We start from the raw sequence: 57,671 nt of genomic DNA, 5'->3' as shown, positions 1-57,671 counted from the left end.
GAAGAACTGTTACATATGCTCATGAATGCGGATGGACGATTTGTATCAGGGGAAGAGATCAGCCGGAACCTGTCCATTAGCAGAACAGCAGTCTGGAAACATGTGAACAAGCTGCGCGATCTCGGATACGAATTTGAGGCTGTCTCCCGCAAAGGGTACCGCCTACTTACGAGACCAGACAGTATTGATGCAGCGGGCCTTCAACTGGCTCTGCAAACATCTGTGTTTGGCCGTAAAGCACTCATCCTAGATTCAACCTTGTCTACGCAAGGCGATGTTCAGCAAATGGCCGAACAGGGTCAGGCAGAAGGTGCGGTAGTTCTTGCCGAGGAACAAACAGGTGGACGGGGAAGATTCGGGCGTAAATGGTTCTCACCTCCTGGCAAAGGGATCTGGATGAGCATATTGCTGCGTCCGGAGCAGCCACTGCGGAATACGCCACAGCTGACATTACTGACGGGGGTAGCCGTCTGCCGGGCTATCCGGGCCCATACGGGGGCCGATGCAGGCATCAAATGGCCGAATGACCTTCTGATTAACGGTCGCAAAATGTGTGGCATCCTGCTTGAGTCAGCGGTAGAAGACCATGAACTGCGATACTGCATTGCAGGTATTGGGGTAGATGTGAATTTTGATCTTACGGATTATCCGGAGGATCTGACGTCCATTGCGACTTCAATCAAAGTCGAGACCGGACAGCAGGTGGATCGAACGAAGTTAACTGCTGCCATTTTGAATGAGATGGAACATCTTTACCTTTTGTATCAAAGGGAAGGTTTCGGTGTAATCGCGTCATTGTGGGAAGCTCTCTCCGTCTCGATTCATCGGGAAGTGAAGGTTTCAAACCCGCAGGGAGATATTGAGGGAACAGCCATTGGGTTAGATCCTTCAGGGGCTTTGATTGTAGAGAAGAAAAATGGCGAGCGCATAACCGTTGTATCAGGAGAAATATCATTGATCGATTAAGGAAATTGTCGAATTTCCACTAAGATAATGAACATAACACGTGAAGTTTGGGCTGATCTTTGGTATACTGTGTTCGTGAGGCGATATCGGCTATTGCAGACCGAATTGCACTCCGGCAACAGTATGCCTGATTGGCTTGATCATGAACAGATGCATAGCAAAATGGAAAATGTGTTAAGTGAGTTGTTGGATTCTGCTCTGAGCCGAAGAGGACCGAGACAGAAGGGACGATCGCAAGTGACTCTTTTTTGACTTTTCGGGACTTTTTAGTGGAAAACTAAAAGGTTTTTTTGTTGCGTTCTTAAATGAAAAGTAGAAAGGAGCCATAAAGAAAATGGCTAACAAACAAGCATTGAATATTGTAAAAATGAAAAAATACAAGCAGGATGGCGTGCCGCTCAGCATGATTACGGCTTACGATTATCCCACGGCTCTGCTTGCGGAAGAAGCAGGCATTGACATGATTTTGGTCGGGGATTCGCTCGGCAATGTCGTACTGGGTTATGATTCCACCCTGCCTGTGACGATAGACGATATGGTATATCATACCCGCTCGGTTGTGAGGGGTGCAGGAAGTACATTCATCGTAGCGGATATGCCGTTCATTACCTACCATGGCAGCGTGGATGAAACTCTGAAGGGTGTTCGTCGTTTGATGCAGGAAGGTCATGCGCATGCAGTCAAAATGGAAGGCGGCGTGGAGATTGCGGATACCGTCAAGGCTGTGGTGCAGGCGGGAGTACCGGTTCTGGGACACATCGGACTGACACCGCAATCGGTGAATCAGATCGGGGGATATCGGATCCAGGGTAAGGATGCAGCGGATGCCAGAAGACTAATGGATGAAGCGAAGGCACTCGAAGCAGCGGGAGCCTTCGGGATTGTGCTTGAACTCGTTACCGAAGAAGTGGCAAGAGCTATTTCGGAGGAACTGTCCATTCCCACAATTGGTATTGGAGCTGGACGTGGATGTGACGGTCAGGTTTTGGTATTCCATGATGTGGTTCAGTATGCCTCTCCTTACATGCCGAAACGCTTTGTCAAAACATACGGCGATGTAGGTACTCTGATTCGCAACAGCATTGGAGCTTATGTCAAGGAAGTCAAAGACCGTTCCTTCCCTGCGGAGGAGCATGTATTTACTGCCGCAGACGGCGTTGTAGAGCAGCTGTATGGACATCGCAAAGAAAAAGGTGGAGAGTAACTCATGAAAGTGATTCGGACCATCACAGAGCTTAGACAGGAAATTAGTTTGAAGCGTCAAGCTGCACAATCCAGAGAGTCTATTGTAGGCTTGGTGCCTACAATGGGATATCTTCATGAAGGTCATGCAAGCCTGATGCATGCTGCCAAACAGCAAAGTGATATAGTCGTATTAAGTATTTTTGTAAATCCGATTCAGTTTGGGCCAAATGAAGACTTTGACAGCTACCCTCGGGATGAAGCCAGGGATGTGGAGACGGCGCGTGCGCAGGGAGTGGATATCGTATTTATTCCCTCCGTTGAAGAGATGTATCCACAGCAGACACAAACCACAGTATCGGTGTCGAGTTTGACTGAACGGCTGTGCGGTTCTTCCCGTCCAGGACACTTTGACGGAGTAACAACAGTGGTGTCGAAGCTGTTTAACATTGTGCAGCCACAGCGAGCATTTTTCGGAATGAAAGACGCACAGCAGGTAGCAGTCATCCAGCAAATGGTCAATGATCTGAATATGCCTGTTGAGATTGTTCCATGTCCGATTGTACGGGAGCAGGATGGCTTGGCACTTAGTTCGCGTAATGTCTATTTGAGTGCTGAAGATCGCCTGGAAGCTCTGGTCTTGTCCAAGGCCCTGCGTGCGGCTCAAGAAGCAGTGGATACAAGTGCTGACACCACTGCTGCGGATATACGACGCATTCTGCGGGAGAACATCGGGCGTTCGTCCCGTGCTGTTATTGATTATGCCGAGATTCAGGCTTTTCCGAGTCTGGAGCCGCTTGCTGATCAGGAAAAAGTGCATGGACGAGATGATATCCTGGTTGCGCTGGCTGTGAAATTTGGCAAAACGAGACTGATTGATAATACAAGATTGCAAAGAGCGGAGGTACTGTCCCATGTTTAGAACATTGATGAAATCCAAAATTCACCGTGCCACCGTTACGGAAGCCAACCTGAATTATGTGGGGAGCATTACCATTGATGAAGATCTGATGGAAACGTCTGATCTGATGGAAAATGAAAAAGTACAAATTGTAAACAACAACAATGGTGCGCGGCTCGAGACCTATGTCATTCCCGGACCACGAGGCAGCGGAGTAATCTGTCTGAATGGTGCAGCTGCACGTCTTGTGCAGCCAGGAGACACGGTTATTATTATTTCATATGCAATGATGTCTCAGGAAGAAGCGAATACGCACAAACCTACTGTGGTCTTTGTAGACGGTCAAAACAAACCTGTGCAGACCATGAAGCAGGAAGTTCACGCGACAATTATGTAATCCACTGGTAAGGGGAATGAAATCGGTCCACCTTGCAAAAAATGAGTACAGGTCACGCACTAATCCATTTTTTCAAGGGTGGGGATGCATCGATGTTCCAGCATGTTTTCGCCGAAATGAACGACATGTTAGATGAAATTATCAAGCGCTACCCTTCCGCTGAAGGTCTGAACAAACAGGAACTGCTGCAAAAGTGGAACTTGCTGAAGCGGATGAGTGACGGGATGATTGATGAGTGGCTGATGTTTGAGGAGAAGATGAGTCAGGTCAGGGATTTAGAACAGCCGGTGGCACTCCAACCGGAACAGGAAGCGGTCACTGCTCTGCCTGAAATCCATTTGGAATCATTTAGTCGCGGTCAGGGATACTTCAAGTTACAGATGTATCCACAGGCGATTATGCAGTTCTCACAAATTATTGCCGAATATCCGGATAGTGCACTGACTCGGTACTATCTGGGACTTGCGCATATGAACCTCAATCAAACCGCAGAAGCGGGAAGTCATTTGCGGCTCATTGTGCACCTGAATGGTTCTCCGAGGCTGAAGGGGCTAGCCTGCAATGCGCTGGGCTGCCTCGAAGCGAAGATGGCGAATCCCAAAGGAGCATGTTCCTTGTTTGCTCAGGCACTCCAGCATGACCCGACGTTGACCGAACCGTTGTATAATATGGAAGCCTGCAGGCTGAACAGCGGACAACTGCAATATGGAATAAGCTGACTGTACTTGAACTTCAAGTGCAGAGCAGCAGCATCAAGACGGTGTTTTCTCCTTTAAGACCATGGAGGGAACACCGCCTTTTTTGTCAGTTAATTTTCAAATGCCCGTTTTTTTGCTATGCTGTAACATAGACTGGAATGGAAGGGACTTGTACATTGCAATGAAATTTGCCGTATTGGATTTCGAAACAACCGGCACGCAGTCCGATGGTGAGATTATACAAGCCGGACTTGCCATCATAGATCATGACTACAGCATAACTCAAATATATAGTTCTTATGTAAACCCTGGTGTACCTATTCCTCCGTTTATCACGGGATTAACCGGGATTACTGACGAAGATGTGGCGAACGCTCCTTCACTCGAAGAGATGATGATGGAGATGGTTCCGCTGCTAGACGATGTTGTCCTTGTGGGACACAACGTGGCTTTTGATTTTCATTTCCTTCAGAATGCGCTTGACCGATGCGGCTACTTGCCGTTCACCGGACGTATTCTGGATACCATTGATTTTCTCAAAATTTCATTTCCTTCACTTGGTTCTTATCAATTGGGGTATGTATCTTCTGAATTCGGATTCCAGCATGACCGCCCTCATCAGGCAGACAGTGACGCCCTAGCAACAGCCTATGTGCTCCTGAAGTGTTTGGATGAACTGCGTCAACTGCCATTGATTACGATACAGCGTCTCAGCGACTTGTTTGCACCTGAGGACAGTGATCTGGGCTGGTTCTTCGACGGCATGCGCAGTGAGAAGGAAGCAGAGCCTATACAGGATCTGGATGGACATACGTATTACCGCCAATTGGCCTTGAATGTGAGTGACTGGACCGAGATCGGTGCTCCACGCGATGAACGCGAAGGTAATCCGCTTGAAGGTGTAAGTTTTGAGCAGTATATGGATCAGGTCCGGGCCAATCTGCAGGATACACTGGATCACTATGAAGAACGCGAGGCACAGACACAGATGTTCAGCAGTGTAAGGCAGGCGCTGGACGAAGAAAAGCATTTGTTAATTGAAGCAGGTACAGGTACAGGGAAATCCCTGGGGTACTTGCTGCCGGCGATATATGAAAGTGTGAAGCAGGAACGAAAGGTAATGGTTAGCACCCATACAATCAACTTGCAGGAACAGCTTCGGGAGCGTGATATCCCGCTGCTGACCAAAGTGGTTCCTTTTCCGTTTAAGGCTGCCGTGTTCAAAGGTCGGGGACACTATCTGTGTCTGCGGAAGTTTGAGCACAAGATCAACAAACGTGAGTTTGCTACACCGAAAGAAGATTATTTTACAGCGGCTCAGATGATTGTGTGGCTCACCCAGACAGAGACTGGAGATGACGAGGAGCTGAACCTCAGTGCGCGCGGTGGGGACTTCTGGGAAACTGTACAGAGTGAATCGGAATCCTGTCTGGGACGTTCCTGTCCGTGGTTCAGGAAGTGCTTCTACCACCGGGCGAAGCATGAAGCAGGATTGTCCGATATCGTCATTACGAATCATTCCAAACTGTTTACGGATGTAAAAGCAGCTCATCAGCTGCTCCCTGCTTATGATAGTCTTGTCATTGACGAGGCTCATCATCTCGAGGATGTGGCGGGTAAGCACTTGGGTCTACACATGAAATATTTCACGTTGGTTCATACCCTGACCCGATTGTTTAAGGATAGTCGGAACGGTCAGCTTCCCATGTTGCGTACACAACTGGCGGGTCATGAGAATTCGATGCAGTGGGGCTCAGTCATTGACCAGATGTTCCCGCTTGCTGTTGAAGTCAAAGAGATGTGGGATCGTTTGAGCGATGCCTTGTTTAGCCTGCTGCCTGAGCGGAGTGATGCTTCTCCGGGAGAAACGGGGCAATTTTCCCTCAGACTGAAGCCTTCAATGAAACCGACGAAGTGGCAGGAGCTCCAGGATTACGAAAACCAGATTTATGTCACACTGGGGGACTTGATCCGTAAGGGAGACAAGCTGCTTCTTGAAGTCAAAGAAGACCAGGACGACTATCAATCGGATAGCTTGATCACGGACATTACAGGTCTGCTTAAGGATTTGGCAACGCTCAAAGAAAACCTTCGTTTCTTCATGCGAATGGATGATGCCAAAACGGTATACTGGATGGAGGCAAGCGGCCAATTCCGCAGCAAATCACTGCAGCTCTATGCCGTTCCTGTCGATGTCAGTGCGCAGTTGAAGGACATGTTCTTCGATAAAAAGAAAAGCGTTGTCCTAACTTCCGCTACGCTCTCGGTCGATAAGTCATTCCAGTTCATGATTGAACAGCTTGGCTTGCAGGAGGCAGCCGATAATAACCGTTTGCTGACGTCCATGCTGCCGTCGCCATTCCGGTATAGGGACCAAGCTTTGCTGGTCATCCCTCGTGATTTCCCAAGTGTAAAAGGCAGCGTGGGGGATGCTCACTTTGTCGACATGCTCGTAAGATCTCTGGCCGAAACGGCTATTGCGACAAGGGGCCGTATGATGGTGCTCTTTACTTCATACCGAATGCTGCGCCAGGTCTATGACCCATTAAAAGAAGCACTGTCGGGTAACGATATTTCGCTGCTGGGTCAAGGCGTTGATAGTGGCAGTCGTTCCAAGTTAACCCGCAGGTTCCAGGATGCAAAAGCAACCGTTCTGCTGGGCACCAGCAGTTTCTGGGAAGGGGTGGATATCCCTGGCGAGGCGCTAACCTGTCTGGCCATTGTGAGATTGCCCTTCCAGCCGCCGAACCATCCGCTTGTCGAGGCGAAGAGTGAACTGCTGCAGGAGCAGAAAAAGAATCCGTTTATGAAGCTGTCTGTTCCACAGGCTGTCATCCGTTTCAAGCAGGGATTCGGCAGACTTGTTCGTACAGCCAAGGATCGGGGCATTGTCATCGTTTACGATACGCGGGTGATTGAGTCTTATTACGGAAAGTATTTCCTATATTCATTACCCGGTCCCAAAATGGAACATATGCTGACTGAACAGATGGTTCCACGGATTAGCGAGTGGTTGGAAACACCAGCACAGGATGAAACTACGGCGAATTAAGTATGACGTCGTTGCGTAATAAGGGCTTCTCGCTGTAAACTTTATTAGAGTGTGATTCATTCTTGAAGCACTTTTAACTTTATATTTCATAAGGCATCTTGCATAATTTCATTCGGAGACGAAAACGGTTATGCGGGATGCTACATTTTTATTTATCTATCGTGGCCTTGGTAAGGGGGAGCAATGTAATGAAATCAGATAAAATTTCGGAAGCTGTGGTACGCAGATTGCCTGTTTACTTACGTTATTTGAGTGAACTGCATCAACGTGAGGTAGGCACGGTGTCATCACAGGAACTGGGACTACGACTGGATCTTAATCCTGCCCAGATTCGCAAAGACCTTGCATACTTTGGGGACTTCGGTCGCAAAGGCATTGGATATGACGTATCGTATCTAATCGAAAAAATCCGTCATATCTTGAAAATTGATCAGCAAATCAATGTTGCTCTGGTCGGGGCGGGTAACTTGGGACATGCATTATCCAATTACAATGCCTATCTGAAAGACAACATGAAAATTGTTGCTGTTTTCGATGCATACGGCCCTAAGATCGGCAGTCAGATTAACAGCTTGAAGGTACAGCCCATGAATGAACTAACGGATTCGGTCAAAAAAGATAATATTCGTATTGGCATCATTACCGTTCCGGATACCGAAGCTCAGAACGTAGCCGATCAGCTCGTGGAATCCGGCATTGAAGCGATTCTGAACTTTGCACCAACCATCTTGAAAACACCACCGCACGTCCGTATTCATCATGCTGATTTTACAACGGATCTGCTTAGCCTGGCTTATTATCTGGAGAACGGAAAGGACGACGAGGAAGATGACGACAAATAGATGGGTAATTCATAACGGCAAATTTGCTGTAAATAGTGGTACGGAATGGACTGTAGTTCAAGGATATATGGTCGTTGAAGACGACAAGATTGTGCATATTGGTGAGACACTGCAAGATGGAGATGAGAACCTGCCGAAGGTTGATGGCAAAGGACTGGTCTTTTTGCCGGGTCTGATCAATACGCATGGTCACGCAGCCATGTCGCTTCTGAGAGGTCACGGGGACGATCTGGCCCTGCAAGTATGGCTTCAGGAGAAAATGTGGCCTATGGAGGCTAAAATGACGTCTGAGGACGTGTATTGGGGTACCTCCCTTTCTGTATTAGAAATGCTGAAAGGCGGAACAACGGCATTCCTGGATATGTATGATCATATGGATCAGGTGGCAAAAGTGGTTGAACAATCCGGTATTCGTGCCGCATTGGCACGTGGTGTCATTGGTCTCTGTTCTGAAGAAGAGCAAATGCGCAAACTGCAGGAATCGGCTGCGTTTGCACGCGAGTGGAACGGACAGGCTGGTGGTCGAATTACGACGATCATCTCACCGCATGCGCCGTATACTTGCCCTCCGGATTACATAGAGAAGCTGGTACAGGTTGCACATGATTTGGATCTGCCGCTGCACACCCATATGTCGGAAACCCTTCGCGAAGTCGAACAGAATGTAACGGATTATGGTCTGCGTCCAGTAGCACATTTGGAAAAGCTCGGTTTCTTCTCTCGTCCTTCTCTCGTAGCTCACGCTGTACATTTGAATGATGAGGAGATTGAAATTCTGGCACGCCATGATGTAGCGGTCTCTCACAATCCGGGAAGCAACCTGAAGCTTGCTTCGGGTGTTGCGCGAGTTCCGGATCTGCTGAAAGCTGGAGTAACCGTATCTCTGGGAACAGACGGACCTGCAAGCAACAACAACCTGGATATGTTTGAAGAGATGAGACTGGCTGCTTTGATTCATAAGGGCGTATCCGGTGACCCAACAGCGGTACCAGCGGGGGAAGCGCTGCTGCTCGGAACGGGGTATGGTGCCAAATCCATCTTCCTGAACAATACGGGAGCACTCCAAGTAGGCATGAAGGCTGATTTCATTGCACTAAATATTGAACAAGCACACTTCTATCCGCACACGGATCTGATTTCTCATACCATTTACTCGGCTTCAGCCAAGGATGTGGAGCATGTATGGGTTGACGGCAAACAGCTGGTGAAACATGGTGAATGTCTTACTATGGATGAAGAGCGCATTCTGCGCGAGTCTCAACTTGCATTTGACGGACTGCTCGCCCGTTAATTTCAGAATAGCAGCAGCGTCATAAGGGGAAAGGAAGTTCGGCTTTTGAAAAGAAAAAAGAAATGGATCTGGATCTCGCTGCTCATCCTGGTTTTGATTTTGTTTGGATTACAGCGCTTCTATGTCTATATTACCCAGGACCAGCGCAACGAAGAAGCGCTAGCTATTCAAGCGGCACAGGAGCAGCTCGGGATAACTTCTTATGAGGATCTTCGAAAATACGTTTGGGGTCAAAAGGAAGGCGAAGATAACATTTACTGGACGATGATGGCCAAAAATAAAGATAATCAGGACATCGCTGTCTGGGTAAAATTTGATGCAAGCAATAAACCGGTCACAGGAAGTAATGCTGTGCACAGTGAATTGTTGCAGAACGGGTTATCGGAAGCACAAGTCCGCAATCGATTCAGCTCTGACGTACCGGGCGGAGAGATCAAACGAATTATGCCTGGAGTCGTCAATGGCGTCTATGTATGGCAAGTTTATTACAATGATGATACGCACAACTATTATCGATTCTATCGCTTCAGCAATGGAGAACAGGTTGACTTGGTCTATACGATTCCAAACAGTTAACATATATTCAGAGATTTTTAGGTAAAATCTTCAAAGAACCGGCAGACGGAACCCCGCCTGATCCGGTTTTTTGGCGTATCTCGAAAAATATTCTGGATTTGAATAGTTAAAATTAATAATTTATTCATATTTTCGCCTTCGAAATTGTATATACGATGTGATATACTCAAATATGTATTCAAGGTTACATCAAACAGGAATAAAACCTGTTGGGCACATCACAGGTCATTCGTACACAATTCATATTATGCCTATAAGCTATAGGGATGGGCCAAAAATTTGGGAGGGGAAACTCACTTGAAGCTAAAAGTATTGCCTATTGCTTTAACTGCCGTCATTTCAGCCGTTGTGTTGTTTGGAGGTTGGTTTGTGTATCGTCAGGTGGCCATGCAGAATCCGATTGAAAAAATGGTAACCCAGTATGAAGGGGTTAATGATGTTCAGTTAACTATTAACCGCAATGATGTACAATTGAAACTTGATTTGCAGCCAAATGTAGATTTGGGCAGATTGGTTCAATATATTCAGAAAGAAGGACAGACCCTGATCGGCTCTCGCTCATTGAAACTTGATGTCGTTGATCATTCGAACGAAGCCCTGGAGAACTGGTGGGGCGATGCGATGTTTACCGTTGCTCAGGCGATGGAGAACAAGCAGTATACCGAAATAACACCAACATTATCCAAGATGGCGACCAATGGTATTCAAGTGAATACAGCCATGGATGATAATAACGTATATGTAAGTCTTAGAGACGGAGATGCCAGCAAGTTTATTATTCTGCCGCGTGTACCCGGCCAGATAGGAGTGTGGCCTAATGCCTAAATGGACGAAGGAAGTTGCCATTGGTTTTGTCCCCGTGTTGATTATCTTTCTTGCTTTTATTGGTGTGAATATCTTTCCGATTCTGATCGCAGCAGCGGTTGTGGGCGGATTGCTGCTTATGATGCAGATGCGTGGAGGCATTACGGTTGGAGCGGGTCAGGAACGTAAGCGCAAGAAAAAAGGACCATCCAAACTGACGTTTGAGGAAATTGGCGGCCAGGATAGTGCCAAGCAGGAGCTGCGGGAAGCTCTTGATTTTCTCATCAAACATGAAGAAATTCAGAAGTTCGGTATTCGTCCATTGAAGGGGATCCTGCTTACGGGCCCTCCGGGAACAGGGAAAACCCTGATGGCCAAAGCGGCTGCACATTATACCGATTCCGTATTCGTTGCCGCTTCAGGCAGTGAGTTTGTAGAAATGTACGTCGGCGTAGGTGCAGGAAGAATCCGTGATTTGTTTCGTGATGCTAGAACACGTGCAGCCAAAGAAAACAAAGAGAACGCCATTATCTTTATCGATGAGATTGATGTTATTGGTGGTAAACGTGAAGGCGGTCAACAGCGTGAGTATGACCAGACGCTCAATCAGCTGTTGACGGAAATGGACGGAATTTATACATCCGATACACCTCGCATTCTCGTAATTGCGGCAACAAACCGTAAGGAAATGCTGGACAGCGCCTTAACTCGTCCGGGACGTTTTGACCGTCATATCCAGGTGGACCTTCCTGACAAGAAGGGCAGAAAACATATTTTAGAGCTCCATGCGGTAAATAAACCTCTTATGGAAGGGGTAAGCCTGGAGAAAACAGCAGAGGAATCCTACGGCTTCTCAGGTGCCCAGCTGGAAAGTGTCATGAATGAAGCAGCAATCTATGCCATGAGAGATGGACTGCTCAACATTGAACAGCGCCACTTGTCTCTGGCGATTGATAAAGTCATGATGGGTGAGAAGACAGATCGTGAATCCAGTGTCGAAGAGAAAAAACGGGTCGCCATTCATGAATTGGGACATGCCATCATGGCAGAGCTCGTACGTCCTGGCAGCGTTAGCCAGGTTGCTCTCAGCCCGCGTGGACAGGCACTCGGTTATGTGCGTCACAATCCGCAGCAGGAGCAATTCCTTTACACCAAGCGTTTTCTGGAAGAACAGATCATGATTGCACTTGGCGGTGCAGCAGCTGAAGAAATGTACTATGGTGGTCGCAGTACCGGTTCACGCAATGACTTTGAACAGGCGACCAATGTTGTACAGACCATGATGGCTTCGGGTCTGACCTCGCTTGGTATTGTCAACATGGATATGGTTACAACAGAAGAGCTCATGCGCGAAAATAAAATGATATTGCAGGATCTGATGGATCAGACCAAACGTCTGCTCGAAGAACAACGGACAATATTCGACAATTCATTGGATACGCTGATGAGAGAAGAAGTTTTGTCTGGGGAGCAATTTCGTTGTCAATTTCGTGACAGCGCCCTTTTACCGGCATAATTTATTTATGCCGGTTATTTTTTTTTACTTTTCACTCGTGCTAAGATATTATTATATGTTGGGTCGAAATTTGTAATTTTCGGCGAACAGGGTACAATAGAGAAATAGAGAACCGAAAGGATGGAGCAGAACCATGTTTTTTAAAAAAATAGGAGTTGTCGGCGGCGGCACCATGGGACAAGGCATTTCCCAAATGCTTGCAGCCAAAGGACTTGATGTGCTTCTGGTGGAGCACACGGCGGAGAAGCTTAACCATGCATATGACATGATTGAAACAAACCTCGATAAGCAATTAGAGAAATGGGCTATTACCAAAGCCGAGAAAAAATTGATTTTATCCCGTATTACCAAAGTAGCTCATCTGGCAGAACTGGGATCTTGCGATATGGTTATCGAAACGATCTCGGAAGACCTGGAAGCCAAAAAGGCGGTATTTAGCCAATTGGATCAAGTTTGCCCAAGCAACGTTATTCTTGCAAGTAACACATCCACGCTGAGTTTGACCGAGCTTGCAAGCTCGACCAAATACCCAGAGCGTGTTATTGGTATGCACTTTATTCACCCGGTTTCCCGGGTTGACCTTGTAGAAATTATTCGTGGTTTGAAAACATCCGATTCCACTTTCGAGGAAACAAGAAGATTTGTGGAAGAGGTTGTAGACAAAAAAGGTGTAATGATCTACGAATCACCGGGATTTGTTACGTCCAGACTGATCTGCCTGTTGATCAATGAAGCTCTTCATGTCCTTCAAGAGGGCGTGGCTTCTGCTGAAGATATCGATGATGCAATGCGTATCGGATACAACTTCCAACATGGCCCACTTGAAATGGCTGACCGTTTTGGATTAGATTCCGTTGAAGCTGCACTGGAAAGAATGTTCCGTGAATTCGGAGAGCTGAAATATCGTCCTTCTACCGTATTGAAGAAAATGGTACGTGCAGGACATCTCGGAGTTAAGACGGGCGAAGGATTCTTCAAGTACGACAAGGATGGTGACCGGCTGTGAAAATACTCGTAATCAACGCGGGGAGCTCCTCGCTTAAATATCAATTGTATGACATGACGGATGAGTCCGTACTCGCTAAAGGACTGGTTGAACGGATCGGGATGGATTCCTCCATTCTTACGCACAAACCGACTGGCCGTGAGGATGTTACAGAAGTCAGTGAAATTCTGGAGCATACAACGGCAATTCGTAAAGTTATCGATATTTTGACAGATAAAGAAAATGGCGTGCTCGGTTCAGTCGATGAGATTCAGGCTGTTGGACACCGTGTCGTTCACGGCGGGGAAGCCTTCAAGGAATCCGCACTGGTTGACGATGCAGCGAAGGCTGAAATTCGCCGCTTGTTCGATTTGGCACCACTTCACAACCCAGCAGCAATGATGGGTATTCGTGCGGCTGAACTCAATATGCCAGGTGTACCTCAGGTCATGGTATTTGATACAGCATTCCATCAGACGATGCCTGAGAAAGCATATCTCTATGCGATTCCGCGTGTACTGTACAAAAAATACAAAGTGCGTCGTTACGGTGCCCATGGTACTTCCCATGACTACGTAAGCAAGACTGCAGCTGAATATTTAGGCCGTCCAGTAGAAGATCTTAAAATCATCACTTGCCACGTGGGTAACGGTGGTAGCGTAACGGCAGTAAAAGGTGGCGTATCCGTGGATACATCCATGGGTATGACTCCGCTTGAAGGTCTGATGATGGGAACGCGCAGTGGTGACCTTGACCCGGCCATCGTACCTTACGTAATGAACAAGGAAGAACTGAGCGTAAGCGAAGTGAACTCCATGTTGAACAAACATAGCGGACTGCTTGCCATCTCCGGCATCAGCAGTGACATGCGTGAGATTACGGAAGGAATGGAGAACGGTGATGCGAACTCCACCCTTGCATTCGAAATGTACGAATATCGTTTGCGTAAATACATCGGTTCGTATGCGGCAGCAATGAACGGTGTGGACGTGATTGTATTTACAGCAGGTGTGGGCGAGAACTCCGTCGTTCTTCGTCAAAAAGTATGCGAACAGCTTACTTACCTGGGTGTGGAAGTGGATGAAGCTCTCAATGCCATCCGTTCCGGCGAACCACGCCGAATCACAACAGCAAACTCCAAGGTTGAGGTTCTCGTTGTACCTACCAATGAAGAATTGGTGATTGCACGTGATACACACCGAATCGTATTGAATTCTAAGTAATCTAATTGTAAAGTGAATATAGCATGTCAAGGAAGTGCAGGGGACAGGCGAACGCCTGCCCGCTGCATTTTCAAATTTAGGAACCAAGGGGAGATATGGGCATGAGTACGGATTGTGTAATTCGTAATGTGAATGAGCATGTGGGCGAAACCGTGAAGATCGGTGCCTGGATTAATAACAAACGTTCCAGCGGCAAAATTCAATTTTTGCAGCTGCGCGATGGAACCGGATATATTCAAGGGGTTGTCGTAAAGAGTGAAGTTAGCGAAGAGGTATGGAATGATGCCAAAAGCCTCACGCAAGAAAGTTCCTTGTATGTAACAGGAATTATTCGTGAAGAACCGCGCAGCGCATCCGGATATGAAATGACGGTTACGGGCGTGGAGATCATTCATTTGACTGAAAACTATCCGATTACACCGAAAGAGCATGGTGTGGACTTCTTGATGGATCATCGTCATCTATGGCTGCGTTCTACGAAGCAGCGTGCTGTTATGGTGATTCGTGCAGAGATCATCCGTGCAGTTCAGCAGTTTTTTGATGGTAACGGATTCACTCAGGTTGACCCTCCAATTCTGACACCTTCATCCGCTGAGGGAACCACCAACCTGTTCCACATCAAATACTTTGATGAGGATGCTTATCTTACTCAAAGTGGCCAATTGTATATGGAAGCTGCGGCAATGGCGCTGGGTAAAGTATATTCCTTCGGACCAACATTCCGTGCCGAAAAATCCAAAACTCGCCGCCATCTGATCGAGTTCTGGATGATTGAGCCGGAAATGGCATTTGTGGATCACGAAGAAAGTTTGCGAGTACAAGAGAAGTTCATTGCACACGTGGTTCAGTCTGTCGTGAAAAACAGCCGTGCCGAACTGGAATCCATCGGGCGTGACGTATCCAAACTGGAAGGGATCGTAGCTCCATTCCCGCGTATTACGTATGATGAGGCGATTGAGTTCTTGAATGGACAAGGCTTCGATATTCCTTGGGGTGAAGATTTCGGTGCTCCTCACGAGACAGCGATTGCGGAGAAGTATAATACGCCTGTATTTATTACGCATTACCCGGCTGGCATCAAGGCATTTTACATGAAACCGGACCCGAATCGTCCAGAAGTGGTTCTCTGCGCTGACATGATCGCACCAGAGGGTTACGGTGAAATCATTGGCGGATCTCAACGTATCGATGATCCCGAGTTGATGCAGCAACGCTTTGAAGAGCACAAGTTGTCGGACGAAGCATATCAATGGTACCTGGATCTGCGTAAATACGGATCAGTACCTCACTCGGGATTCGGTCTGGGATTGGAGCGGACAGTAGCATGGATCTGCGGGTTGGATCATGTACGTGAGACAATTGCATTCCCGCGTATGCTCTACCGTCTGTACCCTTAATGATTAATCGCGAGTCTATGGAAGAAACCGGCTCCAAAGCGTGGCTCAGTGGCGTAGCTTACGGGTTAACATCTGGGACAGCACAGCTCCCGTATGCTTTGTTGCGTTTTTATCACCAACTCGGATTATCAGATGCCGAAGTGCTTTTGCTGATTCAATTGCTCGGCTACCGTCAGGCAGAATTCAATGAGTTTCCTACCCTGGAAGAGCTGGCGGGACGAATGGGACTTGCCCCCGAAGGCATTGCCCGAATGCTCCAACGGTTGATGAGGGATGGGTATATATCTATTGATGAGCATCGGGACGAAGAGCGGGATATTCAGTATGAGCGTTACGATTTGCATGGATTGTATGCGAAACTCGCAACATGTGTTGCTGAAGATACAGCAGCCGCAAGGCAGCAGCAAATGAGCATGACAGCACGTCCTAATTCGAACAGTGTTCAAATAGAAGAGGAAGAACGTAATATGTTTTCCATCTTCGAGAAAGAATTTGGTCGCCCGCTTTCACCCATGGAATGCGAAACGATCTCCAGCTGGCTGGATCAGGACCGTTATCAGGAAGAACTGATATTGATGGCCCTGAAGGAGGCGGTATTTGCCGGTAAAGTACATTTCCGCTATATTGACCGCATTTTGCTGGAGTGGAGCCGCAACCGGGTGAAGAATGTTCAGGACGCGAAGGCATACACGCAGCGTTTTCGCAGCGGTGGACGCTAGTCTGAGTGCAAAGGAAAATCAAGGAACAGGCCAGAAACATTCTGAGCCTGTTTTTTGATGCTCGAAGGAAATAAGGATGTCTACAATGAAGTGATTGATGAACTCATCATCTATTCAGGCACTGTTATGATAAGAATTTTTAAAAAATTCAAATAAATACGCAGGGGCAGCCCAGAACGTTGTCGTCTATTGTAGTGGAGAGGAGGGGAGAGTCATTGATGAAGCGCGCTTAATCGAACAAATCCGTCAAGGGGATGCATCCAAGTTTCGCTTGTTGATCGATAAGTACAGCCAGCATGTATATCATGTGGCATATTCCGTACTCAGGAACGATCAGGAGGCGCAGGATGCAGCTCAGGAGGCGTTCATTCAGATGTATAAATCTCTCCCCGAGTACCGTTCCGAAGGCTTCAAAACATGGCTTACCCGAATTGCCTTTCACAAAGCCATTGATGCAAAACGCAAGTTAGGCCGGCGAAGCAGTGAAGATCTGGGTGGAGAAGAACGAATAATCAACCTGCCTGGAAGCGAGGAAGATATTTTGGCCCGGCTCGTTCGGGAAGAGCGCAAGGAAACCCTGCGTGAACGAATTAATCAACTGCCTGCCCAGCATAGGGACATTATTACTGCGTATTATTTAAGCGAAAAAAATTATGAGCAGATCGCACATGATGCCCAGGTGGCTGTCAAAACCGTGGAATCCCGTTTGTACCGTGCCCGGCAGTGGATCAGAAGTCATTGGAAGGAGGATGAGTGGCGTGAGTAAAAACGAGATGTACAGTGTGCAGGACTGGACGGATTATATTGAAGGACGAGTTACCGGTGACCAAGCTGTAAACATGGAAAGGTTTATCATTGAAGATCCGGAAGCCCTGGATAACTATCTGGAAGCGATGGGGATTCATCAAACATGGCCACAACTGGAGGACCCGACCCACTTTGCGGATTCCATCATGGAGCGCATTACGGATCTGAACCAGTCAGGAAGCAAGCGCAAATCACGTTCAGGCCGAAGCAGACGCTGGCTGGAGCACAAGGTTTTTCATTATGCTGTAGCGGCTTGCCTGACGCTAATCTTTCTCTCCTCCGGAGTGTTTGATAAGGTAGCGCCCTATCACAAGTTCAATGACGGCGAGCAGCGGGGATCTTTTACACAAAAATGGACGGAAGCCGCCACCAATTGGCTGGATAACTTCAAGCCTAAACCATAAATCATAGCATTGCCTGAAAAGAAAGGATGACGACTGTGCAATCAGATCGCAACAAAATATTTGCATTTTTATTAAATGTGATCCCGGGTCTTGGTTTTCTCTATTGGGGTCGAACCGCTAAGGCGATGATTTATCCATTACTCGTGTTTGGCTCTTTGATAGGTGCCTTCATGTTGATGGTGGTTACAAATGAAAATGATCTCATGATTTTCGGAGCACTCGCAGCTTTTTTCTTCTGGTGCATCAACATGCTGGACATCATCATTGTTCTGCTGCGTACCCCTTCTGCACGTAATGCTCATTACAGGGGCTACGAAGCTCAATATGGTCCATATCCAGGAGGTCCATATGAACAGGGCTATCCGGATCCAAATGGCGTTATGGAGCCAATGAATGGGGAAGAGATGCGTCAGCATTCTGCAGGTGGCTATGGTATTCCTGAGGGTACATACGGCCAACCCGTGTATCGCAAAGGCAGTGAAGGTGAACGATTCTTTACCATTTTACTGTCATTCATCCCAGGTCTGGGACATCTTCATCTGGGGCTGCTGCATCGGGGACTATCCTTTTTGATTGCATTCTTTGGTTCTTTCGCGATGATGGTCTTTGTTGCATCCATTACCAATGAAGAGACCTTTCTGATGTTTCTGCTTATTCTGCCAGTCATTTGGGTTTACTGCATGTTTGACGCTGTGCAGCATGCACATCGAAAGCAGGCAGGTGAAGTCTTGCAGGACCGTACGTTGTTCGAAGAATTGGAAATGGGCAGAGCATCCGGACGACGCAGCAAGGTGTTAGCTACCCTCTTGTCGGCTTTTCCAGGGGCAGGTCATCTGTACCTGGGTCTTCAGAAGCGAGGAATGCAATTAATGTTCCTGTTCCTTGGCAGCATTTATATTTTGGACCTGCTGCATTTGTCCGTTTTTCTGTTCATGATCCCGCTCGTTTGGTTCTACAGCTTCTTTGATGGGCTGCAGTGTTCAAGCCGCTATGGCAGGGAACCGCTTACCGATCAACCGATATTTAAGGATTGGGCTAGACATCAGCGTCTGATTGGTTTCGGCATTGCAGCACTTGGCGTGTATTATCTGGCAATCCGGCTTGTCATTCCACAACTGAACGAAATGTTCCCTAATTTGTTTATGACGTATGAAATCCGTTCTTATGTGAATACGGTTATTGTTTCGCTATTGCTTATTTTTGGCGGATTGAAGCTGCTCTTTGGCAAGCAGCGTCCAATTGCGCAGCATAGCGGACTAAACGGAAAAGATGACGATTCGGCAAATCTGTTCCTGTTCAAGGATCGGGATAATTGATTGTAAATTAAGGTGAACTTTGGGCTTGTAGGAGCCCCAAAGTCAAAAAACACGCTATGAGCTGAACAATCAGTCATAGCGTGTTTTTGATTTTTGGTCCTGAATAACAGTGAGGAAATGATGGCTATTTCGAAATACCTTTCAGCAGCAGCTGACGATACATCACTTCGAACAAAAACTCAAACGCTTCCAGATGCCTTTTGGCTTCAAATGCATCTTTGCCCCAGGCATAAATGCCGTGATTGCGCAGTAAAATTCCCGGCACTTTTAAGTCAAGCACACCTGGAACCAGTTCGGCAATGGATGGAATATCAGCAAAGTTAGGCAGTACAGGCACACGAATCTCGGCATTTTCTTCCCAAATGTTAAAAGCCTTGATCAGCTCGATGCCTTGGATCGGAACATGACCTTCTGCGCCAAAGAACTCGCTGATCAGATTGTTGAATACAGTGTGTACATGGAATACAGCCCCGCAGCCAGTCAACCGATAGATTTCACAGTGAATCAGTGTTTCTGCACTTGGTTTCAGGGTTGTTGTTTCGATCGCTTTGCCATGCTTGTCCACAAACAGGAAATCTTCCGGCGTGCGAAGCGATTTATCCTTGCCTGAAGCCGTAACGGCAAAATAAAATTGCTCGGGATCAAACTCTCCCACACGCATCGACAGGTTACCGCTTGTTCCAGGGAACCAGTTGCGGCTGGCAAAGAGGGCTTTAATATCAGCAAGTTCCTCCAGCACCTGACGTTTGTGTTCCAATGTAATCTTTTCAAAACCCATCTTTACAGCACTCCTTGTGTTTGCTTCTGTTTCATGTCTTCCATAATATCGTAAAAGGTAGCAAAGGGCACATGGTCTACACCAAGTTCTATGCACTTGTCCGTCAGAATGGAACGGGAGTACACCAGATCGGCAATTTTGGCACCTTCAAAATCGGTTAGACTGTCTCCGATCAGAATCCGATTATATTGTTCTTCCGGGAATGTGCGGATTACCGTCGTTTTACACATACCACAGCCGTTCTCACAAGGGGGCTGACATGGATTAGGCCATTCAATGCGGATGAATTCCCCTGTAAAGTCTGCTCCGTTACAATAGACGTGATCTTGTGGAATGTTAAAGGGTGCAAGCAGTGGTTCGATAAAAAAGTCCATACCGCCACTGGTCACATTGAATTCAATGCCTTCGTTCCGAACATATTCCAGAAACTCGCCAAATCCCTCGCGGATGCCCGCTTGTCCAAGCACAAATTCAACAATTTCATCCTTTTGCGATGCAGGCAGCAGAGCGAACATGGCCCCGACGCCTTCACGCAATGATATTTTCTGTTCGACGGTGTCTCTCATGATCGGATCAATACCTTCGGGCTTAAAATGTTTCATGATCGCCACAATATTGTCCGAGAGGGTAATCGTACCATCAAAATCACAGAAAATGACCGTTTTCTTGTCACTTCTCATCGTTCTCCACCCCACAGGTCCAGTGCACTTTTCAATTCGGGGTGCTCAGATGCATACTCTGCAAGCGGAAGTCCGCGCTGTGCCGCTTCGATGGCTTGCAAGAATGCACGTCCACCCGCCTCAGTACCCATTGGATGTCCGTGGATACCTCCACCGGCGTTCACGATGACATCCGTGCCAAAATCACGGAGAATTAAGGGTACAAGACCTGGGTGAATCCCAGCGGATGGAACTGGCATGCTGGTTCTGACCGGGAGTTCTTTGGAGAGCAGCTGCTCCGTAATGGCCATATTCTCTTCTTTTGGCATGGTCACCGATCCATAAGGCGAAGGGAAGAGAACGAGATCCGCTCCAGCAAGACGCATCAGTTGACCCAGCAGCACCGAAGCGGATATCCCGTAATGCGGTGAAGGGTACAGTGCGCCAGCAAGGGCAGGATGTGCCATGATTGGCACGTTAATGTCAGGATCGCTTGTAAGCTCATGCAGAACGTCATATCCGTACGACAATACGTTAAACAACAGGGCATTGGCACCCGCATCAATCGCTCGTTCAGCCTGCTTCTTCAAACGCGAAGTTGGACCGGTTAGGTTGGTGGCATAGAGCAAATTCTTGCCAGTCTCCTGCCGGGCCTGTTCAGCAGCCTTCATGCAAACCTCAACTCTTTTTTCGATAGGTGTCAGCTTATTTTCAAACAGAATTTCGTCATCCTTGATCAGATCAACTCCGCCAAGAGCCTGACGGACAAACTGTTCGCGCAGCTCATCTGCATCCAGACCAATGACTGATTTGAAGATGCTCATTAACAAAGGACGATCATGAACACCAAGCAGATCACGAACCCCATTCAGTCCGAATTTGGGACCAGGGAATGCACTCAGGAATCCGTCCGAGAAGCCCAGTCTTGTCAGCTTGATCCGGCCATCCATCGAAATTTTGCCGAAGACGGTGACGAGCAGAGCCGGAATATCGCGGCTGAAGTTTACATCAGGATATCCGATCGTAATATCTGCATATCGTTCTCCTGGAGCCATGCCCTCATGTTCATGTACTTCTACGCTTATCACTTCGCCAAGATGTTTCTGCATGGCTTCACGCTTGGCTTGCGGCAATTCAGTCCAACTGCCGACAGTCATGCCGACTGCTATGGATTCCGCCTTTTTGCGGAAATCTGCACGATCATCATGCAGACGATATGTGGCAGTACACATGTTGTTCATCGTAAATCTCCTTCCAAAGCAGCTCCCATCTCCCGTGAGCGCTCTGCGCAGCGGTTGACGGCTGCAATCACGTTTTCAAAGAAATCGCCCTCATCCAGTGTTTTGAGTGCTGCCTGTGTGGCACCTCCAGGTGAGGTAACATCACTGCGAAGCTTCATGGGTTCCGCTCCCGTTTGCTGAACCATTCTCGCCGCACCAAGTACAGTTTGAACAGTCAGGTCGCGGGATTGCTGGCTGGACAGTCCGCCACGGATCCCCGCGGCAATCATGGCTTCCATCAAATAGTATACATAAGCCGGGCCGCTTCCGGAAATACCCGTGAGCACTTCCAGTTTCTCTTCCGGAACAATGGTGACAATGCCCACAGCTTCAAACATCGTCATAACCGTACTGCGCTGCTCATCTGTAATTTCGGCGGAGAAGGCAAGTCCTGTTGCACCAAGTCCAATCGTACTGGATGTATTCGGCATGGATCGAGCGATCGGTTGTTTGCGGCCGAGAAGTGTTTGCATCGTTCGGATGGATAATCCGGCGATGACAGAGACAATAAGCTGGTCCGGTGACAGGAGGGGACCAAGCTCACGAAGAGCTGCCGCAGCGTCTTTTGGTTTCATGGCAAGTACAATAACGGGAGAAGCGGAGAGCACTTCCGATGATTGGGAGGCTGTTCCTGTGCGAACGGCATAACGAGTACTCAGCTCTTCCTGACGTTTCTGGTTGCTCCGGTTCAGCATCGTAATATCCTGCGGGCGTACAACGAGGCGGGAGATCAGTCCGCGCACAATGGCTTCTGCCATGGCACCTGCTCCGTGGAAAGTAATCTTTTGTTGTAATAACGTCTGTTGTTCTTGACTCATGGTTATCGTTCCTCCTATATGGCTGTAGCTGCGATATTATTTCCGAATTTGTCCATTGCCGGTAACGCGGTATTTGGTAGAAGTAAGGGCAGGCAGTCCCATTGGACCACGAGCATGCAGCTTCTGTGTGCTTATTCCTATTTCGGCTCCATAACCGAACTCGAATCCGTCCGTGAAGCGTGTGGAAGCATTGTGATAAACTGCTGCAGCATCCACGTCATGCAAAAAGCGTTCCGCATGTGCTGTATCACGGGTGACAATGCATTCGGAATGTTTGGTGCCATAAGTTGCAATGTGCTGCATGGCTTCTTCCAGGCCCTGCACAACTCGTATATTCAAAATATAATCATTATACTCTGTACCGTAGTCTTCTGCCGTCACGGGAAGGGCAGTAGGGACCAGACGACGAGTCGTGTCACAACCCTTTAATACAACATTCGCTTCACGGAATTGTTCGGCCAAGGCAGGTAAATGCTGTTCTGCATAAGCAGCATGAAGCAGCAGGGTTTCCATGGAATTACATACGGATGGGCGCTGTGCTTTTGCGTTGATCGCAATTTCTGCTGCCATGACCGGATCCGCCGTTTCATCCACATACGTATGGCAGATGCCTGCACCTGTTTCGATGACCGGTACCGTTGCATTGGCCACCACGTTGCGAATCAGTGAAGCACCGCCTCTTGGAATAATGACGTCCAGTAGCCCATTCAGCTTGAGCATTTCATCGACGGAAGAGCGGTTAGCGTCTTCCACGAGCTGCAAGGCATCCGGCGGCATGTCTGTTTTGGCTAATGCCTGGTGGAGCACTTCCACAATACGACGATTGGAAGAGAGGGCAGAAGAACCCCCGCGCAGCAGAACGGCATTGCCAGTCTTGAGGCATAGCCCTGCTGCATCAACCGTAACGTTAGGACGGGCCTCATAGATGATGCCAATCAGGCCAATTGGCACTCTCAATTTTTCAATGTGAAGTCCATCTGGACGCGTAAATGACTCCAGTACTTCACCAACAGGATCTGGGAGTTCAACAATCTGACGCAATCCCTCCGCAATTCCCGCGATACGCTCTTTGTTCAAAGCGAGACGATCAAGCATGGATTCTGGAGTCCCTTGCTCTCTGCCACGTTCGAGATCTTCCGCATTGGCCGTAATAATGGATTCCGATTCCGTAATAAGCGCATCAGCCATGGCAAGCAAGGCTTTATTTTTCTGGTCTGTACTCAAACGGTTTAACTGTGGAACAGACGATTGAGCTTTGCTGGCTTTTTGTCTTACTTCACTCATCTGAAATTCCTCCTTCATTTATGCAAGTTCATGTCCCTATCCAATTCAATACAATTACTTGTTATTTTAACGTAATCCACTCGTCTCGATGGATGACCTCAAGCCGATGGATGGCATTCAGGGTTTTCATGACTTCTCCGCTTGGCAAACCTGCGATAAGGCGAAGCTGATCATCATCATAATTGACAATGCCTCGGCCAAGCAGTGTTTCGTCCAACCCAATGACCTCGACAACGTCACCTGCGTGGAATGTGCCAAGCACCCGTTTGACTCCTACAGGCAGTAGACTGTGACCGCCGTGAACAAGAGCTTCTTCGGCACCAGCATCCACGACAACTGTACCGAGAGGTGTTGACATGAAGCCTAACCATTGTTTCTTGCGGGAGAGTGCGGCCAGACGAGTTTCAAAATAGGTCCCCTTGCCACAGCCCTCCACCGCGTTTTGCAAGTCTCCTGGTTCCTTGACGCTGCCCACAAAGACAGGCACGCCTCCTCGTGTTGCCACTTTGGCTGCATCGACTTTGGACCGCATGCCACCTGTACCAACCGATGAACCTGAACCTCCGGCATACGCATAGATTTCTTCTGTAATTTCAGGGATTCGATCATAACGCACAGCACTCGGATCCTTGCGGGGATCTGCCGTATAGAGTCCATTGGTATCCGTGAGAATAACAAGATGCTGGGCTTTCACCAAATTGGCAACGAGCGCAGAGAGCAGATCGTTATCCCCGAATTTCAACTCGTCTACTGAAACCGTATCATTTTCGTTGAAAATGGGAATGACGCGTTGTCTGAGCAGCTCTTCCACGGTCATGCCTGCGTTCCCCATCCGTTTCCGACTGTGGAAATCGGTTCTGGTTAGCAGAATTTGTGCTGTAGTAACGCGGTGCGCTGCAAAAGCCTGTTGATATGCCTGCATCAACAATGCCTGACCCACTGCGGCTGCCGCTTGTTTCTCATGCAGCATTTTGGGACGTTGAGGGTAACCAATTTCACGGAATCCGGCAGCAACGGCTCCAGAAGTGACCAGGAGAACTTCATGGCCCTGTTCATAGAGCGAAGCGATCTCACTGGCGTAAAATGATATGGAACTGCGGTCAAGGCCGCCTTCCTCGGTGGTAAGAGAACTGCTCCCAATCTTGACTACTATTCGTGAAGACATGCTTTCACTTCCTTAAACATAATGAATGAGATACCAATGGACCGTTATCCAGGTACAAAAAAAACTCCCGTCCTTTGTTGTAAAAAGGACGAAAGTTTGTTACTTCCGCGGTACCACCTTTATTGATGATTGCATCATCCGGCTCTCGCCCTGTAACAGAAGGCACTGTCCTGCATAAACAGGCCGCTCAGGGGTAGGTTTCGGAGAGAAGCCGCGGTAAATTCTTGCAGCCCGGTGGAATTTACTCTCTGGGCGCGGCTTGTTCTCTCGTACTGGTCCCGTCATCACGTTTCGTTCGATATTTGTTAATAACATACCATGGAAACTTGGCAGATGCAAAGGGGTATGCGGCCTTTAATTACTTAAACAAGTTCAGCTTGCCAATCCTTCTGGCAGCTTCCTCCAATCGCTTCTCGTCACTCAGCAAACCAGCGCGGACGTAGCCTTCTCCATGTGTACCAAACCCGATACCCGGTGCCACAGCGACTTTGGCTTCCCGAAGCAGTAAATCTGCAAATTCGGCTGAGGTAAACCCGGAAGGAACAGGCAGCCAGCTGAAGAAAGAACCCCCAGGCTTCGAAGCCACCCATCCGATGGAAGAAAGTGCTTCATATAATGCATTACGGCGGGATTCATACCGGGCGACCAGATCGGTAACACATTGTTGGGAGGAAGTCAGGGCAGCAGCTGCCGCTGCCTGAATGCCGCCGAATAGGCTAACATAAATGTGATCCTGCAGCAGATTGATTTTGGAGATGATCTCCGCATTCCCAAGGGCGAAGCCAACCCGCCAGCCTGCCATATTGTAAGTTTTGGATAACGTATAGAATTCAATTCCGACTTCCTTGGCCCCAGGCGCCTGCAGGAAACTGACCGGACGATGTCCGTCAAACCCAATCGCACCATATGCGAAGTCGCTGGCAACGACAATCTTGTTCCGTATCGCGAATTCAACGGTATCTTCATAGAATGACAGCGGGGCAGTCGCGGATGTTGGATTGTTGGGATAGTTTAAATACATCAGCTTGGCCTTATCGCGAACTTCATCCGAGATAGCCTCATAATCAGGAAGGAATGCATTCGACTCCAAAAGAGGCATAAAGGACATATGCGCTTTGGCAAGAGCGACCCCGGACCAGTAATCCGGATAACCCGGATCAGGAACGAGACATACGTCCCCGGGATTAAGCAGCACTTGCGGCAGCTGTACAAGCCCCGTTTTCCCGCCAAACAAAATGGCAACTTCAGTCTCGGGATCAAGGTCAACGTTATAATCTTCTTTATAACGTTTGGCGATGGCTTCCTTCAGGAAGGCATGTCCACTAAAAGGTGAATATTTATGATAAACAGGGATTTCGGCAGACTCTTGCAGTGTTTTTACGATATGCGGTGGTGTAGGAGTGTCCGGGTTCCCCTGACCAAGATTAATCACGTCGTGACCACTTGCGATTTCACGGTTAACATTTTGCACGAGTGTTGCAAAAAATTGCGTTGGCAGCTGTGTCATGACGTCTGAGGTAGGTATATCAAAGGCAGAACGACCCGAATTTTGCTGTAGATTACTCATTAATTTCATCACTCCGGTTCATAAAAATGGGAATAGTATTCATTAATTTATCACGCTAATCCCGAGCTGTATAGAGGGGATAAGTGATTTGAAGTCTTTTTGTCTACCGTGTAAATGGGTTTTTGTACAAAACCGAATTGACCAGATTCGTATTTGTCCATTGTCGAAGAAGATCCTTTATCTTATGATCTTTTACGATAATGATAATCAATATCATTAAGAAAACGTTTATCTATCTAGGGGGAAATAAAAAATGAAACAAAGCGGCTTTCGTGTGATGAGCACAACATTCATGATTGGAGCGTTATCCCTACTGCTGCTTGCTTGCGGCAATTCGTCCACTCACGGTTCAGGTGACGGAGAGACAACTGCTGCGGCAACATCCAATGACTCGCAGGCAGCAGCAGAGAACACCGGGCAAGAAGAGGTGGCAGAGGCAGACAACAAGAATGAAACGAAAATATTTAAAGACTGGACCGGGCACGAAGTGGAAGTTCCGACCTATCCGCAGCGTGTCATATACCACGGCGAGGTTACCGGGGATCTATTGGCTCTCGGGGTCGTTCCTGTAGGTATTCTTAAAAATGAAGGTACGGTATTCGATGATCAGGTGGCAGATGCAGAAGATGTTGGTTTTCCAATCAGTGTTGAAAAGTCGCTATCACTCAATCCTGACCTGATCATTTTCTCGAATGATGATGAAACGCAATACGAGCAGATTTCAAAAGTTGCTCCGACGGTGACGTTCAACTCCTTCTGGCCACTCGAAGAACGGATGCGATTCTTGGGAGATTTGCTCGGCAAAAAACTGGAGGCTGAAGACTGGCTTGCTGCACATGCCAAGGCAACAGAGGAAATGTGGAATCAGCTGCGTGCAAATGGGCTGAAGGAAGACGAAACCGCATCGGTATTTACCATGTATCCAGGTAATCGATTGTTCGTGATGGCGGGTGCAGGATTGCCCCAGCTGTTGTACGGACCTGGTGGTATGAAGCCAACCCCTGAAATTCAAAAGGTACTGGATGAAGAAGTAGGATTTGTTGAGATATCACAGGAAAAAATGGCAGAGTTCGCTGGAGACCGCATATTTATATTGAATGCAGTAGATCAAGCGGCACAGCAATCGACAGAAGAATTGATGAATAGTGTAGTATGGAATAATCTGCCTGCGGTCAAGGAGGGCAAGGTTTATCGTTTTGATATCGTCAAAGCATCGAGCGATGCTACATCAAGAGAGTGGCTTCTGCAGGAATTGCCGAAACAGATGATTCAATAAAAGACCAGTTCTTATCCTGAACAGGGCCTTCAACGTATCGTTGAGGGCTCTTATTAACGTTTTTGATCGTGTATAAGTGTCTTTTGTATATATGCTGGAATAATGAGGCTTTACGGCGTATAATCAGAATACATTAATGATAACCATTCTCATTCAGAGTAAGTATGAGGTGAAACGGAAGTGCAGCAAATGATCGCAAATGGTAATCCCCTATTTTTCTCCGCATTCCTGTTCCGATATGTTCATATTAGTCGTCATATCGAACCTTCTGAACAGGTTATGCTTGAAGTCAGCTGTGAACGGCATACGCTGCTGTTCTGTGAACAGGGCGAAGGCCGCATATATATCGGATCTGAGTTACATCCATTTATTTCAGGCAAGATATACCCCATGGCACCAGGAGAGAATTATCAGCTGGAGCATAACCGTTCTGGTGAGCTGAGATATACGGTGCTTCATTATGATGCCGTGCACATGGTAACAGGGGATCCGGAACTTTACACACGTTCTTTATTTGAAGAGAGGGACCAGATGAATGACTTTTCACCCGGCGCGTTATTCAGCATGCTGGATTTGTTGGAATCGGCTAGCCTCTATCAAACGGATGCAGAGTATAGCCGATTGAATGTACATTTTCAAAAATTGATGGAACTAGTGGTGTCCCGCTATACACTCCCCAAAACTGAGCAAAGCCCGGATGTCAGAGTACAGAGCACGATTCAATACGTGGACGAGCATTACGCTCAGGATATAAGTGTACAGAAATTAGCGCGGCTCGCGAATCTTCGACCAGCTCAGTTTACAGCTTTGTTTAGGCAAATTACAGGCCGCAAGCCTCTTGAATACCTGAACCATGTACGCATTGAACAGGCGAAGGAATGGCTGTCCCTTTCCGATGAACCTCTGCGCGATATTGCGGGTCGTGTAGGTTTCCGGGATGAGTACTATTTCAGCAGACGCTTCAGGCAGCACACCGGACTGGCTCCCCGGCAGTATGATCGATCTCTTCAACGACATACGCTTGTTCAAGATTGGGCTGGACATGAAGTAAACATTCCTGGACACCCTGAGCGGATTCTATTCTATGGAGATTCGGCAGGGGACTTACTTGCGTTAGGGCTTCCCGTGCTTGATGGCAAAGCGTATGATGTGTTACCTTCCATTGATTTGGAATGGACCGTGCAGAAGCAGCCGGATCTGATTTTGCTGGATAGCACGAATGAACAGTTATACCAGCGGCTTTCCCGTATTGCTCCTACTTTGATATACAATTCCCATGCGAAATTGGAAGAGCGCATGCGCAAAGTGGGAGGTTGGTTTGGCATGGAGATGGATGCAGAGACATGGATAGCATCGTATCATAGGAGAATCGAGGAGATGTGGAGCAGCATAAAACCATGGATTCAGCTTGGCGAAACGGCTTCGGTGCTTGTGCACCATCGAGGTGCCCGCCTGTTTGTCATGGGCAATATCGGACTGGCTCCGTTTCTATATCACCCGCAGGGATTTACGCCTGTATGCAAAGTGCAGGAAGCTCTAGCCGCAGGGAGGGCTTATAAGGAGATTTCAACAGAGTCGATAAGCCAGTATGCGGGTGACCATATCTTTGTCATGATGCCAGAGAGCGACGAAGCCAGGGGAGCAACCGAGAAGCTGTTTGAAAGTGATGAGTGGAAGGAACTCCCCGCCGTAAAAAAAGGAAAAGTGTACACGTTGAATGAGCTGGTGTGGAATATGGGAGATGCCTTATCGTACAGCAGATTGCAGAGCCTGTTCCCTGAATTGCTGAAACGAACTGGCCCATCCTCTCTAATCGTCCACTAGCAGCCATTGAAGTCATAAATAAGGTTGATCAAAACGTTGTTGCAGGCTTCGCGCGGATCAAGCTATGATAACAAGTATTACAGTTCGGAGGAGTGCACGTCATGACAAAACAACTACTGGGGGAAATGCGTGTTGCCCTGATTCAGGGTGACATTCAGCTTGGTAATCCTGAGGCCAATCATAAACATATGCAGACTCTGCTTGAGCAAGCAGTGGAACAATATCCGGATCTGGGGCTGGCCGTGCTGCCGGAAATGTGGAATACAGGTTACGCTTTGGAACAAATCCATGAGCTCGCAGACCCGGATGGGCAAAAATCAAGGGAGTGGTTATCGGCATTTGCCGAGAAGCACCAGATTTCAATTGTCGGTGGATCCATAGCAGAGAAGCGAAATGGACAAATTTTTAATACCATGTATGCCTACAACAGGGAAGGCAAGCAGGTTACACGTTATGATAAATTGCATCTGTTCCGCCTGATGGATGAGGAGAAATATTTGCAGCCAGGAGCTGAACCTGAAATTTTCGAACTGGAGAACGGTCTGACAGCGGGGGCGTCCATCTGTTATGATATCCGTTTTCCAGAACTAGCCCGCACGCTTGCATTGAATGGGGCCAGAGCATTGATCGTACCTGCAGAATGGCCGAATCCACGTTTGCACCACTGGCGCACACTGCTGACAGCACGCGCTATTGAAAATCAGATGTATGTGATTGCGTGCAACCGGGTCGGTAAAGGGGGAGACACCGAATTTTTTGGACACTCTCTTATTATTGATCCTTGGGGCGAAATTGTGGCTGAGGGAGGAGAAGGGGAAGAGATCGTGACCGGACTGATTCGCCCTTCCCTTGTTGATGAAGTGCGGGGACGCATTCCTGTCTTTGAAGACCGCAGACCTGGTATTTATTTTGGTGCAAAATAATAAAAAAAATAATTCCAGTAAAGTGTTTATTCTTCCAGGAGGCGGGTAATGATAACTATCCCGTCACCAAGGAGGATGATCAATCAATGGACAACCATGTGAAAGATACGCTCAGGAGACTGGAACAGGAAAACACAAGGGAAGATCACTTGAGGCCATTCTTAGAGAATGGAGCAGGAGGGCTATCACCGCCTGAACAAACCGTTCAGGACGAAGGCCGACTGGTCAATCAACAGAACAGGCTGACGAGTGAACGTAATTTGCGAAAATAAACAACATGACATGATTATCTCTTATGTACGTTTCTACGTTAACTTTAGATCATGATATCAGCAACATTGTGATGTAACGATGTACTGCGATTTCATGCAAGAACTTGATCCTGCTTATGCTGGAGAAGAGTATAGAACAAAGGCTTGGCCCACATGGGTCAAGCCTTTGTTTATTTTTGTTACTTCGAAATGACTAATTTACAGAGGCAGGATTCTCATTGTCTCCTTCCGAAAGCATGGCAACCGTCCGTTTAAACGTGTCAATAAAAGCTTCTGCCGCTTTGGACAGTACACGTCCCTGACGGTAAGCGACGACGAGAGTGCGACTTGGGACAGGTTCTGCAAGTGGTACATAGACAGGTACAAACTCACTGCGTGGTGCCCTGGCAATAAAGCGTGGAACAAGGGTAATGCCCATGCCTGTAGCTACAAGGGATTGCACGGTTTCTATATTATTGCTCTCAAATACGACTCTCGGATCGAATCCAGCCTGCTCGCACAGATCAAAGGTCAGTTTGCGGAAGCCCTGTCCTTTTTTCAGGACAACAAACGACTCGTCCCGAAGCTCCTCCATATGCACAGGGATCGGATGATCCGGATTCCCTCTGACGGCAAGGGGGTGATGAGGAGGTACCGCCAGATCAATTCGCTCTTCGCCGATTGCAACATATGACAGGCTTGGTTCCTGCAAAGGCAAGGAGAGCAGGCTGAGATCAGCTTTGCCGCTGGCTGTCAGCTTTTCCAGTGTTAGTCCTGCGTCTTCAAGCAGCGTTACTTCGATATCCGGATAGGCTTGCTGGTATGCGGGGAGTACATGCGGCAGAAGGTGGGACCCGGTGATCGGCATGCTGCCCACAACGACTTTACCCTTACGCAGCTGGGAGATATCTGACATTTCCTGTCTAAGCAATTCCACAGCATCCACAATCTTTTGGGCTTGCTCCACAAAGGTGACCCCAGCATGAGTTAACTCTACTGTGCTGGTATTACGCTGAAAGAGCAGAACGCCAAGCTCTTTCTCAAGTTTAGACAATTGCTGACTAAGCGAAGGCTGAGCAATATGAAGTTTCTCTGCCGCCCGGGAAAAATTCCGTTCTGCAGCAATCTGCAGCGTATATTGAAGTTGTCTGAATTCCATAAGCACATGTCATTCCTTTCGTTATGCCACCATTATATCATCATGGATAAATAAATCATTTTTCTGTTATGAATATATAGAAAAAGCATTGACACTCGCGGTGAAGCAACGTAGTATAAGTTGTACATGATAATGATAATTGTTATCAATTAAGAGCCGCTGTGGATACAGTGGTTTATTGTCGCTTAACTCATTATAGGTCAAACCTATTACATCTATAGATATTATATCTTGGAACAATGAAGGACAGGGTGATATATTTATGTCATTCAAGAGCTTCACGGTTTAGACAAAATCAGAGGCTCTTCCAAGGACCGAACTTATGATGAGGTGAAAATGATGAGTAAAAAAACGATGTTTGAGAAAATTTGGGAAAATCACGTAATTCATCAGGAAGAAGGAAAACCGAGCATTCTGTATATCGACCTGCACCTGGTGCATGAGGTAACTTCTCCACAGGCTTTTGAAGGCTTGCGTTTGTCAGGACGCAAGGTACGTCGCCCGGAACTAACGTTTGCGACAATGGATCACAACGTTCCTACCAAGGATCGTTTCAACATTACAGATCCGATTTCCAAGCAACAAATTGATACACTCTCTCAAAACTGCCGTGACTTTGGCGTAAAATTGTATGATCTGGATACGATCGATCAAGGTGTTGTACACGTTATGGGACCAGAACTCGGTCTGACTCACCCGGGTAAAACCATTGTTTGCGGTGACAGCCATACGTCCACACATGGTGCATTTGGTGCACTGGCATTCGGAATCGGAACCAGTGAAGTAGAGCATGTCATGGCTACTCAATGTTTGCAGCAAGCAAAAGCAAAAACGATGGAGGTTCGCTTCGTCGGGAAGCGTAATCCGGGCGTAACAGCAAAAGACATGATCCTCGCAGTGATTGCCAAATATGGCACAGACTTTGCAACAGGTTATGTTATTGAGTATACGGGCGAATCGATCCGTGAACTCAGCATGGAAGAGCGTATGACTGTATGCAACATGTCTATTGAAGGTGGAGCAAGAGCAGGCATGATCGCTCCGGATGAAACAACATTTGAGTATCTGCGTGGACGTGAATATGTACCTGCTGATGCCAAGTTTGATGAAGCTGTTGCAGCTTGGAAAGAGCTTGTTACAGACGAAGGTGCCGAGTTTGATCGTGTTGTAGAGATCGATGTGGAGTCCCTGATTCCGCAAGTAACTTGGGGTACCAGCCCAGGTATGGGAACGGATATCTCATCCAAAGTGCCTGTACCGGCAGAACTGCCAACTGAAAATGAACGCAAAGCAGCTGAAAAGGCGCTTGAATATATGGGTCTTACACCTGGAACACCGATTTCTGAAATTCCTGTAGACTATGTATTTATCGGTTCTTGTACGAATGGACGGATTGAGGATCTGCGTGCGGCAGCCAAGGTTGCCAAAGGCCATACCGTGTCCAGCAATGTTACGGCAATCGTGGTTCCTGGCTCAGGCCGTGTTAAAATTCAAGCCGAAAAAGAAGGTTTGGACAAAATCTTCACGGAAGCAGGATTTGAATGGCGTGATGCAGGATGCAGCATGTGTCTTGCAATGAACCCGGATGTATTGAAACCAGGACAACGTTGTGCATCAACATCCAACCGTAACTTTGAAGGACGTCAAGGACGCGGAGGACGTACCCACCTGGTATCTCCGGCAATGGCTGCAGCAGCAGCGGTTAAAGGTCACTTCGTTGACGTACGTGACTGGAATTTCAAAACGGAAGCAGTTATCTAACAGGTAACGGACAGAAGGGAGAACGGATCACATGGAAGAATTTAAAACACTGCAAGGCATCGTTGCACCGGTAGACCGGGTCAATGTAGATACAGACGCGATCATTCCAAAACAATTTTTGAAGCGGATTGAACGTACAGGATTTGGACAATTTTTGTTCTACGAATGGCGTTTCGATGAAGAGGGGAATAACAATCCTTCCTTCGAAATGAACAAATCCCGTTATGAAGGAGCATCCATTCTGATTTCCCGTGCAAACTTCGGCTGCGGCTCATCCCGTGAGCATGCACCTTGGGCAATTATGGACTATGGATTCCGTTGTGTCATCGCACCATCTTTTGCAGATATCTTCTATAACAACTGTTTCAAAAACGGCATCCTGCCAATTAAATTGTCTGAAGAGCAAGTAGAAGATCTGTTCCAGCGTACAGCTGCTCATGAAGGCTATGAACTGAATGTTAATCTGGAAAACAAAACGATTACCGATGCACACGGACTGCATATCGATTTTGATCTGGATGAACATCGTCGTCAATTCTTGCTGCAAGGTCTGGATGATATCGGTCTGACATTGCAACATGATGATGAGATTACAGCGTATGAGCAGCGTCATGCCGCAAAACTGTTTGGATAATCTCTGACATATCGAATAAAAAAAGCTTCTGCTTCTCCGTAGGAACGTTGTTCCGATCAGAGACAGAAGCTTTTTCTATTATCCAGTGCTGATTAATCTTGCTGCCTTGTTAGAATTACACATTTAAACCAAGTGATCTATACGTAGAATTCCTGATTGTTTTTTGCTGAATACTTCAATATGTAATCCCCGTCATTTTTTTTATCTCTAGATGCGATTTTGATCCTAGTATAGTCCAGTCGCGTCTCTCGGAGCACACGCTTAACTGCTTGAATTCCAAGTGTCTCATCCATTACAAGGCAGTAAATATTTAAAGCGTACTGGGGGACTGGATTTGCCGTTTTGCCCATATCATGTCCATCTACAATGCCGAGCCCTTTCCACCCTAGCTCACTTGTCAGTGCCTCACTGGCTTTATCCTTGAGCCATAGATCACGTTTGCTGCCTGTCAGACTTTTCATCGGATATTGAATAATCAGCATGTAACCATCGTCTTCAGAAGCTTGTTTGTAACCTTGGTCAGAGTAGCGATGAAGAAAATCAACCTTGAATTCGTCCTCATTGCTAAACGAGGCTGGAAAATCCATTCTGGTCGTTGTACCAACCGTACCGACTTCGCCGATATGCTCCACAACCTGATCCTCTTCGATCCAGTATTCTGCGTAGAGCAGCCTGCCATTGGATGCTTGTTTATACAAAGTGATCACTGGTTTCCCTCCTTCGAATAAAATGACTTTCATTCTTTTTTTACAATACAAAGTAGATTGGACAATTGGCTATGTATGGGGGTCTATTTATGGTGCCTAAAATATAATAGCATCAATAGATGATATTTTTGACAAGATATTCAATTCCTGTTGACTAAAAAGAAGATATTTCTCCAATTTGATTTCTTTTTTCTTGTTGGTTCCGACTAAATATGACAACGTTGTAACCGGATGAAAAGCTATTATCTGATAAACTGATTAGTATATTATGGAAGGTTACATAGAGGACTTGTCGAAGGTACAGTCAAAGGTACAGAACACGACAGATTGGTGGATGATCTATGAAGAAATGGTCGGCTGCAGTCGTTTTCTTTCTGTTTTTGTTTTTATTTCCTATCGCAGCACATGCAGGCGCGGCGCCCTCTATTGTTCTTGATGGTGTAACCATAGATCAGGGATCCGGGGCGCCAGCGGAGAATGTCGGAAAGACGGTAATGATACCGATCCGCATGGTTTCAGTAAACCTCGGTTATCAGGTGAAGTGGGAAAAGGAAACCAAGTCTGTTCTGGTTCAAAAAGGGAGCCGCAGTATAGCAATGACGGCTGGTAGAGATACAGCAACAGTCAATGGAAGGCCTGTAGAACTGGATTCGCCACCTTTGGTTAAACAAGGAACGACGCTGGTCCCCTTGCGCTTCGTCGGAGAAGGCATGGGGCTTGAAGTAGGATGGGACAATGGAACCAAGACAGTCAGCCTACGCACCGCACCGCCAGTCGCAGAACAAGATGAAGAGGATGAGGATGAGGCTACGACAACTCCTTCTCCCAGCTTGAATGCTGAGCTTCAGAGTATCAGCTTCAGCAGTAATCGATTGATGATAACGACAAGTGGAGAAGTCAAGCCGAAACTGTCCACTCTCGGTGCACCGGATCGGATTATTGTAGATATGCCTGAAACCACGTTCTCTGAGTCTTTCATCCAAGGACAGGACTTCAGTTCGGATGGAAGTGGCAGCATTGTCGTTACAGATTCCACTGTGGTATCCAAGGTGCGATACGCCATGTTCAGTCATTCACCATCCACGGTTCGTATTGTGTTTGATCTGAAACAATCCGCTACGGCTAAGTGGTCGCTTGGAGATAACCATGTGCTGCTCGTTGATCTGACAGCAAGCAATGGGGAGTCTGCCAGTCAACCTGCCTTACCAACGGATGACGGCAAGAAAATAGTGATTATTGATCCCGGGCACGGCGGGAGGCAGTCGGGAGCAGTAAGTATCTCCGGAAAGTATGAGAAGGACTTTAATCTTGCAGTGGGTTTGAAAGTACAAGCACTGCTGCAGAAGCATGAAGATATTCAAACGGTGATCACACGACAGGATGATACTGAACTTACCTTGCAGCAGAGAGTCGAGATGGCAGAACTTAATCAGGCGGACCTTTTCATATCTATTCACGGGAACAAATTTACGACTCCTGATCCGAATGGAATAGAGACGCTCTATAGTCGGATAGAGAGCAAAACGCTGGCCGATGTGCTTCATACACATATCATGCCAGTTGCAGGCCTCAAGGATCGTGGTGTTAAAATGGTCAGCCTGCATGTAACTCGTGAGACGTCTATGCCAGCAGTTCTGCTTGAGCTAGGTTTTATGAGCAATCCAACAGATGAAGCACTTATGCTCACAGAAGATTATCAGGACCGCTGTGCAGAAGCAATTGTAGATGGAATTATAGAATTTTTAGGGCTTTAAGTCCGATTATTCGTAAATACGCAGTTTAGGAAAGCTCGTTGTTTTCGGATGTTTAATTGATAAAAAAGGAAATAAAAAGACATTAAAATGTAGAAAAAGCTTGATTTGACAACGTTTTTTTTCTGTTATGTTGGAATATATTCGCAACTTTTGAGAGTACGGGGCGTCTAATAGGTGTCTGGTAATGCCCACGTGGTCAGTCGGAGCTGTAAGTCACAACATGCGGCGAAAAAATATGAGAATGGTAGGGGTGAAGGATGAAGAAGTTCGGTTTTTTGGTACTGTTATTTGTCTTTGGGCTCGTTTTCCCGGGCTATAGTCATGCGGCTGTGGATACGAAAATTATCCTAGACGGGAAAGAAATTGTGCAGCCATCGGATGCCAAAGCGGAAATCATCAATAGCAAAGTGATGGTGCCGATTCGGGTTATTTCCGAGAGTCTGGGGTACGGTGTGGAATGGAAGCAAAGTACAAGCACCGTGACGATAAGCAAAGACAACACTGCCATGCAGATGATTGTAGGACAGAAGACGGCAACGGTGAACGGCAGTAACGTGAACCTGGATGCCCCGCCACTCGTAAAAAATGGTACGACTCTTGTGCCACTCCGATTTATCGGTGAACAAATGGGTCTTAAGGTGGGTTGGAACAACACTACGAAGACGGTAACATTAGTTACCCAGAATTCTGGTTCCGGAAACGGGACAACAACTCCTCCGAACTCCGGCAATAATGGCGGGAGTACGAATGAGGAAGGTCTTGTACTGGTGAACGGCATCAGCTTCAGTGACAACCGCTTCTTTATTGCAACCAGCGGAGAAACGAAGCCGAACGTCTTCACGATGACAGGACCGGATCGGATTGTTATCGACTTACCTAATACAGCATTTGCTGATTCTTTCAGTGAGGGACAAGCTCTTGACAGCAACCAGAATGGACAGCTTGTAGTCAGCGGTTATCCCGATGTTTCCAAGATTCGGTATTCGTTATACAGCAACAGCCCTTCTACGGTTCGTTTTGTCATTGACCTTTCCAATGCCAAAGGTTATGACGTTCAAAACGATTCGGGTTTGATTATGGTTGATTTGAACAAACAAGGCGCGACACCTACCCCTCCAGTTGGAGATAATGGCAAGAAAGTTGTCGTCATTGATGCAGGACACGGGGATCATGATCCTGGAGCAATTGGTGTTACCGGTAAACGGGAAAAGGATTTCAACTTGGCAATGGCTTTGAAAGTGGAAGCACTGCTGAAAAAAGAGTCTAAAATTGACGTTGTGTTAACCCGCAGCGATGATACTTTTCTGGCTTTGAGTGAACGTGTGAAAATTGCCGAAAAGGTAAACGCGGATATTTTTATTTCCATTCATGCCAATAGTGGACCTGCTGCTGCGAACGGTGTAGAAACCTTCTATACTCGATCCACTAGCAAGGAATTGGCTACCATCATGCATAAATATCTTTTGCAATCTTCGGGATTAAAGGATCGTGGCGTGAAAACGGCAAGCCTCCATGTTACCCGTGAAACAACAATGCCAGCTGTTCTGCTGGAGGGCGGTTTCCTGAGCAATAAGAGTGATGAAGCAGCTCTGTTCACTGAAAGTTTCCAAAACAGTGTTGCCAAGGGTATTGTTGCAGGAATCAAGGAGTATCTGGGAATTAAATAAGGGTTAACCCTTATGATCAGGAGGCGGAGTTAGAATGAACAAAAAAATATGGATTGCAGCACTGCTGGTAACGGTTATGGCAGTTGCTGCCGGATGCGGAAGCAAGCCAACAGCAGCTCCTGCTCCAAGTCAGACTCAAGGGGCAGGCACGGAAGTTAGCGTCCCTGAGGATCAAAATAATGAGAATGAGACAAATGATACGGAAATTACTGATCCTGTAACTGTGGAAACAGAAGGTACGACATCTACACCGGATTCAACACCTTCCAGCTCAGGTTCGGAAGGAACAGCTTCTTCGGGAGGAACTTCTACGGATTCGAGCAGCACTTCACAGAGTACAGAGCAAGAAACAATCAAGGTGTTTTATACCGATCCGGAAGAACTGGATCTGCATGAAGCCACAGCAAATATCTCCTACGCAGCAGATGATGATAAATACAAGGAAGCATTTGCGGCTTTACAACAAACGTCTGATGACAAACTTGTTCCACTGTGGGCCAAAGATATTGAATTGAAGTCCGTAAAATTTGACGCAGGTGCACTTACATTGGACATTCATATGCCTGATACTGCACGTCTTGGTGCGGGTGGAGAAGCATATGCAATTGATGCCTTGAAGAAAACATTCTTCCAGTTTGATGAAGTCAAATCGCTTGATTTGCTGGTGGACGGGCAGCAATCTGAGAGCTTGATGGGCCATGTCGATCTTGAGCATCCAATGACAAGATCCGAATAGTTTCGCTGCAGCATGTTGTTTTACCGTTTTCCAATGGATATCGACCGTTTTACATGAGAGGGGAAATCATAGGTGACTTTTAAATATAACAATCCATCACACTCTAAAAAAGTAGTATCAGCCGTGCTTGCAGGCATGATGGCCCTTAGCGCTGGCGGAGCTGCCATGGCAGCGGAATCAACAGAAGCGGAGCAGAGCCAGACTTCGGCTGTAAGCAATACGACTGCACCTGCAGGTTTGTTCAGTGATATCAAGGTAGGATACTGGGCTGAGAAGCATGTATATAAGCTGGCAAACCAAGGTATCCTTCTCGGTAACAATGGTCTGTTCCGTCCTGGAGATGCGGTAACACAACAGGAAGCTGTAACCATGGCGATCCGTTTTATGAACCAGGAAGGCCAGTTGAACGACAGCACGGCTACGGCATTACCGACAAATATGGAAGTGGGGAATTATTTCAAGCCATATGTGGCTTTGGCGCTTCAACTGGGACTGATTGATAAAACGGAAGAAGCTACAGCAGACGTATCTAAAACAACATGGGGACAAAAGCCTGCATCGCGTGAGTGGATTACCAAGCTGCTGATCCGTTCATTGGACAAAGAGGCTGAAGCGAAGGCTCAGAACAGTCAGTCCACTGGCTTCGCCGATGATGCAAGCATCTCCACAGATGGCAAAGGTTACGTCAATCTGGCAGTGAGCCTGGAGCTTGCCAAAGGTGTGGAAGGTAACAAATTTAATCCAACCGGATCGGTAACCCGGGCCCAATTAGCAACTTTCTTCAGCAGAGGAGAAGCGTTAACAGATACAGCTTATCCGAACACGTACACGGGTTATGTAACTGGATTAAAAGATGGTCAGATCAGCCTGCTGGTTGATGGTAAAGTAACTAACTTTACGGTGAACAGCAGCACACCATATTTTACAAAAGATAGTGAGACACGTGCGACAGAACCCAATGTTCAGCTCTATACCAAAGTACAGGTGGTTGGATCTGCTGGAAATGCAGCTTATGTGGAAGTAATCGATGCGACGCCGCAGGTGGAGAGCGTCGAAGGTACGTTTGCACGTTCGTTATCGGGCAATAAAATTGGGATCTTTGTTGGCGAGAACTATGAAACCTACGGGTACGATGAAGCAACTGCATTTATCGACCAAAACGGAAATGCGATCAAGTTGACTGATATTACAGCTGACAGCATTATTGAAGTACAACGCGAGACCTTCTCCGCAGACAAAAAAACGGTGGCCATCCGCGTGAAGTCCGGCATTGTTAACAAAAGTGACAGTGGTGTAATTGCGGAAGTGAGCACTACCGGGAAAACGATTAAGTTCACGAATGCAGCAGGAACTACAGAGCAGTTTACGTATGGTGATAATCTGATTATTCGTTATCAGGATCGAATTCTATCTCTAGCAGAGCTTAAAGCAGGCAGTACCGTAAAATACACGGTGAAGGACAGTGTTCTGCAAAGCATTGAATTGTCTCAGGGTGTAGAGCAGTCTGTACGTGGCACCTTGGTGGAGATTGGTGGCAATCAGTCAACATTGACGTTCAAACGTGAAGGTGGCTCTCTTGAGGCAAAATTGCTGGCCGAAAATCCGGAGGTAGTGATCAACGGAATCCAGGACGCATCATTGTCAGATCTGATTACGGATGCAACGAATGGTGATCAGGTTGAACTGACACTAAATGGGGAAGATCGTGTAACGAGAATTCAGGTTATTGGACGTCAGATGGAACCGATGAACGGAGCTTCTGTAGTTTCCTACAACAGTAAAACCAAAGTACTGACTGTACTGGACAGCAACAAAAAACCATTTGTATTTACGCTGGATGACAAAACGAAACTGGACTACAACACAACCAAGCCTACGCTTGCAGGATTGGAATCGCTATTGAACGAAGGACGCAAACTCGATCTGACGTATGTCGGAACCAGAGCGTTGTCCGTAAAAGTCATTTACAAATACGAAGGTACGCTTAGCGGCATGGATACAAATAAAAAAACCATCAGCGTATTGTCTGGTAACCAAACCATCACAGTTCCTTATTCTACCGTTCCGGCAATTGAGATCTACAACAAATCTGGAGCAAGTCTGAGTGACCTGAAGATTGGTGATAAAGTAACCGTTACGCTTGGTTCCAATCAGGATTACGTACAAAAAGTGTCATTAAACACCGTAGCACAATTTGAAGTTGTATCTGTAGAGACCAATGGTCGTGTTCGTGTAAAATCGGACTCACTGACAAGCCAGTTTTACGTGGATCAGGCTGTTTTGACAGGTGAAAGTGGACAAAGTATTACCGCTTCTCAACTGACTGCTGGCAATCTGATTAACGTCACTTTCGAAGGAACGACGCCTAAAGCGGTTCAAGTCGTGAAACGGACTTTGGCAGAAGTGACATCTGTTGATGCGACTTCGGTAACGCTGAAGTTGTTTAATGGACAGAGCGAAACCGTACCTGTTAGCGGTGCTGTAAAAGTGATCAAGTCAGGCTCTACATTAACCACGTTAAACAGCCTTACGGTGGGTGACCGTGTCGAAATGACCAAAGATACGGATAATTCCACTCGCTTCAGAGTGATGACCATTATGAGTAAGCAATTCTGGTCTTATGATGGAGTCGGTAACCAAATTCTGGTTAAACGTGAGTCCACTTCAGATACAAATTACCGTTTTGCACTTGGTACAGGCGTATTTGTTCACCAGGGTGACAACACTTTAAGCGTGCAATCTCTCAAAGATAATGATAATATTGTATTGTATCTCCTGAATAACGTAGTCATGGAGATCCAAAAACAGTAATCGTATTTTTCGAGGATCAAAAGAATGACCGTCTTGATGCGGGATCTTTCCCCCATCAGGACGTTTTTTTTGCAAGCTTTTTGGCGTCCCCGCAGAGCACTCGAAATAAGCTTGAAAGTAAGTCTCCACACGGTGTGGTGATTTTGTGGGAGGTAGCTCTTCATGAATGCAGCGACGGTTAGGCACATACTCGATACGATGGAAGCGATGTTCCCTGATGCACATTGCGAATTAAATCACAGCAATGCGTTTGAATTGACTGTAGCTGTCCTGTTGTCTGCCCAGTGTACCGATGAAACGGTAAACAAGGTGACCGCAGACTTGTTCCAAAAGTACACCAGTCCTGCCGACTATCTGGCTGTTCCACTCGAAGAGTTGGAACAGGACATCCGGCGTATTGGCTTGTACCGGAACAAGGCCAAGCATATTCAGAACATGTGCCGTATTTTAATAGAGCAGTATGGCGGTGATGTACCGCAGGAACATGATCAGCTTGTAACGCTGCCAGGTGTAGGACGGAAGACCGCGAATGTGGTTGTTTCCAATGCATTTGGTGTACCGGCCATTGCGGTGGATACGCATGTTGAACGTGTATCCAAACGGCTCGGGCTGGCAGGCTGGGACGACTCCGTACTTGAAGTCGAGAAAAAACTGATGAAGCGCGTACCCCGGGATGAGTGGACTTTAACTCACCACCGGATTATTTTCTTTGGACGCTACCATTGCAAGGCGCAAAATCCCGGGTGTCATATTTGTCCATTGCTGGACGTATGCCGGGAAGGGAAAAAGCGTATGAAAACGTCCCAAATCAGGAAAGATAAGGAACGTGCTACAAGCCCAAAACGAAAAATAAATTAATGACCAGAAGAGGATGAGTAATGATGAAATGCATTTCCGTGTACACTGACAATTTTGAGGCCTTCTCCGATATTTTTGAACAAATCGTTGAACAGGAAATGGCTGAAAATGAAGAGAAAGAAGTCGAAGGCATCACAGTAAGCCACTCTGGCGACGTGCCTGAGCACTATTTGGAACGTATGTCTACAAAACCGGAAGTTGTGGTTATGAGAGACAAAGGAAGAGACATCACGATTTTGCAGCATGGTCAAGTATTTGAAATTTTGCTGCCTTCCCTGGAGAATGCTGTTTCCTAATTCTCCTGGTCAATGCAAGACATGTTGCATCAATGCTGGCGTCGAGCTTATCACATAAGTTCATGCTGGCATTGAATGCAGCATACATAACTACGCACAGTGAATATCATTGTGTATTCAATAGAACCATAACTCAGATAAAACCGACAGAACGGTTTTATTTTTTTTAGCAAAAATGATGTTTTCTTTCTGCAACGCTTAGCTTCAAATGAACGAAACCGTTCAAATTCGGTTCGTCTAATGTTAAAATACATTTATTATGAGATAAAGACATGATGCAGGTACCAATTAAGAGAAGCCAGGGGGAAGGCCAGACATGACCAGAACAGATTACCCAGTAGAATTGGCTGAACCACTGCTTTCGCTGCGCAAGGCAATGGAGCAAACAGGAGACCATACTGCTGTACATGCTTTAACAGATCTGATGAGCAAGGCAGAGATGAAGCAATTGACGATCGCGTTTTGTGGACACTTCTCTGCAGGAAAATCAAGTTTGATCAATAGTTTATGTGGGAAACGGGTACTGCCATCAAGCCCTGTTCCGACAAGTGCCAATGTGGTGTCCATACGCAATGGCGCACCGCGAGCGCTGATTTATACGGCAGCTAACGAAAGCGCTGACAATCAGGAAGTAATCGCAAATCCGCTTGAGGTTTCTCCTGAACAACTGGAAGAGTACTGCAAGAATGGTGGTGCATATCGTTCCATTGAAGTGTGGGATGACATCCCTTTGCTGGCAGATAACGCTGTGCTGTTGGATACACCAGGTGTGGACTCGACTGACCGGGGACATGGCTTGGCAACACATTCGGCGCTTCATCTTGCTGATGTGGTCTTTTATGTGATGGATTATAACCATGTTCAGTCTGAGAGCAATTTGTCTTTCGCCAAGAGCCTGTCGGATTGGGGGAAGCCGTTGTTTCTCACCGTGAATCAGATTGATAAGCATAGGGAACGGGAGCTAGCGTTTGACGAGTATGTGAAAGGTGTAGAGGCCATTTTTGACGCGTGGGAAGTCAGATATGATGGGCTCTTGTTCACTTCGCTTCGCGATAAGGATCATCGTTATAACCAATGGCATGTGCTCCCTGATTTGATTCAACACATGTTGAACGAGAAGGAAGCACTCATTCGTCATAGCCTTGCAAGTTCGGCCAGTCATATCACGGAGCAGCACATAATCAGACAGGCTGAACAGCGAGAGGACGAAGAGGCAGCTCTGCTGGAGGAGATCGGAGGACAGGAAGGCATTGAACGACTTGAACGAGAGCTGGATAAGTTAAAGGATGATGAAGACGAACTTCGTGCAAAGCCTTCTCGGGAGCGTGAGAAGTTCCGGGGGGAGCTGGAGTCCCTGCTATCGAATGCCAATCTCACTCCTGCAGATATCCGTACTTCGGCCGCAGCTTATCTTGAGAGCCGGAAACCTGGGTTCCGGGTAGGATTGCTTTTCTCAGGTGGGAAGACCGAACAGGAAAAGCAGCGCCGTGCTGCTGAGCTCGTTAAAATGCTGCAGGATCAAACTTCGGGTCAAGTGGAAGTGCATATTCGCACTATGCTTCGCAAGCTGGGAGAAGCTCATCAGCTGTGGAGCCCAGACTGGGAACAGGCATTGAATTCTGAACTGCCTGTTCTGGATGAAGCACTATTGGAGATGAAACGAAGCGCTGGCGCAGAGGTGTCTCCCGAGTATGTGCTTCAATTCAGCAAGGAGGTGCGGGGCGAGATTGAGGCCCGCTACCGCCGGTCGGCCATGATGCTGGCCGACCGGATGCTTGAGGCGCTGGGCGCGCAGGGCGAAGCCGCGCTTCAGGCGCTGGACGCCAGCCGCGCAGCGGTGCTGGCGCAATCCGCGGCGGCGGCGCGCTATACGGCGCTGCAGCGCACCGCCGCCGCCGAGGCAGCAGGGCTGCGCAGCCTGCTGCCTCCTGCGGGCCCTCTCCCCTCCGGGCTGTTGCCGGAGGTGCAGGGCCCGCATGTGCCCGCGCAAGAGCCGAGCGAAGCTCACGGCTCTGACCCGGGCACATCTGCGTCTGTGGCTGCGCAGCCACAGACGGAAGCGCCGCCGCGCACAGCTGCGGCGCACATGCAGCCGGCGGCTGGCGCACAGCGCCGCCGGCGCCTGGACGCAGCTGCGGCACGGCTGGAAGCCGCAGCTGCGCTGGTAGAGCCGTACCCCGCCATGGGGTCGGCGGTACGGGATCTGCGTGCACGCGCGGCTTCGCTTGCTGGCGGCACGTTTACCCTGGCGCTGTTCGGAGCCTTCAGCGCCGGCAAATCCTCCTTCGCCAACGCGTTGCTGGGCGAAGCTGTACTCCCTGTATCGCCGCATCCAACGACAGCGGCGATTAACCGGATCATGGCTCCGGCCGGAGGCGCGGAGCATGGAACGGCCCGGGTCCGCATGAAGACCCGGGCCGCGTTCCAGGAAGATCTGGCCTATTCCTTCCGTTTGCTCGGATTGGGCGAACCGGGAGCGGATTGGCAGAAACGGGTCCAATCCTTATCGCCACAGGATGTACATCCCGCAGGACGGCCGCACTACAGCTTCCTGCAGGCGGCAGCTGCAGGCTGGGATGACACGATGGATCAGCTTGGTCAAGATGTTCAGGTAGACCTTAACGGATACCGAAATTTTGTGGCCAATGAACGGAAATCCTGCTTTGTCGACAGCATTGATCTGTACTATAGCTGTGACGTTACGGAGCAAGGCATTGTGCTTGTGGATACACCTGGGGCCGATTCGGTGAACGCCCGTCATACGGGTGTTACATTCAATTATATGAAGAATGCGGATGCGCTTATCTTTGTAACCTACTACAACCATGCTTTCTCCCAGGGGGATCGACAGTTTCTCAACCAACTGGGACGGGTGAAAGACAGCTCGGCCATGGATCAGATGTTCTTTGTGGTGAATGCCAGTGACTTGTCATCATCCGAAGAAGAACTTGCACAGGTACTGGAGCATGTCAGTACTCAGCTTCGAACCAATGGGATTCGGGCCCCACGATTATTTCCGGTTTCCAGCCTGCTTGCCATGGAAGGCAAAAGCACGGGAGATGCAGATATGCTTGAGCAATCGGGTTTCCTTCGTTTTGAGGAAGAGTTTAATCGGTTCGCTGGCACAGAACTTGCTGACCTTGCCGTTGGAGGTGCTGCCGAAGAACTGTCGAGGGTTATCCAGCGGTTAGATCAGCGTGCCCACGATGCCGTTCAGGGTGAAGAAGTGCTGCAGCAGCGGAGGCAGGAACTGCACGCCGTCATGGATCAGTCCCTCGTGCGAATCCAAACCCTTGCTGAGCGCTCCATGAGAGAAGAGCTTGCTCAGGAGACGGCTGAACTGCTCTTTCATGTCAGACAGCGGCTGGGTTATCGACTGGGGCTCTTTATGGCAGAAGCGTTCCATCCTTCTGTTCTGCGGGAAGACCGTGGTAATCTAAAAGGTGGATTTGCAGCATGCGGACGTGAACTGCTGCGTATGATCGCTGTAGAGCTGGAGCAGGAATTGCTTGCGACGACACTCCGACTGGAGCAGGCAGGGAAGAGCTGGTTAATGAGGCAGATCGATGATTGCGTTCAGGCACTTAAAGAGCGATCAGGCGGAATGGATCTTTCGCTTGCTTTTAATGAGAATTGGAGTACACCTGTGCTCGAGGAGATCCGGCTGGAGGAACCGTCAGGATGGAAAACGTATCTCAGTTACTTCCGCAACCCGAAGCAATTCTTTGAAGGTGAGGGGAGACAACGACTACAGGAAGCGCTCGATCCGGTCATCAAACAAATGGTAGCTGAAGCTCTTCCTGCTGCACAGGAAAAACTGGTTCAGTTCTATGATGCCCAGCTGCATCAGTCGCTGCAGCATCAAGCCAGCCAGTTGGAAGATCGACTGAAAGAAGCTGTGGCTGCATTAAATGAGACACTGACAAGTGGCGTTCCAGCAGAGGAATGGCATAGTCTTTCAGCACAAGTGCAGCAATTCGTACACGAATAAGTATACACGCAAAGTGTATGCATATGTATCCGCAAAAAGGCTCCTGACCGACCAGGTCATACAGGGAGCCTTTTTTTGTCCGAACAACCTGAAACAAAGAGAATATTCAAACATTTGATTGATAGGTGGTCTTTTATTCCCGTTAATGACGCATTAAGGAGAAAGTAGCCTGAATATGGTCAGTTATTCGCTTTGCCGCGAATGGGGGACGGTGATAAACTTCATAAATGTTCATACTGTTTTTGAACGAGACAAGAGGAGGAGAAACATGGATGTTCTCAGGCAACTGCAAACCTTTTTTTGGGAAAAGCGCACGTATTTATTTGTATCAATCTTGTTCCTCGCCATAGCGACTGCGCTCGGGCTGGTGTATCCGAATTTACTAAGGATACTGATTGATGACGTAATTATACCGCGCAATTTTGAAGACGTTCCCATACTTGCTTTAACCGTGTTAGGTGTTGTGATTTTGAAAGCGGGAATGCAGTTTTTACACGGGTTTTATGGAGGACGCCTTGGTAACTTTCTGGCGTACCGACTACGTAACGCATGTTACGAAAAGCTTCAGTTTTTATCCTTCCGTTATTATGATACGGCCAAGACGGGTGATCTGATGTCCCGCCTCACGGGAGACCTGGAAGCCATCCGCAACTTTATCGGATTTGGCTTTGCACAGATTCTCAACATGGTTTTGATGGTCGTATTCGGCGCAATCATGATGATGACGATGAGCTGGCAGCTTACCTTGCTGACGCTCATATGTATTCCTCTGCTTGCCTTTGTTGCGCTAAGATTTGAATCCCAGATCCACCCTGCATTCCAGGAGATGCGACTGGCGCTCAGTTCATTGACGACAGCCGTACAGGAAAATATTACTGGAGTGCGTACCGTAAAATCTTTTGCACGTGAGCCTTACGAAGTGGAGAAGTTTTCCACACGCAACGAGCGTTATAAAACGAATCAGATTCATGCTGCAACATTGTGGAGTCGCTATTTTCCCATCATGGAGATTCTTGCTTCTGTAAGCGTTGTACTCCTTCTTATCATTGGAGGAAGAATGGTCATCAATCAGACGTTGTCACTTGGTGAACTCGTTGCCTTTTTCAGTTTGATCTGGTACATAATCGGACCAATGTGGAACCTTGGATTCCATATCAACAACTATACGCAATCCAAAGCTTCGGGCGAACGGGTGCTTGAACTGTTGAATACACCGGTGGACGTGCAGGAGACAGAAGATCCAATTATTGTCGAGGCTGATCAGGTTAAGGGGCATGTAACGTTTGATTCTGTAACCTTTGCGTATGGCAATAAAATGGCGGCAGTAACCGATATCAATTTTGATGCACCTCCGGGCTCGGTTATCGGTTTCCTCGGAGGCACAGGTTCCGGTAAATCCACCATTATTCAGCTCTTGATGCGTGCGTATAACGTCAATTCGGGAACCATCAAATTGGATGGCAAAAATATTAAGGACATGGGGATACGCAGCTTGCGGAGCCAGATCGCATCCGTCTTTCAGGAAACGTTCCTGTTCTCCTCCAGCATACGCAACAATATCTCGTATGGTCTCAAAAACGTAAGCATGGATGACATTATTCGGGCAGCGAAGCTGGCCAAAGCACATGATTTCATTATGGAGTTTCCGGACGGATATGACACGGTTGTTGGAGAACGAGGCATGGGTCTTTCCGGGGGTCAGAAACAGCGGATTGCGATCGCAAGAGCTTTGCTCAAAAATCCGAAAATTCTGGTACTTGATGATGCAACCAGTGCAGTGGATATGGAGACCGAGCATGAAATCCAGTCCGGTTTCCAGGAGGTCATGCGAGGAAGAACGACCTTTATCATTGCACACCGGATTTCCTCACTGCGACATGCAGATGAAATACTGGTACTGGATGAAGGACGTGTCGTTCAGCGCGGTACACACAAACGTCTTATTGAAGAACCTGGACCATATCAGGATGTTTACAAAATTCAATACGCAGACTACATCGCCCGCGGCAAGCGGGAGGCTGGGGAGCAGGTGAACTCATGAGTGCCGAAACGGTAGCAGACAGGCGCGAGGTCAAAGGGACCTCTGAGAAGAATATAAATGAACGATTCGTTTATCAGGACGATGAGATCATTGAGAAACCGTTTAACTGGAAAGAATTTGGACGTTTGTTCGGCTATATGAAACCTTATGCAAGGCAGCTTCTGCCGCTGATCATATTAATGATGATTTTGGGTACAATCACGAAGTTGTCAGTTCCTTTCTTGATCAGTTTGGCGATTGACAGAGCCATAGCACCAGAGAACGGACTGCCAAGCATGACCCTGTTATATATTATTGGGGGTTCGGTACTCCTGCTCTATCTCATTCAATGGGCTGCCAATACGTACCGGATCAAATTAACCAACATTATAGGACAGCGGGTCATCTATGACCTTCGCTCGGATCTGTTCAAACATATTCAAAAGCTGTCCTTTAACTTTTTTGACAAAAGACCGGCGGGGTCCGTACTCGTTCGTGTCACGAATGATATCAACTCATTGCAGGATTTGTTCACCAATGGTGCAGTCAACGTCATGATCGACTGCGTGCAGTTATTGGGTATTATCGTCATATTGATGCTCATCAACTGGAAACTCGGCCTTGCCGTTATTATTACGGTACCGATCATGTTTATTATCTCCACCAAGCTGCGGGTACTGATCCGCCGTGCCTGGCAGGATGTACGCATGAAGAACTCCCGGATTAACTCCCACTTGAATGAATCCATTCAGGGGATTCGCGTGACTCAGGCGTATACACAGGAAAAAGAAAACATGAAATACTTTGACAACATGAACTTGTCCAGCAAAAAATCATGGGACAAAGCATCGGCCATGAACCAGGGCTTTGGACCGCTCATTGAAATTACCGGCGGTTTCGGTACATTGATCCTGTTCTGGTTTGGTGCCTACCTGATTCAAGATGGTCAATTAACTGTTGGTTTGCTTGTTGCTTTTGCCAACTATGTGGGTAACTTCTGGGATCCGATCAACCGTTTGGGTCAGATGTACAATCAACTGCTGGTAGCCATGGCTTCCTCCGAACGCATTTTCGAATTCATGGATGAGGAACCAAGCATTGCGAACAAACCGGGTGCGAAGCCGATTCCTTCTATTAAAGGCGATATCGTTTTTGACAATGTCGTTTTTGAATACGAGAAAGGCAGACAGGCGCTTAAAGGAATCAGCTTTAAGGCCGCAGCAGGCGAGTCCATTGCACTGGTTGGTCACACCGGCTCAGGAAAAAGTACAATTATCAATCTGATTAGCCGCTTCTATGATATTTCCGGAGGAAGACTGACAATTGATGGCCATGATATACAGGATATTACGGTTGAGAGTCTGCGTAGTCAGGTAAGCATTGTCTTGCAGGATACCTTTATCTTCTCCGGAACGATTCGAGACAATATTCGATTTGGCAGACTGGATGCAACCAATGAAGAAGTGGAGGAGGCTGCGAAGGCGGTCAATGCCCACGAATTTATTATGAAGCTGCCTGGTGGATATGATACGGAGGTTGAAGAAAGAGGAAACGTGCTGTCCATGGGACAACGGCAGCTATTGTCTTTCGCCCGTGCCTTGCTCGCGGATCCACGGATTCTTATTCTGGATGAAGCAACAGCAAGCATTGATACCGAGACAGAGCTCAAAATTCAGGAAGCACTGAAAGTGCTGCTTAAAGGCAGAACCTCTTTCATGGTCGCTCACCGACTCTCCACGATCCGGAATGCAGATAACATTATTGTGCTCGATCACGGTGAAATCAAGGAAGAAGGAAACCATGAGCAACTTATCCAGAAACAAGGCGTTTATAATGGTCTCATCGAAGCGCAATACAGATTTTTATAACATGAATTCTGGCCTAGGTATGTTTTAGATTTTTGTGACTGATGCACTTGACACTCCGGCACCCTATAACCCTGGTTTTTCCTTCAAGATAAGCAAATTGTTTTATTGGAGGCAGGGAATAGGAATGCCCGGAGTGTCTTTTTTTTATTCAAAAGGTGCTGTGCGGGCCGTTTTTTTGCGAAGGGGCGCGTGTATAGCTGTTCCTACTGGCACTTAGTTCATTCACGGAATTGTGCTATATTTTAAGGATTACCAGAAGAACGAATCGGGACGGCTGGAGGGAGAACGATGCAGGAAGCACATAGCGAAATGCAATTAAAACGTTTTGACAAGCTGGATCATCTTCACTTTAAGCTCATATATGTGGATCAACCTGGCGCAAGCGATTATGTAAGGAATTGGTGTTTGAGAAAACACTTCCTGGACACATATATGTTATTGTTTATGGCTAGTGGTCAGGGCTGGTTAACAGTAGATGGCAACTTTATTGAATTACGTGCAGGAGCCTGGTACATCGGACAGCCTGGGCAGTTGGTTGAGGCAAATGTTCATTCACTGGATGAAAGAGGGGTGTATCATATGAACTTCGAAGTGATGCACTTGGCGGAACAAGATGATCCTGAAGTTCTCGATATTATGAAGCAACTTCTGGGGGATCCCTGTGACGCTGAGGTCATATGTGCTTCGGCGGTTGCGGTTGGTGAGCTCTGTCAGATGATCTATCAGCAAGCGCGGATTAAGAATGGTTTACAAAGGTACTATGGTCAAATTCGTTTTCAGGAATTACTGTATACAATGTTCAACGATGTGGTACGTGCAGAAGAGCGTTTTTCCACTTCTCCCGTAGAACATGTAAAAGACTACATCGAACAAAATTATATGAACAAAATAACGATTGAGGAGCTGGCGACCATTGCACGAATGAGCTCTCGTCACTTCATGCGTTTATTCAAAAAAAGACATGGTTGCAGTGCGATGGACTATTTGACCTTTTTCCGAATCAAGCAAGCCCAGATTTTAATGAGAAACGATCACAATTATCGACTCAAGGATGTTGCATCATACGTGGGCTATCAGGATGAAATGTACTTCCGGCGTAAATTCAAGCAAATCTCGGGTATTCCCCCAGCAGCATTTATACAGGGCAGCAAGCAAAAAATAGCAGCTGTTCATTCCTTGAGTATAGGAACTCTCCTTGCCTTGCAGATTATTCCTTGTGCCGCAAAGGCGAGTCATCCATGGACTGAGTATTACAGACGCAAATATGAAACGAACAAAGTCATGCCGCTGGCTGAGGTGGAAGCCATATGGCTGGAGCAGCTTCGCATGGTGGATCCGGATTATATCATCACCGTTGAGGGAGAAATGTCGGACACGCTGGCTCATCAGCTTCGTTCTCTTGCACCAGTATGCATCATTCCGCAGGATGAGGGGGATTGGCGGGATCACCTGAAATATGTTGCCCGTTTTTTGGACAGATCAGATGTTGCGGAGGCGTGGCTGCAAAGATATGATGAGAAGTCAGCGATGGTCAGAACACAGCTTGCAGACAGCGTTCGGGAAGAACGGCTGCTTGTACTGAGAGTACATGGCGAAGTGCTGCAGGTGCTGGGGCCGAGGAGCATAGCTTCTGTATTTTATGTGGACTTGCAAATGAACGGTCCTGAAGGGATAGAGGCATTCTGGAAGCTGGGAACAGTGAAAGTTACAGAACTGTCGAAGCTCTCAATAGATAGAATGCTGTTGATCGTGGAGGAGGATGAAAAGTCTAAGCAAACGTGGAACGCTCTTCAAAACTCTGGAGGTTGGAATGATACGACAGCAGTCCAAAATGGATGCATTGATATACTCATGCCGGGCGTTCTGCTGGATTACACTGCGTTTACCCATGAACTGATGCTGGATGAAATATTAAAGCTCTGGCAAGATCGTCCATAGCAAAAAGTCCGAATCGTCAATATCATGCAGGAACGTAATTTAATATACTACTCCTATATCTAAATGATAATGATAATTATTATTAATTGCTCATTATCATATCTCATTGACATATAGGGGGTACATACGAAGTGAAGTTCAAAGGGTTTACAATGGTGTGTGCAATTTTGATTTTACTCATGATTTCTGCATGTAGTCCGACCAGTCAGAAGGTGTCTTCAAGTGAAGCGCAAGCAACAGGAGCGCCCCATTCATCAGCAGCAGAAGCTGACAAGGTAAAAGTGGTCCACACTGAAATGGGCGATATTACCATACCGGAATCACCACAACGGGTAATCGCTCTGTCGGTTGTATACCCGGAGTTTTTATATGCACTCGGTATCGTACCTGTGGCTGTACAGAACTATCATTCCGAATTTCCCGCGTATCTGCAAGACCCTTTCTCCAATACGTTGAAGATGGGCATCGCAAGAACACCTGACTTTGAAGCGATTCTTGATGCAGGCCCTGACTTGATTATTGCTCCTGACTGGTGGTCGAAAAAGGACTATGATCAGCTCTCGCAGATTGCTCCAACCGTGCTGCTGCCAGAGCATAATGACTGGCGAGATGAACTGCGTGGTATAGCAGCGATTCTGGGGAAAGAAGAGCAGGCCGAACAGGTGATACAAACCCTGGAGCAGCATGAGAAACAAGGCGCCGAAACGCTGCACAACCTGATTGGTGACGAGACTGTGCTGTACATCAGAGTGATGGAGAAGGAAATTATTTTACATGGCGAGAACATTGATCGGGGAAGATTCGTCCATAAACAGCTGGGTTTGCAACCACTCCTTAATTTTCCTGAATCCGAATCTGCAATGTCCGTATCCTTGGAAGTATTGCCCGAATACGATGCAGATCATCTGATCGTACAACTGGATGATGAGACGAACAAGGAAATAAAAAGCAAGTTTGACGAGATGTTAACCACCTCACTGTGGAAAAATCTGAAGGCGGTCAAGAATGATCATGTCTATATGGTTGGTGGAAAGGAATGGTTCAATCTGGGAATGTCTCCGCTTGCCGACAGTTATGTGATTGATGATATCGTTGCTGCTTTTAAAGAGAAGAACAAATAAGGTAGACCTTAATATTGCGAGAGTTGCTTTCGATTGATAAAACCAGAACGGATGTGTCCGAAATGCATAAAGAAGACATTTATGATGTGACAATCATTGGCGGCGGCCCTGCAGGCATGTATGCGGCCTTCTATGCGGGTATGCGCGAAATGAAAGTGAAATTGATTGAAGGCAAAGATCGGCTTGGCGGGTTTCTACATACCTATTCGGATAAAACGATATGGGATGTGGGGGGAGTGCCACCTATGAAATGCTCCAGGTTGATTGAGTGGCTCGTCCAGCAGGCGACCACTTTTGATCCAACCGTTGTGTTGAATCGTAGTGTAGACAGATTCACTCGCCTGGACAACGGACTATTCGCCTTGCATACTGACGAGGGCGAGTTGCATTATACACGCTCCATTATTATCGCAATAGGTCGAGGAATCGCTGAAGTTCAAAGGCTTGAAATGGAAGAAGCAATTGAATATGAGCGGAGCAATCTCCATTATACGTTGCAAAGTCTGGAACGATTTACGGGTAAACATGTGTTGATCTCTGGCGGAGGCAATAGTGCTGTTGACTGGGCTATCGAACTCGCGGAACAAGCTGAAACTGTAACAGTTGTTCACCGTCAATCGGAATTTCGCGCCATGGAACGAAATGTGAAATATATGAAAAACATAGCGGATGTGCGTACACCCTATCAAATTACGCGGTTACACGGGAATGGGGACCGCATACATCAGGTGGTTATAACTCACGTAGACACCGGGGAGAATGTTTTGCTCGAAGTGGATGAAATTGTGGTTAGTCATGGGTATACAAGCCACGTAAGTGGCCTTGCCCGCTGCGGTCTGGAGATGAGCGAAGGTATGATTGTAATGAGCCAGCTTGCAGAGACCAATGTACCCGGTATTTTTTCGGCAGGAGATTGTGCAACCCATGAGAGTAAAGTACGACTGATTGCCGGAGCTTTTAATGATGCGATTGTGGCGGTAAACAGTGCGAAACAATACTTGAATCCGAAGGCGCCTAAGATGGCCTATGTTTCTTCACATAATGACATTTTCCGAGAGAAAAATCGGCATATTACAGGTTGCTGAACTCTCGGGAAGAAGGTAGGATCAGGTTCATTGGTGATCTCAGATCAATATTACAATCATATCCTTGATTTGGGAGGAATGGAAAGAGTATCGAATCTGTGAACGGTAATTGTAAAAATTGATCGAAAAAACACAAAAAATCTTGTAAAATTCACAAGAAAAATAGGGAGCACACTTGCAATCTTTAACCAAAACCCCGAAAATAGAGAGACAGATATAGAAGATTTCTCTTTGGGAGGATTGGAAAGAACATGTGGGGTGCTCCTTTTACGGCTCAAGCCAAAAAAATGCTACTGCTGGGTAGCGGAGAATTGGGAAAAGAGGTCGTTATTGAGGCCCATCGACTGGGAGTTGAAACGATCGCTGTTGATCGTTATGACAATGCACCTGCCATGCAGGTAGCACACCGGTCTTACTGCATCGACATGTTAGATGCCGAAGCTTTGAAACAATTGATTCGCAAGGAAGAACCTCATTACATCGTACCAGAGATAGAAGCGATTGCGACAGAAGCCTTGTTAGAGCTTGAAGAAGAGGGATTCTGTGTTGTGCCGACGGCACGTGCTGCCCGTTTAACGATGGATCGCGAAGGCATCCGGCGTTTGGCGGCAGAACAATTGAAACTTCCGACAGCAGCATATCTATTTGCGAACAACTTGGAAGAGCTTCAAGAAGCCGTTCGTGAATTGGGTACACCTTGTGTGATCAAACCATTGATGAGTTCTTCCGGTAAAGGGCAGAGTGTATGCCACACGCCGGATGACGTGGAGAATTGCTGGAATATCGCTCTGTCTGGAGCGCGCGGCAAATCTGTACGTGTCATCGTGGAGAGCTTTGTGAAATTTGACAGTGAAATAACGCTGCTCACCGTAAGATCTGTATCAGGAACTGTATTTTGTCCTCCGATTGGTCACATTCAGAAGGATGGGGATTATGTCGAATCCTGGCAGCCGCATGCAATGACTCCGCAGCAATGGGAGCAAGCTTGCCATATTGCCAAGTCTGTGACTGATGAGCTAGGTGGTTATGGGCTGTTCGGTGTCGAACTATTCTTGACTTCGGACGGAGTTGTGTTCAGCGAGGTATCACCTCGTCCGCATGACACAGGTATGGTTACCATGGTAACGCAAGATAGCTCCGAGTTTGCGCTGCATGTGCGTGCAATTCTGGGTTTCCCTGTGACAGATGTGCATCTGCTTACACCTGGTGCCTCAGCTACGCTGAAGGCTAATCATGAAACATCCGACTTTACTATAGGCGGGATTGAAGAAGCACTGGCTCTTCCACGTACGCAGGTTCGTGTGTTTGGCAAACCTGAGGTCAAAGTGGGACGCCGGATGGCTGTGGCGCTTAGTGCAGGCCACGATGTGGAAGAAGCCCGAAAAACAGCGGTTCAAGCCGCAAATATGCTGAAAGTGGAGGTAAATCATGTCCAATAATGCCCAGGCCCCTGTACTGACGATCCGAGAGTGTGAACTGCGAGATGCTGAAGCGGTAACGGGACTGATGCGAGAGGTCAGCTATCCGACAACAGCCAATGTTATGAAAGAGCGCATTGAAGGTTTGGAGAGTAATCCAAACGCGTGCATGCTTGTTGCCGAAGTGGATGAACAAATTATTGGTATGATCGGCTTGCAATGTGTGCAAAGTCATGCCTATCCAGAACCTGCCGCCCAAATTACGTCCTTGATTGTAGGGCAAGAGTACCGTGGAGGCGGCATTGGCCGTCGTCTGATGGCTCGTGCTGAGGACTGGGGCAGACAGCAAGGTGGGAAACAATTGTTTGTCACCGGTGCGAATCGTGAAGTTGCTTCATCAACGTATTCTTTCTATGAGCACATTGGCTTTCAAAAGAGAGGATATCGTTTCAGTAAAGTCCTTCTATAGAAAAGATTCTTCAAAACAAGGTACCTATTCCTCAACCAGATCGTTGATGTACAGGTAACTCGAGACATTCGGACAAGTATGGATTCCGGATGTCTTTTTTTTGGTTAAATAAGGACGCCCCTTAAAGGATGGTTTTCATATATGATAGTGTAGTATCCAGTTCACATGAATAAATCTATTAAGCCTTATACAATTGATATAGGCAATGAGGGTTATCATTTCAAAAATTCAACTTCTACTGCACTTACGGATATAGGTTCATGTCTTAAAACATGACTTAAACATTTAAACCAGTTTGATGCTTTTGAAACGCAATCAAAGATTACAAAAAAGTAACTTTTCCATAATTTATAGGTTCACATCACTCGTATGAATTGGTATACTGCTAGAGTATTAATTACAAAGTTGTAACTAATTAATTTTCGAGGAGATGAATGAATTTGAAAAAGAACTTGTTGAAAACCGTCGTCACTGGAA

49 protein-coding genes (3 of these 49 running past the window's edge) are annotated in these 57,671 nt (G+C 47.3%); 40 read left to right on the top strand and 9 right to left on the bottom strand.

Features of this window, described 5'->3' with window-relative positions:
- On the top strand, window positions 1–2 hold a 2-nt sliver of the coding sequence (locus CHH60_RS26345) for a CCA tRNA nucleotidyltransferase (protein WP_095361905.1). Its footprint begins 1,330 nt before the window's first position; a 2-nt sliver of its 1,332-nt coding sequence is all that appears in the window; its start codon lies beyond the left edge, outside the window; the stop codon is cut by the window's left edge — 2 of its three bases fall inside, at window positions 1–2.
- Window positions 1–966 carry the 3' portion of a biotin--[acetyl-CoA-carboxylase] ligase gene (locus CHH60_RS26340; protein ID WP_095361904.1) on the top strand. It extends 12 nt beyond the left edge of the window, so the window shows 966 of its 978 coding nt (coding positions 13–978); the start codon falls outside the window, past its left edge; the stop codon is at window positions 964–966. Before CHH60_RS26345 ends, CHH60_RS26340 begins: the two co-directional genes overlap by 14 nt.
- Before the next feature lie 334 nt (window positions 967–1,300).
- On the top strand, window positions 1,301–2,170 hold the full coding sequence (gene panB / locus CHH60_RS26335; RefSeq protein ID WP_095361903.1) for a 3-methyl-2-oxobutanoate hydroxymethyltransferase: 870 nt from the start codon (window positions 1,301–1,303) through the stop codon (window positions 2,168–2,170).
- Window positions 2,171–2,173: 3 nt separating this feature from the next.
- Complete coding sequence (gene panC / locus CHH60_RS26330; protein WP_095361902.1) at window positions 2,174–3,070, top strand: pantoate--beta-alanine ligase; 897 nt, start codon at window positions 2,174–2,176, stop codon at window positions 3,068–3,070.
- Window positions 3,063–3,446, top strand: a complete 384-nt coding sequence (gene panD / locus CHH60_RS26325) for an aspartate 1-decarboxylase (protein WP_095292807.1) — start codon at window positions 3,063–3,065, stop codon at window positions 3,444–3,446. The genes panC and panD overlap by 8 nt, the downstream gene beginning before the upstream one ends.
- Window positions 3,447–3,487: 41 nt before the next feature.
- The gene (locus tag CHH60_RS26320) at window positions 3,488–4,165 is read left to right on the top strand and encodes a tetratricopeptide repeat protein (RefSeq protein ID WP_309147212.1); all 678 of its coding nucleotides are present in this window, start codon (window positions 3,488–3,490) and stop codon (window positions 4,163–4,165) included.
- 160 nt (window positions 4,166–4,325) lie between these two features.
- The gene (gene dinG / locus CHH60_RS26315) at window positions 4,326–7,196 is read left to right on the top strand and encodes an ATP-dependent DNA helicase DinG (protein WP_095361900.1); all 2,871 of its coding nucleotides are present in this window, start codon (window positions 4,326–4,328) and stop codon (window positions 7,194–7,196) included.
- A 188-nt stretch (window positions 7,197–7,384) separates the two neighbouring features.
- Entirely contained in the window at window positions 7,385–8,038 is a 654-nt protein-coding gene (locus CHH60_RS26310) for a redox-sensing transcriptional repressor Rex (protein ID WP_095292800.1), read from the top strand.
- Window positions 8,025–9,329 carry an amidohydrolase gene (locus CHH60_RS26305; RefSeq protein WP_095361899.1) on the top strand — a complete coding sequence of 435 codons (1,305 nt, stop codon included), beginning with the start codon at window positions 8,025–8,027 and terminating at the stop codon, window positions 9,327–9,329. The genes CHH60_RS26310 and CHH60_RS26305 overlap by 14 nt, the downstream gene beginning before the upstream one ends.
- Window positions 9,330–9,374: 45 nt before the next feature.
- Complete coding sequence (locus tag CHH60_RS26300) at window positions 9,375–9,905, top strand: hypothetical protein (protein ID WP_095361898.1); 531 nt, start codon at window positions 9,375–9,377, stop codon at window positions 9,903–9,905.
- Between the two features lie 297 nt (window positions 9,906–10,202).
- Complete coding sequence (locus CHH60_RS26295; protein ID WP_095292793.1) at window positions 10,203–10,730, top strand: hypothetical protein; 528 nt, start codon at window positions 10,203–10,205, stop codon at window positions 10,728–10,730.
- Window positions 10,723–12,225, top strand: a complete 1,503-nt coding sequence (locus CHH60_RS26290) for an AAA family ATPase (RefSeq protein ID WP_095361897.1) — start codon at window positions 10,723–10,725, stop codon at window positions 12,223–12,225. The genes CHH60_RS26295 and CHH60_RS26290 overlap by 8 nt, the downstream gene beginning before the upstream one ends.
- Before the next feature lie 133 nt (window positions 12,226–12,358).
- Window positions 12,359–13,231 (top strand): 3-hydroxyacyl-CoA dehydrogenase family protein, encoded by an 873-nt coding sequence (locus CHH60_RS26285; protein ID WP_095361896.1) that lies wholly within the window; start codon window positions 12,359–12,361, stop codon window positions 13,229–13,231.
- On the top strand, window positions 13,228–14,433 hold the full coding sequence (locus tag CHH60_RS26280) for an acetate/propionate family kinase (RefSeq protein ID WP_095361895.1): 1,206 nt from the start codon (window positions 13,228–13,230) through the stop codon (window positions 14,431–14,433). Before CHH60_RS26285 ends, CHH60_RS26280 begins: the two co-directional genes overlap by 4 nt.
- 101 nt (window positions 14,434–14,534) lie before the next feature.
- Window positions 14,535–15,830 carry an asparagine--tRNA ligase gene (asnS, locus tag CHH60_RS26275; RefSeq protein ID WP_095361894.1) on the top strand — a complete coding sequence of 432 codons (1,296 nt, stop codon included), beginning with the start codon at window positions 14,535–14,537 and terminating at the stop codon, window positions 15,828–15,830.
- Between the two features lie 17 nt (window positions 15,831–15,847).
- On the top strand, window positions 15,848–16,549 hold the full coding sequence (locus CHH60_RS26270) for a DnaD domain-containing protein (RefSeq protein WP_095361893.1): 702 nt from the start codon (window positions 15,848–15,850) through the stop codon (window positions 16,547–16,549).
- A gap of 271 nt (window positions 16,550–16,820) precedes the next feature.
- Complete coding sequence (locus tag CHH60_RS26265; RefSeq protein ID WP_227779808.1) at window positions 16,821–17,315, top strand: RNA polymerase sigma factor; 495 nt, start codon at window positions 16,821–16,823, stop codon at window positions 17,313–17,315.
- Window positions 17,308–17,760, top strand: coding sequence for a hypothetical protein (locus CHH60_RS26260; RefSeq protein WP_095361891.1), 453 nt, complete (start codon window positions 17,308–17,310; stop codon window positions 17,758–17,760). The genes CHH60_RS26265 and CHH60_RS26260 overlap by 8 nt, the downstream gene beginning before the upstream one ends.
- 26 nt (window positions 17,761–17,786) lie before the next feature.
- The gene (locus tag CHH60_RS26255) at window positions 17,787–19,076 is read left to right on the top strand and encodes a multi-tm2 domain protein (protein WP_095361890.1); all 1,290 of its coding nucleotides are present in this window, start codon (window positions 17,787–17,789) and stop codon (window positions 19,074–19,076) included.
- Window positions 19,077–19,200: 124 nt separating this feature from the next.
- On the opposite strand, the gene mtnB is transcribed toward CHH60_RS26255, so the two are convergent.
- From mtnB to CHH60_RS26220, 7 genes are all read right to left on the bottom strand, one after another.
- The gene (gene mtnB / locus CHH60_RS26250) at window positions 19,201–19,854 is read right to left on the bottom strand and encodes a methylthioribulose 1-phosphate dehydratase (RefSeq protein ID WP_095361889.1); all 654 of its coding nucleotides are present in this window, start codon (window positions 19,852–19,854) and stop codon (window positions 19,201–19,203) included.
- Window positions 19,855–19,856: 2 nt separating this feature from the next.
- Window positions 19,857–20,534, bottom strand: coding sequence for a 2-hydroxy-3-keto-5-methylthiopentenyl-1-phosphate phosphatase (locus CHH60_RS26245; protein ID WP_095361888.1), 678 nt, complete (start codon window positions 20,532–20,534; stop codon window positions 19,857–19,859).
- Window positions 20,531–21,754, bottom strand: a complete 1,224-nt coding sequence (locus CHH60_RS26240) for a 2,3-diketo-5-methylthiopentyl-1-phosphate enolase (protein ID WP_176476217.1) — start codon at window positions 21,752–21,754, stop codon at window positions 20,531–20,533. The genes CHH60_RS26245 and CHH60_RS26240 overlap by 4 nt, the downstream gene beginning before the upstream one ends.
- A complete protein-coding gene (proC, locus tag CHH60_RS26235; RefSeq protein ID WP_176476216.1) occupies window positions 21,751–22,611 on the bottom strand; it encodes a pyrroline-5-carboxylate reductase in 861 nt (286 codons plus the stop codon). Before proC ends, CHH60_RS26240 begins: the two co-directional genes overlap by 4 nt.
- 36 nt (window positions 22,612–22,647) lie before the next feature.
- Window positions 22,648–23,895, bottom strand: coding sequence for a glutamate-5-semialdehyde dehydrogenase (locus CHH60_RS26230; protein ID WP_095361886.1), 1,248 nt, complete (start codon window positions 23,893–23,895; stop codon window positions 22,648–22,650).
- Between the two features lie 61 nt (window positions 23,896–23,956).
- A complete protein-coding gene (proB, locus tag CHH60_RS26225; RefSeq protein ID WP_095361885.1) occupies window positions 23,957–25,060 on the bottom strand; it encodes a glutamate 5-kinase in 1,104 nt (367 codons plus the stop codon).
- Between the two features lie 358 nt (window positions 25,061–25,418).
- Window positions 25,419–26,627 (bottom strand): pyridoxal phosphate-dependent aminotransferase, encoded by a 1,209-nt coding sequence (locus tag CHH60_RS26220; RefSeq protein ID WP_095361884.1) that lies wholly within the window; start codon window positions 26,625–26,627, stop codon window positions 25,419–25,421.
- A 253-nt stretch (window positions 26,628–26,880) separates the two neighbouring features.
- On the opposite strand from CHH60_RS26220, the gene CHH60_RS26215 reads away from it, so the two are divergent.
- The 4 genes from CHH60_RS26215 to CHH60_RS26200 all read left to right on the top strand — a co-directional run bounded on the left by CHH60_RS26215 (window position 26,881) and on the right by CHH60_RS26200 (window position 30,922).
- On the top strand, window positions 26,881–27,903 hold the full coding sequence (locus tag CHH60_RS26215) for an ABC transporter substrate-binding protein (RefSeq protein WP_095361883.1): 1,023 nt from the start codon (window positions 26,881–26,883) through the stop codon (window positions 27,901–27,903).
- 189 nt (window positions 27,904–28,092) lie between these two features.
- Window positions 28,093–29,727 carry an AraC family transcriptional regulator gene (locus CHH60_RS26210; protein WP_255248097.1) on the top strand — a complete coding sequence of 545 codons (1,635 nt, stop codon included), beginning with the start codon at window positions 28,093–28,095 and terminating at the stop codon, window positions 29,725–29,727.
- 101 nt (window positions 29,728–29,828) lie between these two features.
- Complete coding sequence (locus CHH60_RS26205) at window positions 29,829–30,650, top strand: carbon-nitrogen family hydrolase (RefSeq protein ID WP_095361881.1); 822 nt, start codon at window positions 29,829–29,831, stop codon at window positions 30,648–30,650.
- A gap of 86 nt (window positions 30,651–30,736) precedes the next feature.
- Window positions 30,737–30,922 (top strand): hypothetical protein, encoded by a 186-nt coding sequence (locus CHH60_RS26200; protein WP_095361880.1) that lies wholly within the window; start codon window positions 30,737–30,739, stop codon window positions 30,920–30,922.
- A 193-nt stretch (window positions 30,923–31,115) separates the two neighbouring features.
- Here CHH60_RS26200 and CHH60_RS26195 read toward each other — a convergent pair whose 3' ends face one another.
- Window positions 31,116–32,060, bottom strand: a complete 945-nt coding sequence (locus CHH60_RS26195; RefSeq protein ID WP_095361879.1) for a LysR family transcriptional regulator — start codon at window positions 32,058–32,060, stop codon at window positions 31,116–31,118.
- A gap of 339 nt (window positions 32,061–32,399) precedes the next feature.
- Here CHH60_RS26195 and leuC point away from each other — a divergent pair, with 339 nt between their 5' ends.
- Together leuC and leuD are read left to right on the top strand one after the other, a co-directional pair.
- Window positions 32,400–33,821: a 3-isopropylmalate dehydratase large subunit gene (leuC, locus tag CHH60_RS26190; protein ID WP_095361878.1), complete on the top strand. Its 1,422-nt coding sequence runs from the start codon at window positions 32,400–32,402 to the stop codon at window positions 33,819–33,821.
- 31 nt (window positions 33,822–33,852) lie between these two features.
- On the top strand, window positions 33,853–34,455 hold the full coding sequence (gene leuD, locus CHH60_RS26185) for a 3-isopropylmalate dehydratase small subunit (RefSeq protein ID WP_095292742.1): 603 nt from the start codon (window positions 33,853–33,855) through the stop codon (window positions 34,453–34,455).
- Window positions 34,456–34,592: 137 nt separating this feature from the next.
- Here the strand turns inward: leuD and CHH60_RS30430 are convergent, their stop codons facing one another.
- The gene (locus CHH60_RS30430) at window positions 34,593–35,162 is read right to left on the bottom strand and encodes a hypothetical protein (protein ID WP_255248094.1); all 570 of its coding nucleotides are present in this window, start codon (window positions 35,160–35,162) and stop codon (window positions 34,593–34,595) included.
- A 341-nt stretch (window positions 35,163–35,503) separates the two neighbouring features.
- Between CHH60_RS30430 and CHH60_RS26175 the strand changes: the two genes are divergently transcribed.
- From CHH60_RS26175 to CHH60_RS26105, 15 genes are all read left to right on the top strand, one after another.
- Window positions 35,504–36,916: an N-acetylmuramoyl-L-alanine amidase family protein gene (locus tag CHH60_RS26175; protein WP_095361877.1), complete on the top strand. Its 1,413-nt coding sequence runs from the start codon at window positions 35,504–35,506 to the stop codon at window positions 36,914–36,916.
- A gap of 257 nt (window positions 36,917–37,173) precedes the next feature.
- Complete coding sequence (locus CHH60_RS26170; RefSeq protein WP_095361876.1) at window positions 37,174–38,583, top strand: N-acetylmuramoyl-L-alanine amidase family protein; 1,410 nt, start codon at window positions 37,174–37,176, stop codon at window positions 38,581–38,583.
- A gap of 34 nt (window positions 38,584–38,617) precedes the next feature.
- Window positions 38,618–39,319, top strand: a complete 702-nt coding sequence (locus CHH60_RS26165; RefSeq protein ID WP_095361875.1) for a GerMN domain-containing protein — start codon at window positions 38,618–38,620, stop codon at window positions 39,317–39,319.
- A gap of 72 nt (window positions 39,320–39,391) precedes the next feature.
- Entirely contained in the window at window positions 39,392–42,130 is a 2,739-nt protein-coding gene (locus CHH60_RS26160; RefSeq protein ID WP_095361874.1) for an S-layer homology domain-containing protein, read from the top strand.
- A 162-nt stretch (window positions 42,131–42,292) separates the two neighbouring features.
- Window positions 42,293–42,988, top strand: coding sequence for an endonuclease III (gene nth, locus CHH60_RS26155; RefSeq protein WP_095361873.1), 696 nt, complete (start codon window positions 42,293–42,295; stop codon window positions 42,986–42,988).
- A 23-nt stretch (window positions 42,989–43,011) separates the two neighbouring features.
- Window positions 43,012–43,284 carry an NAD/NADP transhydrogenase alpha subunit gene (locus CHH60_RS26150; RefSeq protein WP_095292936.1) on the top strand — a complete coding sequence of 91 codons (273 nt, stop codon included), beginning with the start codon at window positions 43,012–43,014 and terminating at the stop codon, window positions 43,282–43,284.
- Window positions 43,285–43,600: 316 nt separating this feature from the next.
- On the top strand, window positions 43,601–47,275 hold the full coding sequence (locus CHH60_RS26145) for a dynamin family protein (RefSeq protein ID WP_095361872.1): 3,675 nt from the start codon (window positions 43,601–43,603) through the stop codon (window positions 47,273–47,275).
- 268 nt (window positions 47,276–47,543) lie between these two features.
- Window positions 47,544–49,316: an ABC transporter ATP-binding protein gene (locus CHH60_RS26140; RefSeq protein WP_095361871.1), complete on the top strand. Its 1,773-nt coding sequence runs from the start codon at window positions 47,544–47,546 to the stop codon at window positions 49,314–49,316.
- On the top strand, window positions 49,313–51,163 hold the full coding sequence (locus tag CHH60_RS26135) for an ABC transporter ATP-binding protein (RefSeq protein WP_095361870.1): 1,851 nt from the start codon (window positions 49,313–49,315) through the stop codon (window positions 51,161–51,163). The genes CHH60_RS26140 and CHH60_RS26135 overlap by 4 nt, the downstream gene beginning before the upstream one ends.
- 288 nt (window positions 51,164–51,451) lie before the next feature.
- Window positions 51,452–53,101: an AraC family transcriptional regulator gene (locus CHH60_RS26130; RefSeq protein ID WP_095361869.1), complete on the top strand. Its 1,650-nt coding sequence runs from the start codon at window positions 51,452–51,454 to the stop codon at window positions 53,099–53,101.
- Window positions 53,102–53,232: 131 nt separating this feature from the next.
- Complete coding sequence (locus CHH60_RS26125) at window positions 53,233–54,222, top strand: ABC transporter substrate-binding protein (RefSeq protein ID WP_095361868.1); 990 nt, start codon at window positions 53,233–53,235, stop codon at window positions 54,220–54,222.
- Between the two features lie 62 nt (window positions 54,223–54,284).
- Window positions 54,285–55,307 carry an NAD(P)/FAD-dependent oxidoreductase gene (locus CHH60_RS26120; protein WP_095361952.1) on the top strand — a complete coding sequence of 341 codons (1,023 nt, stop codon included), beginning with the start codon at window positions 54,285–54,287 and terminating at the stop codon, window positions 55,305–55,307.
- 251 nt (window positions 55,308–55,558) lie between these two features.
- Complete coding sequence (gene purT, locus CHH60_RS26115) at window positions 55,559–56,746, top strand: formate-dependent phosphoribosylglycinamide formyltransferase (protein ID WP_095361867.1); 1,188 nt, start codon at window positions 55,559–55,561, stop codon at window positions 56,744–56,746.
- Window positions 56,736–57,194, top strand: a complete 459-nt coding sequence (locus CHH60_RS26110; RefSeq protein ID WP_095292715.1) for a GNAT family N-acetyltransferase — start codon at window positions 56,736–56,738, stop codon at window positions 57,192–57,194. The genes purT and CHH60_RS26110 overlap by 11 nt, the downstream gene beginning before the upstream one ends.
- A gap of 440 nt (window positions 57,195–57,634) precedes the next feature.
- Window positions 57,635–57,671: the start of a CAP domain-containing protein gene (locus tag CHH60_RS26105; protein ID WP_095361866.1), read on the top strand. The gene runs 743 nt beyond the window's last position; the window shows 37 of its 780 coding nt (coding positions 1–37); the start codon lies at window positions 57,635–57,637; its stop codon lies beyond the right edge, outside the window.

Source organism: Paenibacillus sp. 7523-1, assembly GCF_002276415.1.
Lineage (GTDB): Bacteria > Bacillota > Bacilli > Paenibacillales > Paenibacillaceae > Paenibacillus > Paenibacillus illinoisensis_A.
Note: the sequence above shows the minus strand (reverse complement) of the source record. Positions and strands in the feature narration are given on the sequence as shown.

Excerpts from the sequence above, each read along its gene's own strand:
- panB (WP_095361903.1), top strand. The coding sequence starts at position 1,301 with ATGGCTAACAAACAAGCATTGAATATTGTAAAAATGAAAAAATACAAG.
- panC (WP_095361902.1), top strand. The coding sequence starts at position 2,174 with ATGAAAGTGATTCGGACCATCACAGAGCTTAGACAGGAAATTAGTTTG.
- panD (WP_095292807.1), top strand. The coding sequence starts at position 3,063 with ATGTTTAGAACATTGATGAAATCCAAAATTCACCGTGCCACCGTTACG.
- CHH60_RS26320 (WP_309147212.1), top strand. The coding sequence starts at position 3,488 with ATGAGTACAGGTCACGCACTAATCCATTTTTTCAAGGGTGGGGATGCA.
- dinG (WP_095361900.1), top strand. The coding sequence starts at position 4,326 with ATGAAATTTGCCGTATTGGATTTCGAAACAACCGGCACGCAGTCCGAT.
- CHH60_RS26310 (WP_095292800.1), top strand. The coding sequence starts at position 7,385 with ATGAAATCAGATAAAATTTCGGAAGCTGTGGTACGCAGATTGCCTGTT.
- CHH60_RS26305 (WP_095361899.1), top strand. The coding sequence starts at position 8,025 with ATGACGACAAATAGATGGGTAATTCATAACGGCAAATTTGCTGTAAAT.
- CHH60_RS26290 (WP_095361897.1), top strand. The coding sequence starts at position 10,723 with ATGCCTAAATGGACGAAGGAAGTTGCCATTGGTTTTGTCCCCGTGTTG.
- CHH60_RS26285 (WP_095361896.1), top strand. The coding sequence starts at position 12,359 with ATGTTTTTTAAAAAAATAGGAGTTGTCGGCGGCGGCACCATGGGACAA.
- asnS (WP_095361894.1), top strand. The coding sequence starts at position 14,535 with ATGAGTACGGATTGTGTAATTCGTAATGTGAATGAGCATGTGGGCGAA.
- CHH60_RS26270 (WP_095361893.1), top strand. The coding sequence starts at position 15,848 with ATGGAAGAAACCGGCTCCAAAGCGTGGCTCAGTGGCGTAGCTTACGGG.
- CHH60_RS26255 (WP_095361890.1), top strand. The coding sequence starts at position 17,787 with ATGACGACTGTGCAATCAGATCGCAACAAAATATTTGCATTTTTATTA.
- mtnB (WP_095361889.1), bottom strand. The coding sequence starts at position 19,854 with ATGGGTTTTGAAAAGATTACATTGGAACACAAACGTCAGGTGCTGGAG.
- CHH60_RS26245 (WP_095361888.1), bottom strand. The coding sequence starts at position 20,534 with ATGAGAAGTGACAAGAAAACGGTCATTTTCTGTGATTTTGATGGTACG.
- CHH60_RS26240 (WP_176476217.1), bottom strand. The coding sequence starts at position 21,754 with ATGAACAACATGTGTACTGCCACATATCGTCTGCATGATGATCGTGCA.
- proC (WP_176476216.1), bottom strand. The coding sequence starts at position 22,611 with ATGAGTCAAGAACAACAGACGTTATTACAACAAAAGATTACTTTCCAC.
- CHH60_RS26230 (WP_095361886.1), bottom strand. The coding sequence starts at position 23,895 with ATGAGTGAAGTAAGACAAAAAGCCAGCAAAGCTCAATCGTCTGTTCCA.
- proB (WP_095361885.1), bottom strand. The coding sequence starts at position 25,060 with ATGTCTTCACGAATAGTAGTCAAGATTGGGAGCAGTTCTCTTACCACC.
- CHH60_RS26220 (WP_095361884.1), bottom strand. The coding sequence starts at position 26,627 with ATGAGTAATCTACAGCAAAATTCGGGTCGTTCTGCCTTTGATATACCT.
- CHH60_RS26215 (WP_095361883.1), top strand. The coding sequence starts at position 26,881 with ATGAAACAAAGCGGCTTTCGTGTGATGAGCACAACATTCATGATTGGA.
- CHH60_RS26210 (WP_255248097.1), top strand. The coding sequence starts at position 28,093 with ATGATCGCAAATGGTAATCCCCTATTTTTCTCCGCATTCCTGTTCCGA.
- CHH60_RS26205 (WP_095361881.1), top strand. The coding sequence starts at position 29,829 with ATGACAAAACAACTACTGGGGGAAATGCGTGTTGCCCTGATTCAGGGT.
- CHH60_RS26200 (WP_095361880.1), top strand. The coding sequence starts at position 30,737 with ATGGACAACCATGTGAAAGATACGCTCAGGAGACTGGAACAGGAAAAC.
- CHH60_RS26195 (WP_095361879.1), bottom strand. The coding sequence starts at position 32,060 with ATGGAATTCAGACAACTTCAATATACGCTGCAGATTGCTGCAGAACGG.
- leuC (WP_095361878.1), top strand. The coding sequence starts at position 32,400 with ATGAGTAAAAAAACGATGTTTGAGAAAATTTGGGAAAATCACGTAATT.
- leuD (WP_095292742.1), top strand. The coding sequence starts at position 33,853 with ATGGAAGAATTTAAAACACTGCAAGGCATCGTTGCACCGGTAGACCGG.
- CHH60_RS26175 (WP_095361877.1), top strand. The coding sequence starts at position 35,504 with ATGAAGAAATGGTCGGCTGCAGTCGTTTTCTTTCTGTTTTTGTTTTTA.
- CHH60_RS26170 (WP_095361876.1), top strand. The coding sequence starts at position 37,174 with ATGAAGAAGTTCGGTTTTTTGGTACTGTTATTTGTCTTTGGGCTCGTT.
- CHH60_RS26165 (WP_095361875.1), top strand. The coding sequence starts at position 38,618 with ATGAACAAAAAAATATGGATTGCAGCACTGCTGGTAACGGTTATGGCA.
- nth (WP_095361873.1), top strand. The coding sequence starts at position 42,293 with ATGAATGCAGCGACGGTTAGGCACATACTCGATACGATGGAAGCGATG.
- CHH60_RS26150 (WP_095292936.1), top strand. The coding sequence starts at position 43,012 with ATGAAATGCATTTCCGTGTACACTGACAATTTTGAGGCCTTCTCCGAT.
- CHH60_RS26145 (WP_095361872.1), top strand. The coding sequence starts at position 43,601 with ATGACCAGAACAGATTACCCAGTAGAATTGGCTGAACCACTGCTTTCG.
- CHH60_RS26140 (WP_095361871.1), top strand. The coding sequence starts at position 47,544 with ATGGATGTTCTCAGGCAACTGCAAACCTTTTTTTGGGAAAAGCGCACG.
- CHH60_RS26135 (WP_095361870.1), top strand. The coding sequence starts at position 49,313 with ATGAGTGCCGAAACGGTAGCAGACAGGCGCGAGGTCAAAGGGACCTCT.
- CHH60_RS26130 (WP_095361869.1), top strand. The coding sequence starts at position 51,452 with ATGCAGGAAGCACATAGCGAAATGCAATTAAAACGTTTTGACAAGCTG.
- CHH60_RS26120 (WP_095361952.1), top strand. The coding sequence starts at position 54,285 with ATGCATAAAGAAGACATTTATGATGTGACAATCATTGGCGGCGGCCCT.
- purT (WP_095361867.1), top strand. The coding sequence starts at position 55,559 with ATGTGGGGTGCTCCTTTTACGGCTCAAGCCAAAAAAATGCTACTGCTG.
- CHH60_RS26110 (WP_095292715.1), top strand. The coding sequence starts at position 56,736 with ATGTCCAATAATGCCCAGGCCCCTGTACTGACGATCCGAGAGTGTGAA.